The 55,278-nt window shown below is 69.8% G+C and carries 56 protein-coding genes (1 of these 56 cut by a window edge); 23 read left to right on the plus strand and 33 right to left on the minus strand.

The features are described 5' to 3' along the window. The 3 genes in view from MKK52_RS11455 to fliL are tightly spaced (at most 7 nt apart) and all read right to left on the minus strand, a layout consistent with a single transcriptional unit that may run on beyond the window. A protein-coding gene (locus MKK52_RS11455; RefSeq protein ID WP_243953976.1) for a DUF6468 domain-containing protein crosses the window boundary here: on the minus strand, positions 1-113 show its 5' end (the start). 397 nt of this gene lie to the left of the window's left edge; the window shows 113 of its 510 coding nt (coding positions 1-113); the start codon lies at positions 111-113; the stop codon falls past the left edge of the window. A gap of 6 nt (positions 114-119) precedes the next feature. After that, the gene (gene fliM, locus MKK52_RS11460) at positions 120-1,334 is read right to left on the minus strand and encodes a flagellar motor switch protein FliM (protein ID WP_279597774.1); all 1,215 of its coding nucleotides are present in this window, start codon (positions 1,332-1,334) and stop codon (positions 120-122) included. Positions 1,335-1,341: 7 nt separating this feature from the next. Next, positions 1,342-1,896 carry a flagellar basal body-associated protein FliL gene (fliL, locus tag MKK52_RS11465; protein WP_243953979.1) on the minus strand — a complete coding sequence of 185 codons (555 nt, stop codon included), beginning with the start codon at positions 1,894-1,896 and terminating at the stop codon, positions 1,342-1,344. 250 nt (positions 1,897-2,146) lie between these two features. Here fliL and flgF point away from each other — a divergent pair, with 250 nt between their 5' ends. From flgF to flgH, 4 genes are read left to right on the plus strand one after another with little or no spacing between them, the layout of a single operon-like run. After that, a complete protein-coding gene (gene flgF, locus MKK52_RS11470; RefSeq protein ID WP_243953980.1) occupies positions 2,147-2,887 on the plus strand; it encodes a flagellar basal-body rod protein FlgF in 741 nt (246 codons plus the stop codon). Positions 2,888-2,898: 11 nt separating this feature from the next. Further along, positions 2,899-3,690 carry a flagellar basal-body rod protein FlgG gene (gene flgG / locus MKK52_RS11475; RefSeq protein ID WP_243953981.1) on the plus strand — a complete coding sequence of 264 codons (792 nt, stop codon included), beginning with the start codon at positions 2,899-2,901 and terminating at the stop codon, positions 3,688-3,690. A 23-nt stretch (positions 3,691-3,713) separates the two neighbouring features. Then, positions 3,714-4,805: a flagellar basal body P-ring formation chaperone FlgA gene (flgA, locus tag MKK52_RS11480; RefSeq protein ID WP_243953982.1), complete on the plus strand. Its 1,092-nt coding sequence runs from the start codon at positions 3,714-3,716 to the stop codon at positions 4,803-4,805. Positions 4,806-4,835: 30 nt separating this feature from the next. Then, positions 4,836-5,576, plus strand: coding sequence for a flagellar basal body L-ring protein FlgH (flgH, locus tag MKK52_RS11485; RefSeq protein WP_243953983.1), 741 nt, complete (start codon positions 4,836-4,838; stop codon positions 5,574-5,576). Between the two features lie 12 nt (positions 5,577-5,588). Here flgH and MKK52_RS11490 read toward each other — a convergent pair whose 3' ends face one another. The 5 genes from MKK52_RS11490 to MKK52_RS11510 form a co-directional block, all read right to left on the minus strand. Then, entirely contained in the window at positions 5,589-6,890 is a 1,302-nt protein-coding gene (locus MKK52_RS11490; RefSeq protein WP_243953984.1) for a Gfo/Idh/MocA family protein, read from the minus strand. Positions 6,891-6,964: 74 nt separating this feature from the next. Continuing rightward, positions 6,965-7,315, minus strand: a complete 351-nt coding sequence (locus MKK52_RS11495) for a PilZ domain-containing protein (RefSeq protein ID WP_243953985.1) — start codon at positions 7,313-7,315, stop codon at positions 6,965-6,967. Positions 7,316-7,404: 89 nt separating this feature from the next. After that, a complete protein-coding gene (locus tag MKK52_RS11500; protein WP_243953986.1) occupies positions 7,405-8,172 on the minus strand; it encodes a phosphatase PAP2 family protein in 768 nt (255 codons plus the stop codon). Positions 8,173-8,194: 22 nt separating this feature from the next. Further along, positions 8,195-8,713, minus strand: a complete 519-nt coding sequence (locus MKK52_RS11505; protein ID WP_243953987.1) for a 2'-5' RNA ligase family protein — start codon at positions 8,711-8,713, stop codon at positions 8,195-8,197. Between the two features lie 26 nt (positions 8,714-8,739). Next, entirely contained in the window at positions 8,740-9,840 is a 1,101-nt protein-coding gene (locus MKK52_RS11510; protein ID WP_409564657.1) for a radical SAM protein, read from the minus strand. 80 nt (positions 9,841-9,920) lie between these two features. Here MKK52_RS11510 and MKK52_RS11515 point away from each other — a divergent pair, with 80 nt between their 5' ends. Beyond that, on the plus strand, positions 9,921-10,850 hold the full coding sequence (locus MKK52_RS11515) for an alginate O-acetyltransferase AlgX-related protein (protein WP_243953989.1): 930 nt from the start codon (positions 9,921-9,923) through the stop codon (positions 10,848-10,850). Here MKK52_RS11515 and MKK52_RS11520 read toward each other — a convergent pair. Beyond that, the gene (locus MKK52_RS11520; RefSeq protein WP_243953990.1) at positions 10,844-11,059 is read right to left on the minus strand and encodes a hypothetical protein; all 216 of its coding nucleotides are present in this window, start codon (positions 11,057-11,059) and stop codon (positions 10,844-10,846) included. The two genes, MKK52_RS11515 and MKK52_RS11520, sit on opposite strands and share 7 nt — an antisense overlap. 217 nt (positions 11,060-11,276) lie before the next feature. Between MKK52_RS11520 and MKK52_RS11525 the strand changes: the two genes are divergently transcribed. The 5 genes from MKK52_RS11525 (at position 11,277) to MKK52_RS11545 (ending at position 14,316) form a co-directional block, all read left to right on the plus strand. Continuing rightward, a complete protein-coding gene (locus MKK52_RS11525; RefSeq protein ID WP_243953991.1) occupies positions 11,277-11,750 on the plus strand; it encodes a hypothetical protein in 474 nt (157 codons plus the stop codon). Positions 11,751-11,864: 114 nt separating this feature from the next. Further along, positions 11,865-12,767, plus strand: coding sequence for a thioredoxin (gene trxA, locus MKK52_RS11530; RefSeq protein WP_243953992.1), 903 nt, complete (start codon positions 11,865-11,867; stop codon positions 12,765-12,767). Positions 12,768-12,839: 72 nt separating this feature from the next. Beyond that, positions 12,840-13,502, plus strand: coding sequence for an LON peptidase substrate-binding domain-containing protein (locus MKK52_RS11535; RefSeq protein ID WP_243953993.1), 663 nt, complete (start codon positions 12,840-12,842; stop codon positions 13,500-13,502). Between the two features lie 14 nt (positions 13,503-13,516). Beyond that, the gene (locus tag MKK52_RS11540) at positions 13,517-13,723 is read left to right on the plus strand and encodes a Trm112 family protein (RefSeq protein WP_243953994.1); all 207 of its coding nucleotides are present in this window, start codon (positions 13,517-13,519) and stop codon (positions 13,721-13,723) included. Between the two features lie 203 nt (positions 13,724-13,926). Continuing rightward, positions 13,927-14,316: a hypothetical protein gene (locus MKK52_RS11545; RefSeq protein WP_243953995.1), complete on the plus strand. Its 390-nt coding sequence runs from the start codon at positions 13,927-13,929 to the stop codon at positions 14,314-14,316. Positions 14,317-14,322: 6 nt separating this feature from the next. On the opposite strand, the gene MKK52_RS11550 is transcribed toward MKK52_RS11545, so the two are convergent. The 5 genes from MKK52_RS11550 to MKK52_RS11570 form a co-directional block, all read right to left on the minus strand. Further along, complete coding sequence (locus MKK52_RS11550; RefSeq protein WP_243953996.1) at positions 14,323-14,685, minus strand: STAS/SEC14 domain-containing protein; 363 nt, start codon at positions 14,683-14,685, stop codon at positions 14,323-14,325. A 46-nt stretch (positions 14,686-14,731) separates the two neighbouring features. Continuing rightward, on the minus strand, positions 14,732-16,909 hold the full coding sequence (locus MKK52_RS11555) for a primosomal protein N' (protein ID WP_243953997.1): 2,178 nt from the start codon (positions 16,907-16,909) through the stop codon (positions 14,732-14,734). A gap of 65 nt (positions 16,910-16,974) precedes the next feature. Beyond that, positions 16,975-17,232, minus strand: coding sequence for a hypothetical protein (locus MKK52_RS11560; protein WP_243953998.1), 258 nt, complete (start codon positions 17,230-17,232; stop codon positions 16,975-16,977). 212 nt (positions 17,233-17,444) lie between these two features. Beyond that, positions 17,445-18,698, minus strand: a complete 1,254-nt coding sequence (locus tag MKK52_RS11565; RefSeq protein ID WP_243953999.1) for an App1 family protein — start codon at positions 18,696-18,698, stop codon at positions 17,445-17,447. Between the two features lie 13 nt (positions 18,699-18,711). After that, positions 18,712-19,110 carry a DUF3775 domain-containing protein gene (locus MKK52_RS11570; protein ID WP_243954000.1) on the minus strand — a complete coding sequence of 133 codons (399 nt, stop codon included), beginning with the start codon at positions 19,108-19,110 and terminating at the stop codon, positions 18,712-18,714. Between the two features lie 169 nt (positions 19,111-19,279). Here MKK52_RS11570 and MKK52_RS11575 point away from each other — a divergent pair, with 169 nt between their 5' ends. Both MKK52_RS11575 and MKK52_RS11580 read left to right on the plus strand, forming a co-directional pair. Then, a complete protein-coding gene (locus MKK52_RS11575; protein ID WP_243954001.1) occupies positions 19,280-20,782 on the plus strand; it encodes a hypothetical protein in 1,503 nt (500 codons plus the stop codon). An 80-nt stretch (positions 20,783-20,862) separates the two neighbouring features. After that, entirely contained in the window at positions 20,863-22,182 is a 1,320-nt protein-coding gene (locus tag MKK52_RS11580; protein WP_243954002.1) for an HlyC/CorC family transporter, read from the plus strand. 208 nt (positions 22,183-22,390) lie between these two features. Here the strand turns inward: MKK52_RS11580 and groL are convergent, their stop codons facing one another. Both groL and groES read right to left on the minus strand, forming a co-directional pair. Continuing rightward, positions 22,391-24,034: a chaperonin GroEL gene (gene groL / locus MKK52_RS11585; protein ID WP_243954003.1), complete on the minus strand. Its 1,644-nt coding sequence runs from the start codon at positions 24,032-24,034 to the stop codon at positions 22,391-22,393. Positions 24,035-24,118: 84 nt separating this feature from the next. Continuing rightward, positions 24,119-24,409: a co-chaperone GroES gene (gene groES / locus MKK52_RS11590; RefSeq protein WP_238249590.1), complete on the minus strand. Its 291-nt coding sequence runs from the start codon at positions 24,407-24,409 to the stop codon at positions 24,119-24,121. Between the two features lie 205 nt (positions 24,410-24,614). Between groES and MKK52_RS11595 the strand changes: the two genes are divergently transcribed. Beyond that, positions 24,615-25,550, plus strand: a complete 936-nt coding sequence (locus MKK52_RS11595) for a magnesium transporter CorA family protein (protein WP_243954004.1) — start codon at positions 24,615-24,617, stop codon at positions 25,548-25,550. 12 nt (positions 25,551-25,562) lie between these two features. Here MKK52_RS11595 and pdeM read toward each other — a convergent pair whose 3' ends face one another. Genes pdeM through MKK52_RS11610 form a run of 3 tightly spaced genes read right to left on the minus strand, consistent with a single transcriptional unit; the run spans position 25,563 to position 29,790 of the window. Beyond that, entirely contained in the window at positions 25,563-26,276 is a 714-nt protein-coding gene (pdeM, locus tag MKK52_RS11600; RefSeq protein ID WP_243954110.1) for a ligase-associated DNA damage response endonuclease PdeM, read from the minus strand. 53 nt (positions 26,277-26,329) lie between these two features. Continuing rightward, complete coding sequence (locus MKK52_RS11605; protein WP_243954111.1) at positions 26,330-28,837, minus strand: ligase-associated DNA damage response DEXH box helicase; 2,508 nt, start codon at positions 28,835-28,837, stop codon at positions 26,330-26,332. Further along, positions 28,834-29,790, minus strand: coding sequence for an alpha/beta hydrolase (locus tag MKK52_RS11610; protein ID WP_243954005.1), 957 nt, complete (start codon positions 29,788-29,790; stop codon positions 28,834-28,836). Before MKK52_RS11610 ends, MKK52_RS11605 begins: the two co-directional genes overlap by 4 nt. A gap of 198 nt (positions 29,791-29,988) precedes the next feature. Here MKK52_RS11610 and MKK52_RS11615 point away from each other — a divergent pair, with 198 nt between their 5' ends. Both MKK52_RS11615 and MKK52_RS11620 read left to right on the plus strand, forming a co-directional pair. Further along, on the plus strand, positions 29,989-30,318 hold the full coding sequence (locus MKK52_RS11615; protein WP_243954006.1) for a DUF6460 domain-containing protein: 330 nt from the start codon (positions 29,989-29,991) through the stop codon (positions 30,316-30,318). A 150-nt stretch (positions 30,319-30,468) separates the two neighbouring features. Continuing rightward, positions 30,469-31,734 (plus strand): MATE family efflux transporter, encoded by a 1,266-nt coding sequence (locus tag MKK52_RS11620; RefSeq protein ID WP_243954112.1) that lies wholly within the window; start codon positions 30,469-30,471, stop codon positions 31,732-31,734. A 7-nt stretch (positions 31,735-31,741) separates the two neighbouring features. Here MKK52_RS11620 and MKK52_RS11625 read toward each other — a convergent pair whose 3' ends face one another. Continuing rightward, entirely contained in the window at positions 31,742-32,059 is a 318-nt protein-coding gene (locus tag MKK52_RS11625; protein ID WP_243954007.1) for a hypothetical protein, read from the minus strand. A 256-nt stretch (positions 32,060-32,315) separates the two neighbouring features. Here MKK52_RS11625 and MKK52_RS11630 point away from each other — a divergent pair, with 256 nt between their 5' ends. Further along, positions 32,316-33,209, plus strand: coding sequence for an HpcH/HpaI aldolase/citrate lyase family protein (locus MKK52_RS11630; RefSeq protein WP_243954008.1), 894 nt, complete (start codon positions 32,316-32,318; stop codon positions 33,207-33,209). On the opposite strand, the gene MKK52_RS11635 is transcribed toward MKK52_RS11630, so the two are convergent. Both MKK52_RS11635 and MKK52_RS11640 read right to left on the minus strand, forming a co-directional pair. Continuing rightward, the gene (locus tag MKK52_RS11635; protein WP_243954009.1) at positions 33,206-34,279 is read right to left on the minus strand and encodes a quinone-dependent dihydroorotate dehydrogenase; all 1,074 of its coding nucleotides are present in this window, start codon (positions 34,277-34,279) and stop codon (positions 33,206-33,208) included. The genes MKK52_RS11630 and MKK52_RS11635 overlap by 4 nt on opposite strands. Beyond that, positions 34,276-34,626: a DUF952 domain-containing protein gene (locus tag MKK52_RS11640; RefSeq protein ID WP_243954010.1), complete on the minus strand. Its 351-nt coding sequence runs from the start codon at positions 34,624-34,626 to the stop codon at positions 34,276-34,278. Before MKK52_RS11640 ends, MKK52_RS11635 begins: the two co-directional genes overlap by 4 nt. Before the next feature lie 237 nt (positions 34,627-34,863). On the opposite strand from MKK52_RS11640, the gene MKK52_RS11645 reads away from it, so the two are divergent. The 3 genes from MKK52_RS11645 to MKK52_RS11655 all read left to right on the plus strand — a co-directional run bounded on the left by MKK52_RS11645 (position 34,864) and on the right by MKK52_RS11655 (position 37,711). Further along, complete coding sequence (locus MKK52_RS11645; RefSeq protein ID WP_243954011.1) at positions 34,864-35,496, plus strand: helix-turn-helix transcriptional regulator; 633 nt, start codon at positions 34,864-34,866, stop codon at positions 35,494-35,496. A 75-nt stretch (positions 35,497-35,571) separates the two neighbouring features. After that, positions 35,572-36,645, plus strand: a complete 1,074-nt coding sequence (locus MKK52_RS11650; RefSeq protein ID WP_243954012.1) for a two-component system sensor histidine kinase NtrB — start codon at positions 35,572-35,574, stop codon at positions 36,643-36,645. A gap of 106 nt (positions 36,646-36,751) precedes the next feature. Continuing rightward, a complete protein-coding gene (locus MKK52_RS11655; RefSeq protein ID WP_243954013.1) occupies positions 36,752-37,711 on the plus strand; it encodes a TIM44-like domain-containing protein in 960 nt (319 codons plus the stop codon). 22 nt (positions 37,712-37,733) lie between these two features. Here MKK52_RS11655 and rsmA read toward each other — a convergent pair whose 3' ends face one another. The 5 genes from rsmA to lptF all read right to left on the minus strand — a co-directional run bounded on the left by rsmA (position 37,734) and on the right by lptF (position 44,636). After that, positions 37,734-38,597: a 16S rRNA (adenine(1518)-N(6)/adenine(1519)-N(6))-dimethyltransferase RsmA gene (gene rsmA, locus MKK52_RS11660; protein WP_243954014.1), complete on the minus strand. Its 864-nt coding sequence runs from the start codon at positions 38,595-38,597 to the stop codon at positions 37,734-37,736. Then, entirely contained in the window at positions 38,594-39,697 is a 1,104-nt protein-coding gene (pdxA, locus tag MKK52_RS11665; RefSeq protein WP_243954015.1) for a 4-hydroxythreonine-4-phosphate dehydrogenase PdxA, read from the minus strand. Before pdxA ends, rsmA begins: the two co-directional genes overlap by 4 nt. Before the next feature lie 35 nt (positions 39,698-39,732). Then, positions 39,733-42,303: an LPS-assembly protein LptD gene (locus tag MKK52_RS11670; RefSeq protein ID WP_243954016.1), complete on the minus strand. Its 2,571-nt coding sequence runs from the start codon at positions 42,301-42,303 to the stop codon at positions 39,733-39,735. Positions 42,304-42,377: 74 nt separating this feature from the next. Then, positions 42,378-43,466, minus strand: coding sequence for an LPS export ABC transporter permease LptG (gene lptG / locus MKK52_RS11675; protein ID WP_243954017.1), 1,089 nt, complete (start codon positions 43,464-43,466; stop codon positions 42,378-42,380). A gap of 9 nt (positions 43,467-43,475) precedes the next feature. After that, positions 43,476-44,636, minus strand: a complete 1,161-nt coding sequence (gene lptF / locus MKK52_RS11680) for an LPS export ABC transporter permease LptF (RefSeq protein ID WP_243954018.1) — start codon at positions 44,634-44,636, stop codon at positions 43,476-43,478. Positions 44,637-44,808: 172 nt separating this feature from the next. Between lptF and MKK52_RS11685 the strand changes: the two genes are divergently transcribed. The 4 genes from MKK52_RS11685 (at position 44,809) to msrP (ending at position 49,963) form a co-directional block, all read left to right on the plus strand. Continuing rightward, on the plus strand, positions 44,809-46,305 hold the full coding sequence (locus tag MKK52_RS11685) for a leucyl aminopeptidase (protein WP_243954019.1): 1,497 nt from the start codon (positions 44,809-44,811) through the stop codon (positions 46,303-46,305). 19 nt (positions 46,306-46,324) lie between these two features. Further along, positions 46,325-47,083 carry a hypothetical protein gene (locus MKK52_RS11690; RefSeq protein WP_243954020.1) on the plus strand — a complete coding sequence of 253 codons (759 nt, stop codon included), beginning with the start codon at positions 46,325-46,327 and terminating at the stop codon, positions 47,081-47,083. A 93-nt stretch (positions 47,084-47,176) separates the two neighbouring features. Further along, entirely contained in the window at positions 47,177-48,910 is a 1,734-nt protein-coding gene (locus MKK52_RS11695) for an AMP-binding protein (RefSeq protein ID WP_243954021.1), read from the plus strand. A gap of 105 nt (positions 48,911-49,015) precedes the next feature. Further along, positions 49,016-49,963 (plus strand): protein-methionine-sulfoxide reductase catalytic subunit MsrP, encoded by a 948-nt coding sequence (gene msrP, locus MKK52_RS11700; RefSeq protein ID WP_243954022.1) that lies wholly within the window; start codon positions 49,016-49,018, stop codon positions 49,961-49,963. 16 nt (positions 49,964-49,979) lie between these two features. Here the strand turns inward: msrP and MKK52_RS11705 are convergent, their stop codons facing one another. The 6 genes from MKK52_RS11705 to greA form a co-directional block, all read right to left on the minus strand. After that, positions 49,980-50,987 (minus strand): zinc-dependent alcohol dehydrogenase family protein, encoded by a 1,008-nt coding sequence (locus MKK52_RS11705; RefSeq protein WP_243954113.1) that lies wholly within the window; start codon positions 50,985-50,987, stop codon positions 49,980-49,982. Positions 50,988-51,161: 174 nt separating this feature from the next. Beyond that, complete coding sequence (locus MKK52_RS11710) at positions 51,162-52,052, minus strand: LysR family transcriptional regulator (RefSeq protein ID WP_243954023.1); 891 nt, start codon at positions 52,050-52,052, stop codon at positions 51,162-51,164. A gap of 226 nt (positions 52,053-52,278) precedes the next feature. After that, the gene (gene trxB, locus MKK52_RS11715; protein ID WP_243954024.1) at positions 52,279-53,256 is read right to left on the minus strand and encodes a thioredoxin-disulfide reductase; all 978 of its coding nucleotides are present in this window, start codon (positions 53,254-53,256) and stop codon (positions 52,279-52,281) included. A 33-nt stretch (positions 53,257-53,289) separates the two neighbouring features. Continuing rightward, positions 53,290-54,261 (minus strand): mitochondrial fission ELM1 family protein, encoded by a 972-nt coding sequence (locus tag MKK52_RS11720; protein ID WP_243954025.1) that lies wholly within the window; start codon positions 54,259-54,261, stop codon positions 53,290-53,292. Between the two features lie 2 nt (positions 54,262-54,263). Beyond that, on the minus strand, positions 54,264-54,764 hold the full coding sequence (locus MKK52_RS11725) for a hypothetical protein (protein ID WP_243954026.1): 501 nt from the start codon (positions 54,762-54,764) through the stop codon (positions 54,264-54,266). Between the two features lie 4 nt (positions 54,765-54,768). After that, entirely contained in the window at positions 54,769-55,245 is a 477-nt protein-coding gene (greA, locus tag MKK52_RS11730; RefSeq protein WP_243954114.1) for a transcription elongation factor GreA, read from the minus strand. Positions 55,246-55,278 lie beyond the last annotated feature (33 nt).

Here is a 55,278-nt window from a genome sequence, read left to right on the forward strand (position 1 = left end):
TCGTCGCCCTTCATCTGGCCGATCCGCCGGGACAGGCGCACGGAGGACACGATGGTGGCGGCCAGCAGCACGGCGACCAGCAGGTCGGCGAAGAGGGTGACGAAGAGACTCATGGCGGCCTACCCGTCCGTACGGTTGTTCATGGAGGCCTCGTAGGCCTGGAGCGTGGTGCGGGAGCGCCGCAGGGGGCGCGTCACCTGCACCGCGATGTTGCCGTCCACCCGGCCGATCCGCCCCTGAGTCAGGGCCCAGTCGCCGCAGCGCACGGTGACGAGGTCGGAGGGCTTGGCATCGAACATCAGCGTGTCGCCGACGCGCAGCCGCATCACCCGCTTCAGCGGCAGCATCATCTCGTGTAGCACCGCCTCCATGGCGACGTCCGCCTGCCAGATCTCGGTGGCGAGGTGGCCCTCCCACACCTGATCGCGGCCGAGCTTCTCGCCCATGAAGCTCTGGGTGAGAAGTTCGCGGATCGGCTCCAGCGTGGCGTAGGGGAACAGGATCTGCATCCGCCCGCCGCGCCCATCGACGTCGAGGCGCAGGCCGATGAGGATCGCCGCGTTGCCCGGCCGGGTGATCGTGGCGAAGCGCGGGTTGGTCTCGATCCGGTCGATGAGGAAGCTCACCGGCGAGAGCGGCTGGAAGGAGAGCTGCAGGTCCGCGAGGATGATCTCCACGAGGCGCCGCACCAGCGTCATCTCGATGGCGGTGAAGGGCCGCCCGTCGAGACGGCTCGACGAGCCGCCGCGCTTGCCGCCGAGCAGCAGGTCGAAGGTCGCGTAGGCGAGGTTGGTGTCGACGGTGACGAGGCCGGAATTCTCCCACGGGTCGGCTTTGAACACGCCGAGCAGGGTCGGCAGCGGGATGGCGTTCACGTAGTCGCCGAACCGCACCGACGTGATGTTGTCGAGCGTCACCTCGACGTTGTCTTGGAACAGGTTGCGCAGGGAGGTCGACAGCAACCGGATCATCCGGTCGAAGACGATCTCCAGCATCGGCAGGCGTTCGTACTGGACGACTCCCGAATCGACGATGGCGCGCACGCCCCCGGCCCCGGAGGCCGAGAGTTCGCGCATGGAGAAGCCCAGGACGCCGTCGATCTCTTCCTGGTTCAGGATGCGATCGTTGCCGGCGAGTTCGGGGAGGTTGTCGCTCTCCCCGTCCTCGATCATCGTCGCCCATTCGGCGGCGACGTCGCTGGCGTTGCGGGTGGTGCCCTGTTCGGCGAGGGCCGCGCCCCATTCCTCGGCGAGCGACGCGTCGCCGCCCTCGGCGCCCTGCTCAAGCAGCGCGGCCGACCAATCGTCCTCCTCGACCTGATCCTCCGGTTCCATCACCGCCTCACTGGATGATCAGATCCTTGAACAGAACCGCGTCGACCTTGGCCGGGTACACGGCGACGTTCACGCGCTTCAGAAGCTCCTCGCGCAGGCGATAGACGCCCACCGACCCGGCGAGGTCGCTGGCGCGGATCTCGCGCATGTACATCTGGAGCGTGTCCTCGATGCGCGGAGCGAGGGACTTCACCTCCTCTTCCAGCTTGGGATCCTTCATCTCCAAGCTCACGCGCAGCTTGGCGAACTTGCCCTTGTCCTGGCCGGCATCGGGGCTGAGGTTGATGATCATCTCGCGCAGCTCGATGAAGGCGATCTGCTTCTTCGCCTCGGCACCGCCGCCGCCGTGGCCGCCGCCGCCGTGCGAGGAGGCCTGCGCGGCGGTGTCGCCTGCCTTAGCCTCGCTGCTTCCGCCCTTCATCAGGAAGAAGCCAGCACCGCCGCCCACCACCACGAGCAGCGCGGCGGCCGCGATGATGATGAGCTTCTTCTTGCTCTTCGGGGCCGCGTCGGCGCCGCCTTCACCCGGTTCGGCGCTCGCCTTCTTGGGCTTCTTGGCCATGGGGCCGTCACTCGCGAAGCTGAATGGAGGATCGTCCCGGTCAGGTATCGGCAGATGCGGTTAACGCGCCGTTAAGGAGGCAATTTCTGCCGGGCCGGCTTTGCCGCCAGGACTGTTCATCATGCCGGTCCACCACGAACCGTGCTGAACAAGTGGTTGCGTTGACTGATCAAATTGCCCCGGCCAGGTCTGGCACGGGAGGTGCTGATTGTCCTGTCGCCCCGGTCGTTCGTGGGCGCCAGAGTTCACGATGCAGAATGCCCTCTTCGTCGGCGTGTCGAGCCAGGTCGCGCTTCAGCGCGAGCTCGACGTGATCGCCAACAACATGGCGAACGTCTCGACCACCGGCTTCAAGGGCCGCAGCACCCGCTTTCAGGAATACCTGATGCCGACGGCGCGGGCGGACAGCTTCACGCCGTCCGACCGGCGCATCTCCTACGTGATCGACCAGGGTACGACCCTCAACGTCGAACAGGGCCCGGTGGAGCAGACCGGCAACCCCCTCGACATCGCCGTGAAGGGCAACGCCTTCATTGCGGTGCAGACCCCCGCCGGCGAGCGCTACACCCGCAACGGCGCCCTCTCGGTCAACGCCCAGGGCCAGCTCGTGACGAGCGACGGCTTCGCGGTGGCGGGCGAGGGCGGGCCGATCGCCGTCAACGCGCAGGAGACGGGCCTCTCGATCGGCACGGACGGAACGGTCTCCACCAATCTCGGCATCCGGGGCCGGATCAAGCTCGTGACCTTCGCCAACCCCGGCAACCTCGTGAACGAGGGGGCGAACCTCTACTCGTCCACCGCCCCGGCCCGGCCCGCCGGCCTCGACGGGCGGCTCGAATCCGGCGCGCTGGAGCGCTCCAACGTCAGCCCCGTCCTCGAAATGACCCGGCTGATGGACGTGAACCGCTCCTACGCCCTCGTGACCAGCATGATCTCGCGCATGGACGAGCTTCGCGGCTCGGCCATCTCCAAGCTCGCCAACGTGGCCTGAGGTAGCATCCGATGCGCGCGCTTTACTCTGCCGCCACCGGCATGGCGGCCCAGGAACTCAACGTCCAGGTCATCTCCAACAACATCGCGAACCTGCGCACCACCGGCTACAAGCGCCAGCAGGTGCACTTCCAGGACCTGCTCTACCAGAACATCCGCCGGGCCGGCTCCTCGACCTCCGAGCAGAACACCCAGCTCCCCGCCGGCCTCGCCCTCGGCTCGGGCGTAAAGACCACCTCGACCGCCCGGGTGATGTCGCAGGGCACGCTCAGCTCCACGGAGAAGGATTACGACGTCGCGATCCGCGGGGAGGGCTTCTTCCGCGTCACCCTGCCGGACGGCCGCACCGCCTACAGCCGTGACGGCTCCTTCGACCTGTCGGCCTCGGGCCAGCTCGTCACCCGCGACGGCTACCTCGTGGACCCGGCGATCACGGTGCCGAACACCGCGACCTCGGTGACGATCAGCGCGACCGGCGCCGTGCAGGCGACCCTGCCGGGTCAGACCGCGCCGCAGGCTTTGGGGCAGTTCCAGCTGTCGCGTTTCGTCAACAAGGTCGGCCTCGAATCCATCGGCGACAACCTGTTCGTCGAGACCGCCGCCTCCGGCCCCGCGATCAGCGGACTGCCCGGCGCGGACGGCTTCGGCAACCTGCAGCAGAGCTATCTCGAAGAGGCGAACGTCAACGCCGTCACCGAGATCTCGTCGCTGATCGCGGCGCAGCGCGCCTACGAGATGAACTCGAAGGTCGTGACCGCCGCCGACCAGATGCTCTCCACCACGTCCCAGATGTTCCGCGGCTGATGGCCGGCACGGGATCCTTCGCCATGATCGACCAGCACTTCGCCTCCCACGACGACCTCGCCGAGGTGGCCCTCAGCCCGATCGCGCAGCCGCGCCGGCCGCGCGCGCCCTTGCCCGCACCGGGCATGCTGATCCGCGCCGCCCTCGCCCTCGTCCTCTTCGTGATCCTCGGCGCCGTGGCGGTGCCGGCCATGGCCGAGACCGCCGCCCCACGCCTGCGCGGCGACGTCACCGCCAAGACCGACATCCTGACGCTCGGCGACCTCGTGGAGAACGTGCCGCCGGCGCTCGCCGACCGCCCGCTTTTCCGCGCCCCGGCCCTGGGCTCGACGGGCACGATCCAATCGCGCCGCATCATGGAGGCCGCCTCCGGCCTCGGCCTCGGCCCGGTAGAGACCGGCGGCCGGCTGCAGATCGCCGTGCAACGCGCCGCGCGCCGCGTCGGCCCCGCCGAGATCGAGGTGGCGCTGAAGCGCGGCCTGGAAACCGGCTTCGGTCTCGAAACCAGCCTGATGACGATCCGCCTCGACGGCGAGGCGCCGTCCATGCTCGCCCCCCTCGACCTCGCCGGGCAGGCCACCGCCATCGACATGGTCTACGACCAGCGCTCGCACCGGGTCTCGGCCCTGGTGAGCCTCGGCGACCGGCAGGCCTCACTGCGGGTCTCCGGCGTGGTCGTGGAAATGCGGGAGGTGGCGGTGCTCGCCCGCGGCCTCAACCGTGGCGAGCCGATCCGCGAGGGCGACCTCGTGCTGGAGAAGCGCCCGCGCGACGGCGTCGGCACCGACGTGCAGTCCAGCGTCACCGCCGCCCTCGGCGAAGTGGCGCAGCGCAGCCTGCCCGCCGGCTACGTCCTGCGCGAGGGCGACACCGCCAAGCCCGATCTCGTGGCGCGCGGCGAGACCGTGACCATCGTCTACTCGACCCCCGGCATCAGCCTGTCGATGCGCGGCCTCTCCAACGACGCCGGCCGGATGGGCGCCGTCGTGAACGTGGTTAACGTTGCCTCAAAGAAGGTGCTGCAGGCTACGGTCATCGGCCCCGGCCGCGTGTCCGTCGGCCCCGGCGGCGGCCCGCAGCTTCAGGCCAGCGCCGCCACGACAGCCCTGCGCTGATCATCCCTTCCGCGTCGAGGAGTTCCGCCGATGCGCCTGATCGCCCGTCTCACCACGCTCGCGCTGCCGCTGGCGCTCGGCGCCTGCAACACGGCCGACCGCCTCGCCAATATCGGCGCGACCCCGGCCCTGTCCGCGATCCAGGACCCGACGGCCCAGCCCGGCTACAAGCCGGTGCGGATGCCCATGCCCGATGTGCAGCCGGTCTCCTACGCGCCGAACTCCCTGTGGCGCACGGGCTCGCGGGCCTTCTTCAAGGATCAGCGCGCGGCGAAGGTCGGCGACCTTCTGACGGTTAACGTCGTCGTGACCGACAAGGCGAACATCAGCAACGAGACCAAGCGCTCCCGCGCCAACACCGAGAGCTTCGGCCTGCCGAACGCGGTGGGCCTGGAGAACACGACCGTCGGCAAGGCGGCGGGCGTCGGCGGCAGCGCGCTCCTCAGCGCGACCTCCGCCACCGCCAACGACGGCGCGGGCTCGGTCCAGCGCGCCGAGACGGTGACGACCAACGTCGCGGCCGTGGTCACGCAGGTGCTGCCGAACGGCAACCTCGTGGTCGAGGGCAAGCAGGAGATCCGCATCAACTTCGAGGTGCGCGAACTCGTCGTGGCCGGCGTGGTGCGGCCGGAGGACATCGCCGCCGACAACACCATCGATTCCACCAAGATCGCCGAATCCCGCATTGCCTATGGCGGACGCGGCCAGATCACCGACGTGCAGCAGCCGCGCTACGGTCAGCAGCTCGTGGACATCATCCTGCCGTTCTGAGGCCGGACCCGCCTAGCCCGCCTCCTCCGGCTCCGGTCCCCGCGTGGCGTCGACGCCGCTGCCCGTGCCGGGGAGGGGGCCGGTCTTCACCGGGGCTCCGGTGCGGGCCGATTCGTAGATCGCCTCCATCAGGATCTGGTCCTGAAGCCCCTCCTCGCCGGGGGTGCGCGGCTTCAGGTTCTCCTGGATGCAGCGGGAGAAGTGGTCGATCTCCAGGGCGAACTGGTTCTTGTGCGCCAGGATCTTCTCGTCCCGCGCCTCGTTCTTGCCCTCGGCCCGGCCGACGAACAGCCTCTGCCCGCGATAGGCGAAGGCGTTCTGCAGGTCGAAGGCCCCGGCCTGCGTATGCACCGTCAGCGCGCGGGACTCGTGCACCCCGTAGCTCGCGATGCACTGGGCGATCGTGCCGGAGGGGAAGCGCAGCGTGAAGGTGATCGTCTCCTCCACCTCCTTGAACTTCGGATCGTCGGGCGGCGAATAGGCGATGGCCTGCACCCACTCGGGCTCCTCGCCGAGCAGCGCCCGCGTGCCGTTGAGGCAATAGAGCCCGATATCGGGGAGCGCGCCGCCGCCCGAGAGGACCTTCTTCAGGCGCCATTGCTCGGGCAGGCCCGTGGTCTGGCCGTTGAACGCCTGGATCAGCCGTGCCTTGCCGAGGCTTCCGCCGCGCACCGCCTTGGTGAGCGCCCGGTTGAACGGCTCGTACTGGCAGCGGTAGGCGATCATCAGCTTCATGCCGGCCTTGGCGCAGGCCTCAATCATCTCCCGGCATTCGGGGGACGAGACCGCCATCGGCTTCTCGCAGAGGACATGCTTGCCCGCGCCGGACGCCGCCACGACGTTGTCCCGGTGCACGGCGTTCGGCGTCACGACGTAGACCGCCTGCACCTGCTTGTTCTGCTTGAGACGGTCCCACTCGTCGTAGCCGTAGACCGCGTCCTCGTGCAGGCCGTGCTGGCGGGCCACGAGCTTCGCCTTCTCCGGGCTTCCCGACATCAGCGCCACGAGGCGCGAGCGCTTCGTCTCGCCGAAGGCCGGCAGGATCTCATCGAGGGAGAGACGCCCAAGGCCGACCACGCAATAGCCGATCCGCTGCTCCGGCGGCTGCGGCGCCGGGCTCGGCGGGGGCGTCGGGTCGCCGGAGCCGCGCCAGTTCGGGAAGAGGACGCGGTTGCCCTGCACAGCGCCGGTATCGGCGGGAACGGACGGGCCGGGGGTCGCCGCCTGGGCGTTGACACCGCCCAGCGCCGCGCCGGCCAGGGCGCCGCCTGCCGCGAGGAGGCTGCGCCGGGAAAAGCGTTCGTCGTCCGCCATGGGGCTCCGCTCGTCGGATCGGGCTTCGGGAACCCGGCCCGGCGAGGCGGGGTTCCGGCCCGCGACGGATGCCCTCAGTGCACCGCGTCGCCCGGCCCGATGACCAGGGCCGCCCGCAATTGTGCGATCTCGGCGTCGCGGGCCTTGAGCGCCTTTCCGGTCGCGAGGGTTCCGTCATCTGACTCGAACTGGACGCCGACCGCGTCGCCGTCCCGCCACACGATGCGGCCGAGGCGGCACTCGCCACGGATCGGCACCCGCAGCGTCACCCGGTCGGGCAGGATCGCCCCGGCGGCGAGGCGCAGCCGCGCACCGGTCAGCGAGACGTCGCGCACGGTGCAGGCGATCTCTGGCAGGAAAGCCGCCGTCTCGATCAAGCCGCCGAGCAGGACCCGGCGGCGGGCTTCGTCTCTCCGTTCCAACATCACCAGGCCCTCCTCACGAGTCCGTGAGCACTGGTAACGGTTTCTTCACGATCTGGCTGCGCCTTCCGGCGAACAACGTGAGGTCATGATTAATGCGAGGGCGGTCCCGTCGGCGGATCGTTGACCTCGACCTCGCCGCGCTGCTGCAATTGCAGGGCAACGAACCAGCACAAGGAGGCCCAGGCCGCCCCGACGCACCAGCCGGCCACGACATCGCTCGGCCAGTGCACGCCGAGATAGATCCGGCTGATCCCGACGAGCAGCGTGATGAACACGCCGAGGGACAGGACGAGGGCCTTCACCCGAGGGTTGCGATCCACCCGCGCCATCAGGATCGCCAGGGTGAGATAGGCGATGGCCGACATCATCGCGTGCCCGCTGGGGAAGCTCGCGGTGAAAACCTCCATCCCGTGCGGGACGAGATCGGGCCGGGGCCGGTGGTAGAACAGCTTCAGCACGGTCGAGACCAGCTCGCCGCTGCCCACCGCGCCGATGACGTAGAGGGCGATCCGCCGCCTGTTCGACAGGGCGAGGTAGGCCGCCACGGCGGCGGTGACGAACACCACCGTGAAGACGCTGCCGAGCCCGGTGATGTCGCGCATGGTCTCTTCGAGCCAGCGCGGCCCGATGGGATCGGACAGGTCGTTGGGGTTGCGCAGGGCCAGCAGGATGCGGCGGTCGAGGGCTTCGGTCGAACCCTCGCCGACCTCGTGGGCGAGGGCGAAGAAGCCGTAGCCGAGGGTGCTCAGGCACAGCAGCGCGACGAGCGGCCCGACCTCGTTGAGGCGCAGCCAGAACCACACGGCCGTGGCGCGGCCGGTGATCGGGTTCTGCGCCAGCGTCCTCGGCACCGTCATCTCCCGTGTCTCCCGCCGCCCATCACGCATTCTCCCCGAACGGGATGCGCGCCACCCTGTCCCACGGCCCGCCGAGGTAGCGCCAGAGCATCACGGCCGGCGCCGTGAACCGGAACGGCGCGAAGCCCGCTTCAAGGGCGGCGTGGAGGGCGCGGGCGGTCTCGGGCGAGACCTTGTTCTGCACGGTGACGTGCGACCGCCAGCCCTGCCGGTCCTGCGCGGTGAGCCAGGGTTCGAACTCGCGGGCGAGCCGCCCCCGGAACGTGTCCAGCGCCTCGGATTGCAGGACGTAGGCGACGCCCCGGCCGGTGAAGCGCAGGCCCGTCACCGCCACCTCCGGCGGCGGAACGGTGCGGGCGAGGGTGGTGATCGCCTCCAGCACGCCGCGCTCCCTGTCCCCCGGCAGATGGTGGAACAGGGTCGAGTGCGCGGGGATGTGATTCAACTTCTCCGGGAAATGGCGGCGGCGCTCGCCGTCGAACCGGGTGAAGGTGTCCTCGTCGAAGGCGAGGGTGAGGATGAGGGGAGGCGGCTCTTGCATCAGCCGCGAGATGGCGCGCCCGGTGCTCAGGTCCAGTAGAGAACCCGCGCGCCGGGCAGGGTGCGTGCGATCTCATCGGTGATCGCCGCACGCATCGCGTCCATCTGCGGCTTCGGCAGCACGTATTTCACCGTGCCGAACTTCGTGAACTTGCGCGTCCGTTCGGCCTCGTCCAGCGGCAGGTCCGAGCTGGGATACCAGCCCTGCAGAACCTCCTTCGAGCCGGGCGTGAACCGGTGGGTGATGAGCTCCGTGGTGAGGTCGAGGTCGGGCACGCCGGAAAGGGCGTCGGCCGCATTGCGGATCAGGCCGGCATAGGCCTCCTGCCAATCCGGGATCGGCAGGATCGGCGCGACGGTCAGCCCCACGGGATACCCGGCCAGGGCCACCTGCCGCAGGGCGTCGAGGCGGGCATCGAGGGGATCGGTCCCGCCCTCGTAGCGGGCGGCGCCGCGCGCGTTCACCGAGAAGCGGATGCGGGTGCGTCGGCCGTGGTCGAGGCCGAGCAGCGGCGCGACGGCGGCGAACTTCGTCGTGAAGCGCAACTGCACGGGCGCGTCCCAGGCACCGAACCGCTCGATCGCCGCCGAGAGCGAGCCCGTCAGGTGCTCGATGGCCAGGGGGTCGGTGTAGCAGGACGCCTCGAAGGTCGTGCCCTCGGCCGCCCGCGCCTCTGAGGCGGAGGTGACGTTGCCGCGCCCGAGATACGAATCGAGGTTCCCCAGGATGTCGCCGAGATTGGCATAGGCGCGCGTGACCGGCGGGCCGGACAGCGACCCGGCGAGGTAGCAATACTGGCAATGGGCCGGGCAGCCCTCCGCGAGATCGAAGCGCCAGTCGGCCGAGGGCGGGATCGGCTGCAAGCGCAGCTTGGTCGGCGGGGCGACGGTGATCGCGAGCGTCGTCTTCGCGTCGGTGTAGGCGCGACGCGGGTCGGCCTGACGCGGCAGGCTCAGCCGGTTGGCGGCGAGCCGTTCCACGGGCAGGCCCATCGCCTCGATCCGCGCGACCATCGCCCGGCCATGGGCGTGGTCGAGGGCGGCGGGCGTCACCACCACCCGGCGCGGACGCCACAGGCGCGGCGCGCGGGCGCGGCGTGCCTCGGGAAGGGGGGATGCGACGGCCATGTCCATGCGGTGCGAACGCCGCAACCGCTGGGCGAGGTCCGGCTTTCCGACGCCGGAACGTGCGGCTAAAGCTCCCCGCGATGGCCGAAACGGACAAGCCCCATGTGCATCTCGGCCGCGACGGCTGGCTCTTCCTCATCGGCGGCAGCAACCGCGTCATGGACCGCTATCGCGGGCCCCTCGCGCAATGGTGGCTGCTGCGCCGCTGGTCCCGGCTGATCGCCGCCCGCGCCGCGCGGGCCGAACGGCTCGGCATCCGCTGCCTGCACGTCTTCGTGCCGGAAAAGCTCTCGGTCTACGACAACAAGACCGATGGCCTGCGCTACGACCCCACCCATGCCTCGACGCGGCTCCTCGCGCGGCGGCTCGGCCGCAGCCATGCCTATCTCGACCTGCTCGCCCCGCTGCGGGCGGCCCGCGATGGCGAAGTCCCGCTCTACCTGCGCACCGACACCCATTGGTCGCTGGAAGGGTGCCTCCTCGCCTACCGCACCCTCATGCGGGCGCTCGGCGCCACGCCGCCCGCCGACATCGCCGCACGGCCGAGGGTCGAATGCCCGGAGGTGATGGATCTCGGCGAGAAGCTGGCCGAGCCGCCGGTCGAGGCGGTGGAGCGCATGGCGATCCTGCGGGACGCCGCGCGCGTCAAGACCGGCCCGCTGCTCGCCGCCTACGAGGCGGCGGGTCGGGCCGCCGATCTGCATACCGGCGCCCTTGTCGTCTACCGCAATGCAGCGGAGAGCGCCGACCCGCGCCGTCTGGTGCTGTTCGGCGATTCCTGCGCGCATTTCGCGCCGTTCATGCTCACGGGTCTACTTGCCGAGAGCTTCCGCGAGGTACACTTCGTCTGGTCGTCCAGCCTCGATTGGCACTACATCGAGGCGGTGAAGCCCGATATCCTGCTCTATGAACTGGCCGAGCGGTTCATCGCCCGCGTGCCGATTGACGATTACGACGTCGCCGCCGGCACCCGTCGCGGCGCGGCGGCGAGGCCGCTGCCCGGTCAGTAGATGGCCGGATCCATCATCACGAAATCACCGGACGAGGCCTGCGTGGCCGGCACGGGCGCGAAGGCGATTCCGAGCATCAGCACGAGGATCGTGGCGAAGCAGGCGAGGGTGGCCGTGACCGTGTCCGCGTGCCGCCGCAGCGCGTGAATCGCCATGCAGCCGAGCGTGAAAAGGGCCGCCTCCGCGACGGGCGCCAGCGCGGGGATCATCGGGGAACTCCTCAAGTCGTGAAGTATCGGTGGGGCGAGCGCCAAGCACCGGCCACGCCACGGACGATGCCGTGTTTTGCTGCGCCGCAACAGAGGTTTCGCCGCAAATCAGGTCTGCGCGGAGCGGGGCGAAGCTGCACTTTCTCTCGACGGCGGCACTCCAGCGCCTAGTTCATGGCAAAGGGGCAATGACCCTGCGGGAGGAACACGCAACGCCATGACGGCCACATTCCGCTTCGCCCTCGCCTGCGCCGCCCTGGCGGGGTTCGGTATCCACGGCGCCGCCGCCCAGACCGCCTTCAAGCTCGAAGGGGCCTGCGAATCGCTGGTGGTGGCGGGTCGCGACGTGAGCGCCCAATGCGCCCCGACGCTGACCAACGCGGTGAGCCGCAACCGCACCACCTTCGACTTCATGACGAAGGACGGTCAGGTCGTCAGCTTCTCCGGCAACGGCGCCCAACAGGAGGCGACGGAGGAGACCGACCCGCTTCAGCCGATCAACGTCGTCTCGGAAAGCAAGACCGGGAGCGAGGTCGGCGCGCCGGTCCTCGCCATCGGCGCCTGCCGGTTCTCGACGCCGGAGCCCGGCCGCACGGGCATCGCCTGCGAGGCCAAGACGGCGGACGGACGGGTCTATTCGGGAACGTTCGTGACCGCCGCCAAGACGGCGCCCGGAGCCCCGGCCCGCTGAGCCAAGCGCCAGCCGGGGGTGGACAACCGCGAACCATCCGCGCAGCGGACTGGTCAGAGGCGGCGTGAAGCCCCATCTACCGGCAATCACGAGAAAAGTTCCGAAGCGAGATCGATGCTCAACGACCTCAGCGCCGGCGGCGCTTCCGCCGACCTGATCAAGGACACCACGACGGCCTCCTTCCGGCAGGACGTCATCGCCGAATCCATGAACCGCCCGGTTCTCGTGGATTTCTGGGCGCCGTGGTGCGGGCCGTGCAAGCAGCTGACGCCTGTCTTGGAGAAGGTCGTCCAGGCTGCGGCCGGCAAGGTCGTGCTCGCCAAGATGAACATCGATGAGCACCCCTCCATCGCGGGGCAGCTCGGCATCCAGTCGATCCCGGCGGTCATCGCCTTCGACAAGGGTCGCCCGGTGGACGGCTTCATGGGCGCCGTGCCCGAGGGCCAGATCAAGGAATTGATCGACCGGCTCGCCGGCCCCGGCGGCCCGTCGCCGATCGAGGCGGCCCTGGAAGAGGCGGCCTCCCTGGTGGAGGCCGGCGACCTCGCGGGCGCGTCGGAGATCTATGCGGCGGTGCTCGAACAGGAGCCCGACAACGTCACGGCCCTGGCCGGCTTTGCCAAGCTGCAGCTCGATGCGGGCGAGATCGAGAACGCCAAGCGCGTCCTGGCCATGGTGCCGGAGGAGAAGGCGAACGACCCGGCCCTGGCCGGTGTCCGCGCCGCCCTCGAACTCGCGGAGCAGGCCGCCTCGCTCGGCGATCTCGCCGGGCTGCAGAAGGCCATCGACACGAACCCCGACGACCATCAGGCGCGCTACGATCTCGCGCTGGGCCTCGCGGGGCGCAACCAGCGTGAGCAAGCGGTCGATCACCTGATCGAGATCCGCAAGCGCGACAAGACCTGGAACGACGACGCGGCGCGCAAGCAGCTGCTTCAGTTCTTCGAGGCCTGGGGGGTCATGGACCCCGACACGATCCGTGGCCGGCGCAAGCTTTCGGCCCTGCTGTTCTCGTAACGCGCCGGCCCATCCCGGACGAAGTAGGCGCGTCCGGGAGCCGGGCCGGGAAATCGCGCCAGAGGAGGTGCGATGAGCACGCATTCCGGCTTACAGCGTCCGGCGGATTGCCCCGCCGTCATTCCCGTCTTCCCCTTGCCCGGCGCGCTGCTGCTGCCGAGGGGACAGATGCCGCTCAACATCTTCGAGCCGCGCTATCTCAAGATGGTGGACGACGCCCTGCGCGGCGACCGGCTGATCGGCATGATCCAGCCCGATCCGGACGGCGCCGCCGCTCACCCCAAGCTGTTCCGCGTGGGCTGTGCCGGGCGCATCACCCAATATGCCGAGACCGGCGACGGCCGCTATCTGATCTCCCTCACGGGCGTCAGCCGCTTCCGCATGGAGAGCGAGGTCGCCTCGGCCGAGCACTACCGCCTGTGCCAAGTGAGCTACGACGAGTTCGCGGTGGACTTCCAGGCGCGGGCGGGCGAGGAACAGGTCGACCGGGCGGGCGTCCTCAAGGCCCTGCGCGACTTCGTCGAATCGAACGATCTGAAGGTCGATTGGGCGGGGATCGACGAGGCCCCCAACGAGGCCCTCGTGAACGCGCTGTGCATGATGAGCCCGTTCGGGATCCGCGAGAAGCAGGCGATGCTCGAAGCGGCGGACCTCAAGACCCGCGCCGAGATCCTGATCGCGGTCACGCAGATGGAACTCATGCGGGGCTCCGGCCCCGAGCCGACAATGCAATAGGATTCCACCCCGTCATGGCCAACGACCTCACCGCCCCCGTCGAGGCGACCCGCGTCGATCCCAAGCTCCTCGAAATCCTCGTCTGCCCGCTGACCAAGGGCACGCTGGAATACGATTCCGCCAAGCAGGAACTGATCAGCCGTTCGGCCAAGCTCGCCTACCCGATCCGCGACGGTATTCCGATCATGCTGCCGGAAGAAGCCCGGCCGCTGCACGACTAAAATCGTCGTCGCCACGAACGTCGCGAAAGCTCGGCCGTATTGCCGAGCTTTCGCTCGGTTACGAAATAATACATATTTGTTGGGTCGCGGCCATATTCATGTCGCGCAATTTGGTTTACAACGACTCATCCCGCAACAACGCTGACGACCGGACGCGAAATCGCGCCGTGGCGTCGCTGTATTTGCAGAGAGCCGTTCCCAGGATGACCTTCACCGTTCCGACCGTCTTCGCCGCCGCTGCCCTGACCGCCGGTGCCATCAGCGCGCCCGCCGCAGCCGCGCCCGACCGGCTCAATGGCACCTGGGCGGTGGAACTCGTGACCGACAGCGGGCTGTGCAGCGCGCGCTACAGCTACAGCGTCGCCATCCGCGACGGTGAGGTGCGGCCTGCTACGACGACCGGCGCGCGGGTCAGCGGCCGAGTCTCGCCGGATGGCACGGTGGGCATCACCGTCGCCGGAGCCGGCGGGTCGGGGACCGGCACCGGGCGCCTCAGCGGCACGCAAGGGTCCGGCACATGGGCCGTGTCCTCGCTCTGCTCCGGCCGCTGGACGGCCCGGCGCGGCGACACGCGCACCGCCCAGGCCGAGTAGACGCCCTCAGGCGGCGGCGGAGAGCCAGGAGCGCGCCTCGGAAAGCCGCTCGCGCTCGAACACCTTGATCTTGTAGGGCGAGACGAAGGCGAAGGTCTCGGCCATCATCTTCAGCCACGGCGCGTCCGTGACGAGCGCCACATGGCTCACGCCCTTCATCATCGCGATGCCGAAGCGCGGATCCTTGAAGAAGGCCGCCGGCTCCATGCCCTGGAAACTGCGGATGTCCTCCAGGAGCTTGATGCGCTCGCCCTTGTCCAGGTCCGCCTTCATGGCGTTGATGGCCGCGTTCATCTCCTCGTCGGAGATCTTTCCGTCGACCACGATTTCGGCCACGTTCGAATCGGGCGTCTTGGTGTAGCTCAGCACTTGGTCGCTCTCCGTCCACGGCGTCGCAGCCGAAGCGCCCTGTCTCCTACAAAAAGCTCTGCGGGTCGACATCGATCGTGACCTTGAGGTTGCCGCGCGGCTTCGGGGCGCGGGCCAGCCACTCCCGCAGGTAGGCCTGCATGTCGACGTTGCGCTCGGTCTTCACGAGCAGCCGGAAGCGGTGGCGCCCCCGGATCAGCGCCAGCGGCGCCTCGGCCGGGCCGAGCACCATCACGCCGCCCGGCGGGTCCGCCTCGCGGGCCAGCGCCTGCCCATAAGCTTCGGCCACCGCCTTGTCGGTGGCGGAGACGATCAGAGCCGCGAGGCGGCCGAAGGGCGGCAGGCCCGCCGCCTCGCGGGCGGCGATCTCCTCCGCGTAGAACCGCTCCGCATCGCCCGACAGCAGCGCGGCGATCACCGGATGCTCCGGCTGGTAGGTCTGGACCAGCGCCCGGCCCGGCTTCTCCCCGCGCCCGGCCCGGCCCGTCACCTGTTGCAGCAACTGGAAGGTCCGCTCGGCGGCGCGCGGGTCGCCGGAGGTGAGGCCGATATCCGCATCGAGCACGCCGACCAGCGTCAGGCCGGGGAAGTTGTGCCCCTTGGCGACGAGCTGCGTGCCGATCACGAGGTCGCATTCCCCCGCCGCCACCGCTTCGAGTTCCTGGCGCAGCCGCTCGGCGCCGCCGGGAAAGTCGCTCGACAGCACGATGATGCGCTTGTCCGGGAACAGCCCGGCGGCCTCTTCGGCGATGCGCTCGACGCCGGGGCCGCAGGGGGTCAGGTGGTCGAAGGCACCACAATTCGTGCAGACCTCCGGCCGCCGCTCGGTGTAGCCGCATTGGTGGCACACCAGCGCCCGGCGGAAGCGATGTTCCACGAGCCAGGTCGAGCAGTTCTTGCATTGGTAGCGGTGGCCGCAGGCCCGGCACAGTGTGAGCGGCGCGTAGCCTCGCCGGTTCAGGAACAGCAGCGCCTGCTCGCCACGCTCCAGCGTATGCTTCACCGCGTTGATGAGGGGCGGGCTGATGAAGCTGCCTTTGGCCGGTGCATCGCGCCGCATGTCGATGGCGGCGATGTCGGGCAGGCGCCGTCCGCCGAACCGCTCGGGCAGGACGAGGTGGTCGTAGCGCCCCCGCGCCGCGTTCACCCGGCTCTCGATGGAGGGCGTCGCCGAGGCAAGCACCACCGGGCAGCCTTCGAGCCGCCCCCGCACCACCGCCATGTCGCGGGCGTGATAGTGGACGCCGTCCTCCTGTTTGTAGGCGGTCTCGTGCTCCTCATCGACCACGATCAGGCCGAGTTGCGCGAAGGGCAGGAACAGGGCCGAGCGGGCGCCGACCACGACCTTCGCCTCGCCCGATGCGACGGCGACCCGCAGCCGCTCCCGGCGCCGTCCGCCGATGCCGGAATGCCAGGCGGCCGGGCGGACGCCGAACCGTTCCGCGAACCGGTCGAGGAACTGCGCGGTGAGGGCGATTTCCGGCATCAGGATCAAGGCCTGCCGCCCCGCCCGGACGCAACTCGCCACCGCCTCGAAATAGACTTCCGTCTTGCCCGAACCGGTGACGCCTTCGAGCAGAACCGGCTTCGCCGTGCCGGCCTCGGCACTTGCGGCGATGATCGAATCGAGCGATGCCACCGCCTCGGCCTGTGCCTCGGAGAGGGGGACACGGGGGTGGTCCGGGTCGGGCTCGGGCGCCACCGGCTCCGGCGCGATGGCGAGCGCTTCGAGCGCCCCGTCATCGATGAGCCCATCCACCACCGACAGCGAGACGCCGGCCTCCTTGGCCAGGGCGCTCTTGCCGCGCAACTCCCCGTCGGCGGCAATGGCGAGCACCTTTGTGCGCGCAGGCGTCGGCCGGGACGGCGGCTTGCCGGAACTGCGCACCGCGACGCGGGCGATCTCCGCACCGGCCGCCTCGTCGGGCAGGCGCAGCACCATCGCCAGCGCCGAGCCCCGGGGAGCGAGGGTGTAGCGGGCGATCCAGTCCACCAGACCGCGCAGGGTGCCGCCAAGGCGGGGAACGTCGAGGATGCCGGTGACGGGCCGCAGGTTCGAGCCGCCGACGCTCTCGGCGACGTTCCACACCACCCCGACCGTCTCGCGCGGGCCGAGGGGAACCTGCACCACGTCGCCGGCCGTCACGGTCAGGCCATGCGGGACAACGTAGCTGTAGGGCGTATCGATCGCGAGGGGGATCTGGATTTCGGCGACGGTCGGCATGTTCTGCCTTTGTACCATAGCGGACGGGAATTGGCTCCTGCCCGCCCTCGTCGCCGAAGGGAAATTTACGAGTGGCGGCGCACGGCGTAGCGGTAGCGCCGTCCCTCCTCGTCAAGCAACTCGCTGTCGGAACTCTCCCGCCAGACGATCTCGTCGCCGGGGCCGGCGGCGTCGGTGAGCACGGTGCCGCGCACGATGTCGAGCGCGAGGCCCGCGCCGTAGCTCATGGCGGTCGCGTCCGTGATGGCGGCGCCGATGTCGCCCCCATCGGGAAGACAGGCGAACAGAACGCCGTCGGCGATGGCGAGGGTGTAGGTTTGCATGCGGCGGCTCCAACTCAAACGAGCAGCTCGGGAGGGGCGAACCTAGGAACCCCGGCCAGCAGGAGAAGTGCATTCTCCGAATTGCTGCAATGCAACAAAACGCCAGGGCACGGTCATGTGTTCCGGTTCGGGAGGTGGTCCGTGGTCGTGAGACCATCTCCCGACATGCTTCGCACGAGCGTTATGACACCTGAGCGACTTGGATCGTGCCGTCACACTCGTGTGAGCGGCGGGGTCTCCGGGGGCGAGACGACGACTGTCGTGGGCACGCTGTCCGCGTCTGAGAAGGCGGCGATGACCTGCGGCGTAAGGGCGTCGCCGTCCTCGCCGGAGTTCGGGACGAGACGCACCGTCTCCTCACGGGGCGGGGGTGCGTCGCTGCCGGCATGTTCGTCGGCGACGGCCGCGACCGCCTCCGGCGCGATCAGGCCGAGCCCGGCCGCGTGGCGGGCGATGGCGATGCTGTCGGCGGCGAGCACGAGGCTCGATCCGGTCGCCGCCACGGCGCCTGCGAGGCGCACCACCTCCTCCGTCCGCGCGGCATCCCGCGAGACGTTGCGGATGTAGACCGCCTTCACCCGTCCGGGATTGTCGGCCACGATCTGCGCGTAGACCTCCGGGTCGTGCTGGCCGCTGTCGCCGATCAGCACGAAGGGCCGGTCGTGGTAGAGGTCGAGCATGTGCCGGATCAGAGCCTGCTTGTGATCCTCGGCCCTGCGCGGGAGGGGGTGCGTCCAAGAGAGCCCCCATTCCCGCAGGAACAGCACCGGCCCCGCCGGGATGCCGTGGCGCTGGAAGAACTCCGTCAGCATCTCGTAGAGGCCCCAGGGCGCCCGCGAGACGTACAGCATCGGGTTGCCCTCGCCCCCGCTCGGGCCGGCATGGAGCGCCCGGTAGAGCGACGTCACGCCGGGGAAGGCGACGCGGCTCTCCGCATCCTCCACGAACAGCCGCCAGAGCATCTTCAGCTTGTTGGCGACACCCGTGCGCATGACCGTGTCGTCGATGTCGCTGACGACGACATAGCCGCATCCGGCGGGCGGGATGTAGACCTCGCCCATCGCCGGGATGGGCGGATCGGCCTCCAGGGTGAGCTGGACCTCGTGCCAGGGGCCCTCGACCGGGAGCAGGGATTGCGGGCGCAGATGCACCCGGAAATAGCCGTCGCTGTCCGTCACGACCCGCGTTTCGGCCCCGCCGAACCGGGCGAGGATTGAGGCATCCGCGACGATGCGCCGGGAGATGCGGCGGCGGACGTCGCGCCATTGCGCGCGCAGGGAGTCGGGATCCTCACCGGGTCTGTCCGGCGATTGGCGGAAGACCCGGCCGATCAGGAAGATCTCTTCGGCCGAGCCGTAGCCCCGATAGGGTTCGACTACGAGCCCGCCGCGCCCCTGCGCCCGCCGCACCGGGCGGGCGACGACGCGCAGCGCCTTCCGCGCGGCCCGGCCGGCTCGTGTCGACATGCCGCGAAAGGCCTCAGGCTTGCGGGAGATCGGGGGTGAGTCCGAGGGCATCGAGCCCTTCCTCGAGCAGGTCGCCGGCATCGGGCGAACCCAGCAGTTCCTTCACCGCGCCTTCGCCGACCGCCTCACGCTCGCGGGCGAACTTCACGGCGGCGTCCCACTCCTCCGGCTCCATGTCGCCACGGCCGATGTAGAGGAGCGCCAGAAGCTCGGCGCGGGAATCGTCGTCCATGCCGGCGATCATGCCGCGCACCTCGGATTCGGTGGCGTCGTCGGTGCCCGAGACGAGCACGTCGGTGGCGCCGTCATCGATGGGGTTCGAGCCGGAATCCGGATCGGTCGGGCCTTCCTTTACCTCGATCGCGCGGAGCCGGATGACGATGTCGGCGACGGTGTCGGGGGCGAGGTCCATCGATGTCTCCTGAGAACGCATGAAACAGCAGGGCATTCGCGCCCCTTGAGCCGCGACAACGGGCGAGGCGCGCGGCGGTTCGCTGCCTCGTGCGCGCCAAAGCGGGAGACTGCGTGGTCCTTGGCGTTGGGCGGAACGAAGCGGTGCCTTTCGGGCTTGCAGTTCGCCGATGACGAACGACCTCCCCGCCCGATCCGTGACACGCGCCGCGAGGCCTCCCGTCTGGGCGGCCATCCTCGCGAGCGCCGGCCTTTCATGGGGGCTGGCGTCATCCGCCGAGGCGCGGCCGAGCTACGACGGCAGCGCGCCGACCTGCTTCCTCACCGCAGGCGGCGCCCTCGAAATCTGCCGCGACGGCAGCGAGGCGGAGGGCGTCCTGGCGGCGCCGTCACCCTGCGCCTTCGCGCGGGGCATCCAGCTTCTCCGCCTGCCGAAGACCGGCGTGACGGCGGTGTTCCAGGGTGAGAGCCCGCTGGCGAAGACGCGCCGGGGCGAGGATTGCCCGGAGCGGAAGGCGACCGACGCGCGCGACGGCGGCGCGCTCCACACCGGCCGCAGCCCGGAGCAGCTCGCGACGATCCTGCCGCCCTCGCAATCGCGCTTCGGCGTCGCCTTGCCGGAGGAACGGCGGCGGAAGGGCGAGGCGCCGACCCTGGAAGGCATCGGCCCGCGCGACCCCATCGCCATCGCCGGCCGGGATTGGGCCGGCGAGGAATATTCCTACGTTTTCCTGCTCGGTCAGGAATCCACCGCCACCGACGCCGAGGTACCGGAGGACCAGCCCCGGCGCAGACGCGGGCGCCGCCGTCGCGAGGTATCCGAACCGGCGGTGCCGGCCGCCTTCAGGCGGATCCAGATCGAGGCCCGCACCCTCGACTTCGCGAGCTTCGAGATCCGCACCCGCGACGAGGACGGCAAGCTCGCCTGGGAGCCCGTGACGCCGGAGAAAAAGACGCGGCGGCGTGCCTCCGCCGCCCCGACACCCGTGGCGGTGCTGGACGAAGCGGGCAAGCCGCTGATGTCGGCCTGCCCGGCGCCGCCCTTCGCGACGCAGGGCCTCGCCGGTTCGATCAGCATCGTGGACCGCACGTATCACTACTTCTACACGGACGTGCTGCCCGAGGATTGCGGCCTGCCGCCGGAGCAGCGGCGCATGGGCCTGTACCTGCGCACCTCCACCGACCTCGCCGCCGACCGGGTGTGGTCGGCCGCGCGACGGCTCGGCGCGGCCCTGCCGCCGAACAGCCTCGTCCGGGTGGCCCGCGCCAAGGGCGCGACCCGCTGGGCGGTGTCCTACACCTGCAACCGCCCGGCGAACGCCCCTGGCGGCCCGGTGGCCGACATCTGCCTGCAATACACGGCCGACCTCGATCCGGCGGGGATCGGCGCCCTCACGCTCTACGCGGACCCGGTCGAGGCCGGGCGCTCGCCGACGTATCTCGGCCTGCGCTCCGGCGGGAACGGGGCCGGGCGCTTCGACCGCGCCAGCCATTTCTGGATGACCGACGCCTACGGCAACCTCGACCTGCCGACGACCTATGCCGGCAAGTCGGGACTCCTGACCTGGGTTGATCGCCTCTCGCCCGGTGCCGGGGGCTACGAGGGCTCGCGGGTTTACGGCCGCCCGGCCTTCTGGGCGACCTGGACGGTGCGTCGGACGGGCACGCCCTGACGGGAGGGACATGCACGTCGCTCACGGGGGCGTTATATGGCTCCTCCGGGCACCGGGCGGCGGTGCGTCAGATCTGACAGATGGGCACCGAAACAGACCTCTGGTTCGCCGCGAGCATCGTGGCGATCTCGCTCGTCCTCTCCGCCTTCTTCGCGGGTGCCGAGACCGCCTTCACCGCCGCCTCGCGGGCGCGCATGCACGCCCTGGAACAGAGCGGCGACCCCCGCGCCAGCATCGTCAACCGCATCCTCGCGATCCGCGAGCGGTTCATCGGCGCGATGCTCATCGGCTACAACATCGTCGCCATCGGGGCGTCGGCCTTCACGACGAGCGTGCTCACCGCCGTGTTCGGCAAGAGCGGCGTCATCTACGCGACCGTCGGCATGTCGGTGCTCGTCATCGTCTTCGCGGAGGTGCTGCCGAAGACGCTCGCCATCTCCAACCCCGACAAGATCGCCCTGCTGATCGCCCGGCCGGTCGCCTTCGCCGTCGCGCTGATGGGGCCGCCCGCGCTGGCCATCGAGCAGGTGGTGCGCCTGATGCTGAAGCCCTTCGGCGTCACCATCGGCGAGCACCAGTCGATCCTCACCGCCGCCGAGGAGATCCGGGGGCAGGTGGCGCTCCTGCACCGGGAGGGCGGTGTCGAACGAGCCGAGCGCGACATGCTCGGCGGCCTCCTCGACCTGTCGAACCTCTCCGTGTCCGATGTGATGGTCCACCGCACCAAGATGCGCGCCATCGACGCCGACATGACCTCGCAGGACATCGTCCGCGCGGTGCTGGCCTCGCCCTACACGCGCATGCCCCTGTGGCGGGGCACGCCGGAGAACATCGTCGGCGTGCTCCACGCCAAGGATCTGCTCCGCGCCCTCGACGCGGCGGGGGGCGACGCCTCCGGCCTCAAGGTCGAGGAACTGGCCCTGGAGACGTGGTTCGTGCCCGGCACCACCACCCTGCGGGCACAGCTCAAGGCGTTCCTCTCGAAGAAGACGCATTTCGCCCTCGTCGTGGACGAGTACGGGGAGGTAATGGGCCTCGTGACCCTCGAGGACATCCTGGAGGAGATCGTCGGCGACATCGCGGACGAGCACGACGTGACGGTTTCGGGCGTGCGCCTTCAGGTGGACGGCTCGGTGAACGTCGATGGCGGCGTGCCGATCCGCGACCTCAACCGCGCGATGGACTGGCACCTGCCCGATGACGAGGCCACCACCATCGCCGGCCTCGTGATCCACGAGGCCCGCACCATCCCGGACCAGGGCACCGCGTTCAACTTCCACGGCTTCCGCTTCCAGGTGCTGCGGAAGGCGAAGAATCGCATCACCACGCTGAAGATCACCCCGCTGTCGGGCGTGGTCCAGCCGCCGACCTTGGCCTTGGAGCATCGCGACACGGTGTGAGGGCCGACCGCCGCCCCGCCCCTCCACCATCGCCCCCGTCATTGCGAGCGAAGTGAAGCAATCCAGGGCAGCGGGACATGTCAGAACGTGGCGCGTCCCTGGATTGCTTCGCTTCGCTCGCAATGACGGGGGCGGGGTCGGATGAAACCCAAAAGAAAAGGGGCCGCCTCGCGGCGACCCCCTTCCCGTTTCGTCAGGTGGCGCGGACTTAGAAGTCCATGCCGCCCATGCCGCCGCCGCCCGGCATCGCGGGGGCGCCGCCGTCCTTCTTCGGGGCGTCGGCCACCATGGCCTCCGTCGTCACCAGCAGGCCGGCCACCGAGGCGGCGTCCTGAAGGGCGGTGCGGACGACCTTGGCCGGGTCCACGATACCGGCCTGGATCATGTCGACGTACTCTTCGGTCTGGGCGTTGAAGCCGAAGGTCTCGGAGTCCGTCTTGTCGGTGATCTTGCCGACCACGATCGAGCCCTCGACGCCCGCGTTCTGGGCGATCTGGCGGATCGGGGCCTCAAGGGCCTTGAGGACGATCTTGATGCCGGCCTGGACGTCCGGGATGTCGGACTTCAGCTCGGCAACCGCCTTCTTGGCGCGGAGCAGCGCGGTGCCGCCGCCGGGGACGATGCCCTCTTCCACCGCAGCGCGGGTGGCGTTGAGCGCGTCGTCGACGCGGTCCTTCTTCTCCTTCACCTCGACCTCGGTCGCGCCGCCGACGCGGATCACCGCGACGCCGCCCGCGAGCTTGGCCAGACGCTCCTGCAGCTTCTCACGGTCGTAGTCCGAGGTGGTCTCCTCGATCTGCGCCTTGATCTGGCTGATGCGACCCTCGATCTCGGACTTCTCGCCGACGCCGTCGATGATCGTGGTGTTCTCCTTCTCGATGCGGACGCGCTTGGCGCGGCCGAGCATCGGGAGGGTCACGTTCTCGAGCTTGATGCCGAGGTCTTCGGCGATCATCTGGCCCTTGGTCAGGATCGCGATGTCCTCGAGCATCGCCTTGCGACGATCACCGAAGCCCGGAGCCTTCACGGCCGCGACCTTCAGGCCGCCGCGCAGCTTGTTCACGACGAGCGTGGCGAGCGCCTCGCCCTCGATGTCCTCAGCGATGATGACGAGCGGCTTGCCGGTCTGCACCACGGCCTCGAGCACCGGCAGCATGGCCTGGAGCGACGAGAGCTTCTTCTCGTGGATGAGGATGTAGGGGTCCTCGAGCTCGGCGACCATCTTCTCCGCGTTCGTGATGAAGTACGGGGAGAGGTAGCCGCGGTCGAACTGCATGCCCTCGACGACGTCCAGCTCGGTCTCGGCGGTCTTGGCCTCCTCGACGGTGATGACGCCCTCGTTGCCCACCTTCTGCATGGCGTGGGCGATCATCTCGCCGATCTCCTTGTCGCCGTTGGCGGAGATCGTGCCGACCTGGGCGACCTCGTCGGAGGTCGAGACCTTCTTGGCGCGGGCGATGATGTCCTTCACCGCGGCGGCCGTGGCGAGGTCGATGCCGCGCTTCAGGTCCATCGGGTTGATGCCGGCGGCCACGTACTTGGCGCCCTCGCGAACGATGGCCTGGGCCAGCACGGTCGCGGTGGTGGTGCCGTCACCGGCGATGTCGTTGGTCTTCGAGGCCACTTCGCGCACCATCTGGGCGCCCATGTTCTCGAAGCGGTCGGCGAGCTCGATCTCCTTGGCGACCGTCACACCGTCCTTGGTGATGCGCGGGGCGCCGAAGCTCTTCTCGATCACGACGTTGCGGCCCTTGGGGCCGAGCGTCACCTTGACGGCGTCCGCGAGGATGTCGACGCCGCGAAGCATCTTGTCGCGGGCGTCGGCGGAGAAACGAACGTCTTTCGCTGCCATGTCCTAAGCTCTTTCGGTTCGAGGATGCCCCGAGGCCGGGTTCGGCCTCAAAGGGGCTTCAAAGCTGTCTGGGTCGGATGGGGGTCAGAGGTTGACCACGCCCATGATGTCCGACTCCTTCATGATGAGGAGGTCTTCGCCGTCGATCTTGACCTCGGTGCCCGACCACTTGCCGAACAGGACGCGGTCGCCGGCCTTGACGTCGAGGGGGTTCACCCGGCCGTTCTCGTCGCGGGCGCCCGGCCCGACGGCGATGATCTCGCCCTCTTGCGGCTTCTCCTTGGCGGAATCGGGAATGATGATCCCGCCCTTCGTCCTCTCTTCGCTCTCGATACGGCGGACGACCACTCGGTCGTGCAGCGGACGGAACTTCATGAGCTGCCCTCTTGCTTCAGGTCTGGAGATGGCGTTGATGCGGCCCGGCGGGTCGCCTCGACCCCATAGTTAGCACCCTTGTTAGCACTCTCGTTTGACGAGTGCCAACGTGGGGGCGAGATAGCCATCGCGGTGTTCCGAGTCAAGATGGTCGCACCCATCGGGGCCGCGTGACGGCCCATGCCTGCCAGGATCGCCACCCGCCATGCTGAAGAAACACGGGGCGGTCTGGATCGACCTGTTCGACCCGTCGGCCGAGGAGGTTGCGGCGGTGGAGAAGGAGACCGGGCTGCGCATCCCCACGCGCGCCGCGCTCTCCGAGGTGGAGACGTCGAGCCGCCTGCGCCGGCTGAAGGGCGGGCTTTCGCTCTCGACGCCGATGATCACCTTCGAGCAGGCGGATTCGCAGCTGAAGCCCCTCGGCTTCCTGCTGACGAAGGACCACCTCGTCACCGTCCGCTTCCACGATCTGCGCGCCTACGGCCACGCGGCCAAGCGCCTGTCGGAGGAGGAGGCGGGGGATCCGGCCGAGACCTTCATCGTCCTGCTGGAGGAGCTGGTCGACAGCCTCGCGGACGCGCTGGAGGAGATGGCCGGCGACCTCGACTCGCTGTCGAGCCGCATCTTCGACTTCGACGTGCGCGGCCCCTCCGCCCGGCGGATGGAAGAGCCGCCGCCCCGCCGCCGCGACCTCGCCCTCCGGCGCATCCTGCGGGCGATCAGCCGCCGGGGGAAAGTGCTCGGCAAGGTGCGCGCGAGCCTGCTCGGGCTGGAGCGCATCCTGCCCTTCGTGTCGAGCGCCTGCGACGGGCTCGAACTCAACGACGACGGGCGGTTCGAGACGATCCGCCGGGACATCGAATCGCTGGATGAGTTCGAGACGCGGCTCGCCGAGAACGTTCAGTTCCTGCTCGACGCGGCCCTGGGGCTCATCAACATCGAGCAGAACAACGTCTTCCGGGTGCTCACCGTCGTCTCGGTGGTGGGGGTGCCGCCGACGCTGATCGCGTCGATCTACGGCATGAACTTCAAGAACATGCCGGAGCTCGACTGGACCTACGGCTATCCCTACGCCCTGGGCCTGATCTTCCTCAGTGCGGTGATGCCGATCATCTACTTCCGCATCAGAGGCTGGTTCTGAGCGAGACCGTCGTCAGTCGCGCGCCAGTTGCGCCCGGCCGATGGCGAAGACGCGGCCGTCGCCGAGAAGGTAGGCCGTGAAGCCCTTCGGGAAGGCGGCGTCGAAGGCCTTGTCGCGCACGTTCAGGCCACCGGCGAAGGCGCCGAGCGCCGGCATGATGAGGCGCTGACCGTCGGTGACGAAGCAGCGGCGGCGCACGGCCCGGCCGCGGGCCGCCACCTTTCCGCAAGGGTGAAGGTGGCCGGCAATCTCACCGGAGGAGGGGGCAGGGCCCGGCTCGTGGCGCAGCACGAGGTTGCCAAGGGTCAGCGCCTCGGCGTAGCGCCCGCCGACGCCCTCCTGCACCGCCGCGTCGTGGTTGCCGGCGATCCAGACCCAGTCGCGCCCCTCCTGAAGGGCGGCGACCATCGCCCGGTCGCCGGGCTCCATGCGCTCGGGGCCGCGCGCATCGTGGAAGGAATCGCCCAGCGCGACGACGCGGGCGGGGTCGTGGCGCACGATGGCCTCGTGGAGGCAGGCCAGGGTCTCGCGGGTGTCGTAGGGCGGCAGGAACTGGCCCGACCGGGCAGCGAAGGCGGAGCCCTTCTCCAGATGGAGGTCGGAGACGATCAGCGTGCGGTGGGCTTCGAGCCAGATCCCGCCACAGAGATCGAGGGTGAGCACTTCGCCCGCAACGGTGATCGTCGGGTGCTTCTGTGTCTTCTCGAGTCGGAGTCCGGCCGCCACCAGGGCATCCTCTATCGCGTCGGGGGAGGGCGAACCGTCGTGCGGGCCTCGGCTCAAGCCAGGGCCTCCTGAAGAAGCTCCGCCTCCGCCTCGGCCAGAATCTCGTCCGCTCCCTCGCCGTAGACCCGCTCGCGGCCGATCTCCAGCATCACGGAGACGGACAGCGGCGACACCCGGTCGAGGGCGCGATGGATGATTCGCCCCTGGATACGCTCTAGCATCACGCCGAGCCGCCTGACGTCGAGGAGTCCGGTTGCCGCATCCTGCCGCGCGGCGGCGAGCAGCAGGTGGTCGGGCTCGTGCTTGCGCAGCACGTCGAAGATCAGGTCCGTCGAGATCGTGACCTGACGGCCGGTCTTCTTCTGGCCGGGGTGGTGGCGCTCGATCAGCCCGGCGATCACGGCGCATTGCCGGAAGGTGCGCTTCATCATCGCCGATTCATCGAGCCACGCTTCAAGGTCGTCGCCGAGCATGTCCTCGCCGAACAGCTCGCCGATGAAGTCGGGGTCGAACGCGGCCCGCTCCGAGATGTCCCGCGTCATCCAGATGGCGATGCCGTAATCGTTGGCCGCGAAGCCGAGGGGCCGGAGTCCCGCCCGTTCGAGGCGCCGGGTGAGCAACATGCCGAGCGTCTGGTGGGCGAGCCGCCCCTCGAAGGGGAAGGCGGTGAGGTAGTGGCGCTTGCCGCGCGGGAAGGTCTCGACGAGCAGGTCGCGCTCCCCCGGCAGAACCGAGCGGCGGCGCTGCTGCACGAGGTAATCGCCGATGGAGGTCGGAAGCCGGTCCCACTCGAACGGGTCGGCGATGATCGCCCGCACCCGCGCCGCCAGGAAGGTCGAGAGGGGGAACTTGGATCCGGCATAGGAGGGGATCGCCGGGTCGGTCCCCGGCGGGGCGCGGGTCACGAGGGCCTCGTCCTCGGCCAGCCCCTCGAAGCGCAGGGTCTCGCCCGCGAACAGGAAGGTGTCGCCAGGCGTCAGGGTGTCGGCGAACTCGTCCTCGATCTCCCCGAGCACGCGGCCGGTCTTCGGCAGCACCGTGCCGGGCTTGCCGCGCAGGCTCCGGCCGAGGCGCACCTTCACCCGCGCCGCCTCGACGATGGTGCCGACATTCATCCGGTAGTTTTGCGCCGTGCGGGCGTCGCGCACCCGCCACAGCCCGTCCGGCCCGCGCAGGATCTTGGCGAAGCGCTCGTAGGCCCGCAGGGCGTAGCCACCGGTCGCCACGTAGTCGATGACCTGCTCGAACCGCTCCCAGGTCAGCCCGGCATAGGGCGACGCCGAAACGATCTCGTCGTAGAGGGCGCTCGCGTCGAAGGCATCGGCGCAGGCCATGCCGAGGACGTGCTGAGCCAGCACATCGAGGGCGCCCACGCGGGCGTCGGGCGTGTCCTGGGCGGCCTCCTCGACGGCATCCAGCGCCGCCTGACATTCCAGCATCTCGAAGCGGTTGCCGGGGACGAGATAGGCCTTGGACGGCTCGTCCATCCGGTGGTTGGCCCGGCCGATCCGCTGCATGATCCGGCTCGCCCCCTTCGGCGCGCCGACATTCACGACGAGATCGACATCGCCCCAGTCGATGCCAAGGTCGAGGGTCGCGGTGCAGACGATGGCCCGCAGGCCCCCCGACGCCATCGCCGCCTCCACCCGCCGCCGCTGGGCGGCGTCGAGCGAGCCGTGGTGGATCGCGATGGGCAGCGTGTCCTCGTTGAGGCGCCACAATTCCTGGAAGGTGTACTCGGCCTGGAGCCTTGTGTTGACGAAGACGAGGGTCGTGCGGTGCTCCTTGATGAGGTCGTAGATCGCCTCCATCGAGTGCCACGCCGTGTGGCCGGAGATCGGCAGCGGGCGGCCGAGGTCGAGCATCCGCAGATCGGCGCGGGCCCCGCCCGCCACCACCACGAGGTCGGCGAGGGGCGCCGCCTCCGCGCGGCCCTGCGGCACGAGATAGCGCCGCAACTCATCCGGCTCGCGCACGGTGGCGGAGAGGCCGATCGAGACGAGGCCGGGGCTCAGCGTGTGCAGCCGCGCCATCGCGAGGGAGAGGAGGTCGCCCCGCTTCGAGGTGACGAGCGCGTGCAGCTCGTCGAGGATCACGCAGCGCAGGCCGGCGAACAGGTCGGCGGCCTCGCGGTGGGCGATCAGCAGCGACAATTGCTCCGGCGTCGTGAGCAGGATGTCGGGCGGGCGGCTGACCTGCCGGGCGCGTTTGTGGGACGGGGTATCGCCCGTGCGGGTCTCGACACGGACGGGCAGGTCCATCCCCTCGATGGGCGCGTCGAGGTTGCGGGCGATGTCGACAGCCAGCGCCTTCAGCGGCGAGACGTAGAGCGTGTGCAGGGCGGGCTTCTTCGCCTTGCCGCCGCCGCGCTCGGAGAGCGCAACGAGGCTCGGCAGGAAGCCGGCCAGCGTCTTGCCCGCGCCGGTCGGCGCCACGAGGAGCGCGGAGCGCCCCGCCCGCGCGAGGCGCAGCAGGTCGAGCTGATGGCTGCGGGGCTCCCAGCCCCGCGCGGCGAACCACGCCCGGAAGGCTGGGGGGAGATCGTCCGCCCGGCCGCTCAGGCGAGGGCCATGAGGAAACGATCGATCAGTTCGAGCGCGCGCTCGCTCATCGCGCCGGGATGGCGCACAAAGATGTGGCACCCCCCCGGATAGATCGCCGTGTGCCCGCCATTGCCCGCCGCCGCCCAGCGCGCGGACATGTAGAGCGTGTCGTCGATCAGCGGATCGCAGGTGCCGACCGTGAACAGGGCCGGCGGCAAGCCCTTGAGGTCGGCGTAGATCGGCGAGACGTCCGGCCGGCGCCGGTCGATCCCCTCGCGCACGTAGCCGTCCGCGAAGCGGGTCAGGTCCTCGGTGTTCACCACGAGGCGTTCCGACCCCCAGTTCCGCACGGACGGCGTAAGGCCGAGATCGAAGAAGCCGGCATTGAGGTTCGCCCCACGGAAGGCACGGCCGAGCCCGTGCTTGTCGCGCAGGCGCAGCATCACCATCACGGCGAGGTGGGCGCCCACCGATTCACCACCGATGGTGAGAGCCGAGACGCCGAACTCAGCCCGGCCCTTGCCGACGAGCCAGAGCGCCGCCGCCTCGCAATCGAGGAGGGCGGCCGGGTAGGGGTGTTCGGGGGCGAGCCGGTATTCCACCGAGAGCGTGACGAACCCGCAGGTGTCGGCGACCCGCTCCAACCAGGGGTCCTGCTCGTCGGCCGAACCCCAGATCCAGCCGCCGCGATGGATGTGCAGATAGGCACCGCGCACCTTCGCCCCCGGCTTCGGCCGGATGCAGCGCACGCGCAGCGGGCCGTCCGGCCCGTCGATGGTCAGCCATTCGGCCCGCGCGCTGCGCGGCATGGCCGGGGAGGCCTGGGTGCCGGCCCGGCGGCGGGCGCGCACCTCCGCAATCGGCAAAGTCCAGGGGTCCGGCTGCGCGGCATGGGCCGCGACGATCTCGGCATTCAGCCGTTTCGTCTCGGGATCGATCGTCGCCGGGTCGAACAGGGCGTGGTCGATCATTCTCTCGTCTCTGTCGGCCGGCGGGGCTCGGGCGGCATCCCGACCATCTTGGCGTGAGTCGCCATGCTTGCCATCTGGGGCGGGGCGGCGAAATCCGCCACTGTCGCGGATGTCACCGGCTTTCCCGCCGGTGTGGTGCGACGGCCACGGTTATGCCCGGTTCCGGGACGAAGTTAGGGCGCTCGAGCGAGACGAACGATGCTTCTCAACCACGATCGACACCAGACCGGCGCGCCGCCCCATTCCGCCTACCCGACGGGGCAACCCTCGACCCTGCGCCGGTTCCTCGGCGGATCGCCCGCCGGCGTGTTCCTGCGCCTGCTGTTCCTGTCGATCCTCGTCGGCGCCTTCATGTCGATGCTCGGCGTCACGCCGCGTCTGCTGTTCTGGCGCGCGGTCGATTCGATCCAGGACCTCATCCATCTCGCCACAACCCAATTGCACGACCTGACCGGCTGGGTCGTGGCCGGCGCCCTCGTCGTGGTGCCGCTCTGGCTCGTCGCCCGGCTGTTCGCCGTCTCGCGCTAGGAAAATCCCGGCGTCGCGTGCGCTGGCGCACGGACGCCCCCACCATCGCGGCGGGACGGCTTTGAGACCGTCCGTTCAGCGGGTCCCGCCGTGACCGCCTCCGCCGCCATCCCCGTCAATCACGCCCGCGTGCTGCGGCTCGCGCTGCCGATGACGCTCGCCAACGTGACGACGCCGCTGCTCGGCTTCGTCGGCGCAGCGGTGATCGGGCGGCTCGGGGATGCGGCCCTGCTCGGCGCCATCTCGCTGGGCGCCGTCATCTTCGATGCGATCTTCTGGTCCTTCGGCTCGCTGCGCATGGCGACGGCGGGGCTCACCGCCCAGGCGGTCGGCGCGGGGGACCGGTCAGAGGTGGACCGCACCCTCGCCCGCGCCCTCGCGGCCGGCGCGCTCGCGGGCCTCGCCATCGCGCTGCTGCAATGGCCCCTCGGGCAGGCGGCGTTCGCGGTGAGCGGCGCGAGCCCGGCGGTGGTCGCGGCCCTGTCGGCCTACTTCCACATCCGCATCCTCTCGGCGCCCTTCGTGCTGGCGAACTACGCCCTGCTCGGCTCGGTGCTCGGCCGGGGGCGGACCGATCTCGGCCTCGTGCTGCAGGTCGCGATCAACCTCATCAACATCGCGCTCACCCTCGCCCTGGTGCTCGTGGCCGATCTCGGTATCGCGGGGGCGGGTCTGGCGGCGCTCGGTGCGGAGGCCGCAGGGCTGGTGCTCGGGCTGTTCGTGGTCTCGCGGCTAGGCTCGCGACCGTTCCGGGTGCCGCTGGCGGAAATCCGCGACGCGGCGGCGCTGAAGCGGACGCTGGCCGTGAACATCGACGTCATCCTGCGGACGCTCGCGATCATCGCGGCCATCGTTACCTTCTCGGCGCTCGGGGCACGGCAGGGTGACGTGATCCTCGCCGCCAACGCCGTCCTGTGGAATCTCGTGCTGATCGGCGGCTTCTTCCTCGACGGCTTCGCCACCGCCGCCGAGACCCTGTGCGGGCAATCGGTCGGCGCACGCGACGCGGCCTCCTTCCGCAAAGCCGCCTCGCTCAGCCTGCGCTGGTGCCTCGGGTTCGGACTCGCGGTGAGCCTGCTGGCGCTGACCGGCGGGGGCGCCTTCATCGATTTCGTGACGACGAACGGCCCCGTCCGCGAGGCGGCGCGGAGCTACCTACCTCTGGCCGGGCTCGCGCCCGTCGCGGCGGCCTCGGCCTTCGCCTACGACGGCATCTTCATCGGCGCGACATGGACCCGGGCGATGCGCAACCTCATGCTCATCGCCCTGGCCGTCTTCACCGTCACCGTCGCGCTGGTGCAGGCCCTGGGCCTCGGGAATACGGGGCTCTGGATCGCCCTCATCGTGTTCCTCGCCGCGCGGGGCATCGGCCAGCGGATCGCCTATCCCGGTCTCCTGCGGCGCACCTTCGCCTGAGCGAGGCTCAGCGCGGATCCTTCCACGTCGTGGCCGTCGCCACCGTCGCCGGGCGGGGGACCGTCGCCTCGGCCCGGCGCTGCGGCGCCCGGCGCGCAGAGGCCACGCGACGGCTGCGGCAGACATGGCGGCGCCCGCCGCGCTCCGACGAGTTGCCGATCACGCCGCCGATCACGGCCCCCGCCACGGCGCCGATGGGGCCGCCGACGAGGGCGCCCGCCACGGCGCCGGAGCCGACGCCGATGGTCGTGCGGCTCTGCGCCGAGGCCGCCTGCGGCGTGGCGAGGAGGCCGGCGAGCGCCAGCATCAGGAAAGTCCGTCTCATCAATAAGTCCAAGATTGCAGTGCGTTCGGCGGGCTTAGAATTGCCGACAGTGACGAAAGCACGGCCGTCGTCTGTTCTCGGGCGGGTGTCAAACCGTCCGGGCCCTCAATCGCCGATGCAAAACACCGATGCCCTGCGCGCCGCCGTCGTTTAGTGTGCGGCGCAACGCGACCACACCGGAACGGGCCACCGGCCGGGCGAAGGGTCGACCGATGAACAGCCGCGGCCGGAGGGCCGCGAGGGAAGGATGGTGCCGATGGCCACGCTGACCGATCTCCGCCTGCGCCGCAGTGTGCTCTACATGCCGGGCTCGAATCAGCGGGCGCTGGAGAAGGCCAAGTCGCTCCCCTGCGATTCCATCATTCTCGACCTGGAGGATGCGGTCGGCCCCGACGAGAAGGAGACGGCGCGCGAACAGGTCTGCGCGGCGGTGAAGAACGGCGGCTACGGCGAGCGCGAGCTGATCATCCGCGTCAACGCGCCGCAGACGCCCTGGGGTGAGGCGGATCTGCACGCCGCCATCGAGGCCAAGCCCGACGCGATCCTGATGCCCAAGGTGTCGTCTCCCGCCGTGTTGGAGAACATCGCCGACCGGCTCGAATCCCTCGACGCGCCGGATGATATCCGCATCTGGGCGATGATCGAGACGCCGGCCTCGATCCTCAACATCCACGACATCGCCAAGGCCCGGCGCGACCACCGCAACCGGCTCGCCTGCTTCGTGCTCGGCACCAACGACCTTTCCAAGGACACCTGGGCCAAGATCGTGCCCGGCCGCGCGCCGTTCATGCCGTGGATGATGACCGTCCTGGCCGCCGCCCGCTCGGAGGGCCTGACCATCCTCGACGGCGTGTTCAACGACATCTCGGACGTGGAGGGCTGCCGCGACGAGTGCCGTCAGGCGCGCGATCTCGGCTTCGACGGCAAGACACTGATCCATCCGAGCCAGTTGGAGCCCGCCAACACCTCCTTCGCCCCCACGGAGGAGGAGGTGCGCCGGGCCAAGATGGTGATTGAGGCCTTCGAGAAGCCGGAATACGCCAAGCGCGGCGTCATCAAGCTCGAAGGCCGGCTCTACGAGCGCCAGCACCTCGCCATGAACCGCCGCGCCGTGAACTGGGCGGAGGCGATCCAGGCCAAGGGGTTCTAGGCGTCCGCCAGAGCCCGCGCGTCGCGGCCGACGAAGGCGGCGATCGACGTGCCGCCCTCGGCGCGGACCCGCTCGGCGAGGCCGCGCTTGATCCGCCCGACCAGACCCGGCCCCTCGTAGACCAGGGATGAGTAGAGTTGCACGAGGCTCGCCCCGGCGCGGATCTTCGTCCAGGCGGTCTCGGCGGAATCGACCCCGCCGACCCCGACGAGGGGGATCGCGTGGCCGACCCGCTGCCACGCCTGCGCCAGCATCCGCGTCGCCGGGACGAAGAGGGGACGGCCGGACAGGCCGCCGGTCTCACGGGCGAGCGCGCCCTCGCGTAGGCTCGCGGGCCGGTCCACGGTGGTGTTCGAGACGACGAGCGCCTGAACACCCCGCCGCAGGGCGGTGGCGCAGACGGCGTCGAGGGCATCGAGCGCCATGTCCGGGGCGATCTTGAGCAGGATCGCCGCCCCGGCGCCGGCCGCATCGCGGGCCGCGACGACGCGGGCCAAAAGCTCGTCGAGGAAGGCTTCGCCCTGCAGGTCGCGCAGGCCCGGCGTATTCGGTGAGGACACGTTCACGGTGACGAAGGCGACATGCGGCACCAGCGCCGCCGTGCAGGCGGCGTAGTCGGCGAGGCGGTCGGTCGAGTCCTTGTTCGCTCCGATGTTGACCCCGACGAGACCCGCTCGCCCGGCCCGCGCCTTCAGCCGCGCGGCCACCACGTCCAGCCCCTCGCTGTTGAGGCCGAAGCGGTTGATTACCGCCCGGTCGGCGGGCAGCCGGAAGACGCGGGGCTTCGGATTGCCCGGCTGCGGCCGGGGCACGACGCCGCCGACCTCCACGAAGCCGAAGCCGAGGCCGAGCAGGGCATCCGGCACCCGCGCGCCCTTATCGAAGCCGGCGGCGAGGCCGACCGGGTTCGGGAAGCGCCGGCCGAGGACATCGACCGCGAGGCAGGGATCGTCGGGGGCGGGCGAGGCCGCCGGCAGCGCCGCGAGGGCGCGGATCGTCAAGTCGTGGGCGCGCTCGGCGTCGAGCCGATGCAGCAGGGGCCGCACCAGGGGAAAGGCCGCGTCGATCATTGCGGGGGGATCCCCTCCGGGAAGCTGTGGCGCCCATCCGGGCCGAGGGGCATCTCCTCGACCGAGACCACCGCCGAGAGCGGCAGGTCGCCGTAGAGATGCGGGAACAGGTCGCCGCCGCGCGAAGCTTCGTAGCGCAGGGCCTCGCCCAGCCGGTCGCCCTCGACGGCGACGAGGAGCAGGTCGTCCTGCCCGGCGAAGTGGCGGGCGGCGGTCTCGGCCACCTGCGCGGCGGTGGAGAAATGGATGAACCCGTCCGCGACATCCACCGGCGCGCCCGTGAAGCGGCCCTGGCGCTCGGCGTCCCGCCACAGGCTACGCGGACAGATCTTGTAGATGAGCGGCATGGTCAGGTCCCTCGTGCGGGTCGGATAGAGCGAGGCCCGTTCCGCGGCAACAGCCGAAAGCACGGAATCCAGTCTTTCTGAACGGTCACTTGAGTCTCGATTGCAATCGGCGCGGTATAGTTCTAGTTTCCTAGAATTAGGCTGCGCGTCTCAGCCATGCCGGCTATCGGATTGTATCCGGCGCGGAACAGGCGGGCCGAGGTCTCCGGACCGTTTTGACCAGACTCGGCGGGTCGCATGCTGTCGCACGAACAGATTTGGAACGCCATCGACCGCCTCGCCGAGCGCCATGGCTATTCCGCCTCCGGCCTCGCCCGCAAGGCCGGGCTCGATGCCACGAGCTTCAACCGCTCGAAGCGGGTCGGCGCGGACGGGCGCAAACGCTGGCCCTCCACCGAATCGATCTCGAAGGTTCTAGCCGCCACCGGGGCGAGCCTGGATGAATTCCTTCGGCTCATCGAGGCCCGCGCCGTACCCGCCCGGACCATGGTCCCGCTGATCGGGCTTACGCAGGCGGGCTCGGGCCGGGTCTTCACCGACGACGGCATGCCGACCGGCGGGCCGGGCTGGGAGGAGATCGAGTTCCCCGACCTCGGCGAGGAGCGCGCCTTCGCCCTGGAGGTGCAGGGCGATTCGATGAATCCCCTGTTCCGCGACGGCGATGTGCTCATCGTTTCGCCCACCGCGAGCGTGCGCAAGGGCGACCGGGTCGTCGTACGGCTGCATGGCGGCGAGGTCCTGGCGAAGGAGCTGCGGCGGCGCACCGCGCGAACCGTCGAACTCGCGTCTCTGAACCCGGAGCATGCCGACCGGGTGCTCAACATCGGCGAGATCGCCTGGATGGCCCGCGTCATGTGGGTCCGCCAGTAAGGACCGCCCGCTCTTGGCCGGGCCGGCGGCAGCGGCTATCGCTCCGGCAGGCGAGGACATTTGGCGAAGGCGGGGATGGCGCAGCGCGACACGGATCCCGGCGAGGCCGCACGCACGGTACTCGCCGCCCTGCCGACCCCGAGCCTCACCCTCGCTGCGGACGGCACGATCCTGTGGACCAACCCGGCCTTCGACGCTCTCACCGGGCACGGGCCGTCGGCGCTTGCGGGCCAGGGGCTGGAGGCGCTCGCCTGCCCCGGCAACGCCGCCGCCGACGCCGCCCTCGACGCGCCGCAGGAATTCCTGGCCCGCCGCGCGGACGGCGCGACCTTCTGGGCGAATCTGACCCTGGCGCCCTTCGCGGAGGACGGGCAGAAGATCGGCCAGATCCTCGACGTGACGGCCCGGCACGAGGCCGAGGCGGCCCTCGCCCTCTCCCGCCAGCGCGAGGCCCTGGGGCTCCTGACGAACAGCGTCGCCCACGAGTTCAACAACTTCCTGCAGATCCTGATCGGCTACATCGACGGGTTGAAGCGCCGCCTCGGCGACCGGCAGGAGCCGTTCATCCAGCGGGCGATCTCCCGCTCGGCCGACGCCACCGAGCGGGCCGCGATCCTCACCCGGCAATTGCTGGCCTATTCCCGCCGCATCGCGCCCGATGTCCGCCCCGTGGACCTCGACGCGCTCATGGCCGATCTCGGCGGGCGGCTGGCGGGCGACCTGCCGCCGGGGATCCGCCTTGCCATCGAGCAGACGCCCGGGCTGCCGCGGGCGATCACCAACCCGACGCAGATCGAGTTCGCCCTGCGGCACCTCGTGGCCAATGCCTGCGAGGCCATGCCGGACGGGGGCACGCTGACGCTCTCGACCTTCCGCATCGAACCCGGCGACCGCTCGCTGCAATATCCCGGCGCCGGCGCGGTGGGGATCGTGGTGGGCGATACGGGGCAGGGCATGTCGCCGGAAATGCTGGCGCGGGCGCTCGCCCCGTTCCAGACCAGCCGGGAAGCGGGGAGGGGCGCGGGCCTCGCCATCGTCCACGGTTTGATGAAGCGCCAGAACGGCACCATCTCCCTCGACAGCGAACCCGGCGGGGGCACGCGCGTGCGCCTCGTCCTGCCGGCGGCCCCGGAACGGACCCTGCACTGACGCGGTGAACTGCGCAGCTTGCGGGATGACGGACTAAAATCCCCGCCCATCCGTTCCCATATGATCACTGGCGGCTTCGTCGCCGGTTCGTCTTCAGAGGCGTTTCATGTCGACCATCCAATCGCGCAGCCGGCGCAAGGCGGCCCTCCTGGCGCTCGCCGCAGCGCTGACCGTCGCGGCCCCGATCGCCGAGGCTCGGCCCGGCGGCGGCGGATCCATGGGTTCGCGCGGCTCGCGCACCTACACCGCGCCCTCGGCCACCCCGACCGCCCCCGGCGGCGGCATGACCATGCAGCGTAGCCAGACCTCGCCCTCGCCGGGCATGACCAATCCCGGCATGGCCAATCCCGGCATGCAGCCCTCAGGGCGGCGGTTCGGCGGCGGCTTCTTCGCGGGCCTGCTCGGCGCCGGCCTGCTGGGCGCGTTGCTCGGCGGCGGCTTCTTCGGTGGCCTCGGCGGTCTCGCTTCCATGATCGGCCTGCTGTTCCAGGTCGGCCTGCTCGTGGTCGTCGTGATGCTGGCGATGCGGTTCTTCCGCCGCCGCAACGGCGAGCCGGCCGCCGCCAGCTACGCCCGCACCGGCCCGAACCCTGGCAACGGCGGCCCGATGGGCGGCATGGGCGCTGGCCCGATGGGCGGCACGCCGCGCCAGCCTCAGATGCGTCAGGTGCAGATCGGCCCGAACGACTTCCAGGCGTTCGAGCGGCTGCTCGGCGACATCCAGGACGCGTATTCCCGCGAGGACCGCGTGACCCTGTCGAACCTCGCGACCCCCGAGATGGTCGGCTACTTCGATGAGGAGTTGCAGGGCAACGCCTCGCGCGGTGTCGTGAACCGCATCTCGGACGTGAAGCTCCTGCAGGGCGACCTCGCGGAGAGCTGGGGCGAGGACCGCACCGACTACGCCACCGTCGCCATGCGCTACGCCCTGAAGGACGTGACTATGGAGCGGGGCAGCGGCCGGATCGTCGCCAACGGCGACCCGGAGGCGACCGAGCTCTGGACGTTCCAGCGCCAGCCCGGCCGGGGTTGGATCCTCTCGGCGATCCAGCAGACCACCCGCTAAGGCCTCCACAGGCCGGCGCCCCTCAGGCGCCGGTCTTTTTTCTGTCCGCGTCCCAGGCGTTGGCCAGGGCGACGAAGCCCTCCACCGGGATCTCCTCCGCCCGCGCCGTTTCCACGATGCCCACCGCGCCGAGCAGGGGCGACGGATCGGGGATGAGCGCCTTGAGGCTCTGGCGCAGCATCTTGCGCCGCTGGCCGAACGCCGCCCGCGTCACCGCTTCCAGCGCACCCGCCCGGCAGGGCAGGGGCGCGGCGCGGGGCACCAGCCGCACCACGCTCGACGTCACCTTGGGCGGCGGCACGAAGGCGGAGGGCGCGACGTCGAACAGGATCGACGCCTCCGTCCGCCAGCCGCACAGCACCCCGAGCCGCCCGTAATCCGCCCGCTCCTCCGGCGTGGCGACGATGCGCTCGGCCACCTCCCGCTGGAACATCAGCACCGCGCTGTCCCACCACGCGGGCCACGCCTCGCCGGTGACCCAGCCGGTGAGCAGCGCCGTGCCGACATTGTAGGGAAGGTTCGCGACGATCCGCGCCTTGCCGTCGCCGACGACGGGCCGAGGATCGAAGGCGAGGGCGTCGGCGTCGATCACGTCGAGCCGTCCGGGATAATGCGCGGCGATCTCGGCCAGCGCTGGCAGGGCTCGCGGATCGCGCTCGATCGCCACGACCCGCTCCGCCCCCTCGGCCAAGAGGGCGCGGGTGAGCCCGCCGGGACCGGGGCCGACCTCCACCACCGTCACCCCGTCGAGGGGCCCGGCGGCGCGGGCGATGCGCCCGGTGAGGTTGAGGTCGTAGAGGAAGTTCTGGCCGAGCGCCTTCTTCGGTTCGAGGCCGTGGCGCGCCACCACCTCCCGCAGAGGCGGCAGCCCGTCGGATGCGCTCACAATTCGTCCTCGGGATCGAAATGGTTGGTGCCCGGCGGACGCTGCCGCCCGGCATAGACGCTCATGGGATTGGCCGAGTCCCGCTCGAACCGGGGGACGGTGCCGGCCAGCCGCTTGGCGAGCCGAATCGCGGCGATCAGGCTGTCCGGCCGGGCGATGCCCTGCCCGGCGATATCGAAGGCGGTGCCGTGGTCGGGCGAGGTCCGCACGAAGGGCAGGCCGAGGGTCACGTTCACCCCGTCATCGAAGGCAATGGTCTTGATGGGGATGAGAGCCTGATCGTGGGTCGGGGCGAGGGCGACGTCGTAGGTCGCCCGCGCGCGGGCATGGAACAGCGTGTCGGCCGGCAGCGGCCCCCGGATGTCGATGCCCTCGGCGCGCAACCGCGCGACGGCGGGCGCCAACACGTCCCGGTCCTCGTGGCCCATCGTGCCGGCCTCCCCGGCATGGGGGTTCAGCCCGGCGAGGACGAGGCGCGGCTCGGGCAGACCGAACCGCTCACGCAGGTCGCGGGCGACGATGCGCGCAGTCTCGTCCACGAGGTCCTGGGTGAGCAGATCGGGCACGTCGCGCAAGGGGACGTGGATCGTCACCGGCACGACGGCCAGCGTCTCGCTCCAGATCATCATCACCGGCCGGGGCGGGGCGACGCCCGGCGGCACCGCGAGCGCCGCCAGGAACTCCGTGTGGCCGGGATGGGCGAAGCCCGCGCGGGTGAGGACGTGCTTGGCGATGGGGTTCGTCACCACCGCCGAGGCGCGACCGGCCTTCACCAACCCCACGGCGGCGCTGATCGATTCGATCACCGCGCCCGCATAGCCGGAATCGGGCAGGCCGGGGGTCGCCTCCACCGTGGCGCCGCTCGGCAGCGGGACGACGGGCAGGGCGCGGGGGAACACCTCGGTCGCGGTCTCGGGATCGACTTCCGCCACGGGAACGAGGCTGCCGAGGCGCGAGGCGAGGCGTTCGAGGAAGGCAGGATCGCCGAGCACGAAGAACGGCGGCAGCGGGTTCGGGCCGCCGCGTTCGAGCCACGCGGCGAGCGCCAGTTCCGGACCGATCCCGGCGGGATCGCCGAGGGTGAGGGCGAGGGAAGCCATGGCGCTCTATACCGCGCCCCGCGCCGCCCGCGCCATCACCGCGCCGAGGCGATACCGTCCGCCGTGGTCGCGATGCCGACGTTCTGGCGCAGGTCTGCCTCGCCCAGCGTCTTCAACTCGACCCGGAGCAGCACCGTCTGGTTGCGCTCGCGGACACCGGTCGCCGTGGCGATGGGCGAGTTGATGTAGTTGAGCGTGACGGTGGTGCACTCGTCCTGATAGCCGCCGCCGAAGCTCGCCCCGGCGAAGTAGAACCGGCCGGGATTCTCGTAGAGCGGCGCCGCGCCGATCGGGTTGGCGAGGTAGCCCGCCAGGGCGTCGGTGTAGGTGTTGCGCACGTCGAGGTAGTGGGTCAGGTCGAGGAGCATCGAGCCCGAGACGAACCAGTTCGGCGTGATGTTGTAGGTGGCCGAGGCCGTCACGCCCTCGCGGTAGTGGCTGTAGCCCAGCAGCGGCTGCGCCTCGTAATACGAGTAGAACAGCGAGGTCGTGAGCGGCACGAACGGGGCGAAGCGGGCCGTGACGCCCGTCTCGAACCGCGCGACGTGGAAGTCCGACTGGTTGAACCGCGCCCGCGTGATGAACGTGATGTTCTGGTTCGGCGAGACCTGGAAGCGGCCGACATAATCCGAGAGCGTCTTGTCGAGGCCGGATTCGAGGCCGGTGTTGGCGAGGTCGCCCCGGCGGAACGAGTTCACGCCGGCGAGCTGGATCGACTCGCCGAACATCACGTTCGCGTACCAGCCCGAGGGCGTGACGACGGAGTACTGGCCGCCGAGATTGGTGCGGATGCCGCCCTCGACGCGGTCGTAGCCGGAGAACTTGTCCCACTCAAACAGCGACGTGTCGTCGAAGACGAGGCTCTGCGCGTCCTCGTTCGGCAGGCGGCCGATCTTGGTTTCGGACGGGCGCAGCAGAAGCTGGCCGATGGGCTCCAGGGTGTGGACGCCGAACCCGCCGAAATTCGCGACGAACGGATAGCGGTAATCGAGGCCGACCGTCGGCATCACCCGGCCGGACAGGCCGTCATCGATGCGCGCCACCGAGGGGGCGAGGTCGTTCTGGTAGCCCGACAGGTTTGGATTCACGAAGAACGCATCCGCCCGCAGCGAGGCGAAGGGCGTGAACTTCTGCCCGTAATCGTCGATGAAGCTGCGCCGCCACGTCAGCTGCGCCGAGGCGCGGGTGTCCTGCCCGGCCAGCCCCTGGATCAGGCAGGCGCCGCGCACGAACACCGCGCAGGTCTGGTAAAGCGGGAAGCTGATGCCGTTGATGCTCGGCGAGAACTGATAGGTCGTGGTGCGCGGCAGGCCCTGGTACTGGGTCACGTCGCGGTCGAGGCTGGTGATGTTCGCCTGGAAGCGCAACTCGCCGCCGATCTCGGACGGGCCGTTGATGCGCTTATCGTAGTCGATGACCGGCGCGACGATGGGCTGCTGCTTCTGCCAGTCGAAGCTCGACAGGCCTTTGAAGTAGTAGCCGCGCGCGTCGAAATACGAGCGGTCGCCCTGGCCGGTCAGGTAGGCCGTGGACACCGCCTCGCGGAAGAAGTCCGTGGTGATGGACTGGTTGCGGATGCGGTAGTTGTCGAGGAACCACTTGTCGGTGACGCCGACGACATCCCAACCCGTGCGCCAGCGCTCGTTGATGTAGAACCGGCCCTGGCTCTCGATGGAGCCCCGGAAGTCGCGCTCGCCCGCGCCGAGGGGGCTCGGCAGGAAGGCCGAGGGCGTCGTCTGCGAGATGCCCGACAGGCGCAGGGAGTAGAAGCCGTTGTCGAGGCGGTGGCGGAACTCGGCCTGCCCGAGCACGCCCTGGCGGCTCAGAAGGGTCGGCGTCAGCGTCAGGTCGTAGTTCGGCGCGAAATTGATGAAGTACGGCAGGGACACGCCCTTGCCGAGCGCCGTGGTCGAGATGAAGCGCGGCGTCAGGAAGCCGGTCTTGCGCCGCTCGCTCGGGTCCGGGGCCTCGAAATAGGGCAGGTAGACCACCGGGATGCCCGCGATCTCGAGGGTCGATTCCTCGAAATAGATCGTGTGCGTCTCGTTGTTGTGGATGATCTTCTGCGCCTTGATCTGCCACAGCGGCGGCTTCTCGGGCGCGTTCTTGCACGGCTCGCAGGCGGTGTAGCTGCCGTTGTCGAAAGAAGTCTGCTCGCCGTCCACCCGCTCGCCGCGCGGCGCCGAGAAGCGCACCCGCACGGTCTCGTTCTTCCGCTCGACGGATTGCTGCACCCGGAGCGAGTCCACGAAGCCGGTCTTGAAATCGTCGGTGAGCTCCATGCGCTCGCCGGTCACGACGCCGCCATCGGACTCGGTGAGGCGGACGTTGCCCTCGGCGAAGACGCGGCCGGTGCCCCGGTCGTAGCGCACGCGGTCGGCCTGCAGGGTCCGCGGGCCGTAATGCAACTCCGCGTTGCCGCGGGCGGTCACGGTGTTGTGGTCGTTGTCGTAGACGAGCTCGTTCGCCTCGACGAGGAGCTTCTCGCCCGGCTTGCCTTTGGGCGCGGGAATGCTTTGGGCGTGCCCGCTCGATACGGGCAGCACCGCGACCGTCAGAGCCACCGCGAGACCGGCGCTCCGCAGGATGTCGGCGACCTTACGCAACGCCAGTCCCAACTCCTGTGACGACTTCCGCCACGACACTCACACTCGTCTCCCGACCCAAGGGGCCGCAGGCTTCAGCCGTCCTCTTGGTACAGAAGCGCGAGCGTACCGAGAAGACTTCCTACCACCGCCGGGAACCAGGCAGCCACAGGTGTTGCAACCAAACCCGAGGCGCCGAGCCCTTCCATGATCTGGCGCACCACGTACAGGGTGAACCCCGCCGCGACGCCCCCGAGGACGAGTTTTCCAACGCCACCAAAGCGGAAGAACCGTAACGAAACGGTTGCGGCGACGAGAACCATCGCCACGAACAGAATCGGCCTCGCCCACAGGACATCGTACTGCAGCCGGTACCGGGTCGCATCCAGCCCCGCCCGCTCGGTCTGTGCGATGGTGGCGGGCAGTTGCCAGAAGGGCACAGATTCCGGGCTGGTGAAGCGCTGCCGCACCCGCTCCGGCTGGAGGTTCGAGGCGATGAGGTAGGTGCCGAAGCTTTCCGGCGGCGCGTCCGGCCGCATGATGCGGGCGTCGGTCAGCTCCCAGAATCCGTCGTGCAGAATCGCACGCGCCGCGACGATCTGCGAGGTGAACTCGCCGTGATCGTCGAAGTTGAACACCCCGACCCCCGCCAGCGTGGTGGTGCCCTCGATCGCCGTCTCGGCGCGGATGATGGCCTCGCCGTCGATGCTCTTCTGGCGCAGCCACAGGTCCTTGCCCGAGGACGCCTTGGTGGATTTGGCGAAGATCTTGGCCTCGATCTCGGTGGAGCGCTGCTTCAGCATGGCCGAGACGGGGTTGTAGACCCCCACCGCCACCGCCCCGAGGGCGAGGGCGACGAACAGGCCCGGTTGCAGGAACTGCCACGCGGAGATGCCGGCGGCGCGGGCCACCACCAGTTCCAGCTTGCGCGACAGTTGCAGCATCGCCGCCATGGAGCCGAACAGCACGGCGAAGGGCAGCACGCCCTCCGCTACGGTGGGCGTGCGGTACAGCGACAGTTGCGCCATCAGCCCCGGCGAGGCCCCCTGCGCCTCGCCCGCCCGGCGCAGAAGCTCCACGAAGTCGAGGGTGTAGACCAGGGCGAAGACGGTGATGAACACGCCGAGCACCGTGCGGGCGAAGCGCGCAGCGAAGTAGCGTCCGAGGGTGGGGCCGATCAGCATCGCGGGACGCTACTGCGCGGGGGCGAGGCGGGGAGGGCGCAGCCGCCCCCGCACGAACCGGGCCAGGCCGGCGTTGAAGGCCCGCACCCGTGGCCCCTGGAAGATCACGAGGCTCGACAGGAGGATCGCGAGGAGCGGCACGCCATAGATTGCCACCACTGCGCCGGTGCTGCGCGCGGCCGCGCTGACGGCGGCGAACCCGCCGATGCGCAGGGCCACCACCGCGACGATGGCCCCGGCGATGGCGAGCCCCCGGCCCTGGCGGGTGGTGCGCGGGTCGCCGAGGGCGGCGAAGGCGATGAAGACCAGGGCCAGCGGATAGAGCGCCGCCGAGAGCCGGTCGTGCAGCTCGGCCCGAAAGCGGCCCTTCTGCAATTGGTAATAGGCCTCGCTTCGGTCGGGGAACACGAGCTGCGCCGTCGAGCGCTCGCGCGGCTTGTAGATCGTGTCCGAGTCCGGCGGCGCGAAGGCGGCGAGGTCGATCGTGTAGCGGTCGAACTTCAGGATCGAGGAATCGCGGCTGTTCTTCTGCTGCTGCAGCACGGTGCCGTGTTCGAGGATCAGGTAGCTCTGCCCGTCGATGTCGACGGCGTTGCCCTTGTCCGCGAGGTAGACCTTGGTCTTGCCCGCCTCGCGCTTGTCCTGGATGAACAGCCCTTCGAGCACGCCCCCCGGCCCGCGCTGGCGGAAGTGGAAGGTGATGCCGTTGTCGAGCTGGGTGAACTGGCCCTCCTTCACCACGTTGGCGATGAAGTCGCCGCGCACCCGGGTGATGACGTCGCGCAGTTCCTGGAAGCTCGCGGGCATTACCACGATCACCACCACGCCGACGAGGAAGCTGACGCTGAGCGCGAGCGTCACAAAGGGCCGCAGCAGGGCCCGCGGCGGCATCCCGGCGGCCGACATCACGATCAGCTCGGAATCGCCGTTCAGCTTGTTCAGGGCGTAGATCGTCCCGATGAACAGGGCGACGGGCGCGATCACCACGACCAGCGTCGGCAGCGACAACGCGGTCACGAACAGGAAGACGAGCAGCGTCTGCCCCTTGGCCGTCACGAGGTCGAGCTCGCGCAAGGCCTGGGTGACCCAGATCGTCCCGGTCAGGCCCAGCAGGCAGGCCAGCGTGCCGCCTGCCGCGATCCGGAAGATGTAGCGTTCGACCTGCCTCATCGTCTGAGAGGCCTACTCCCTGGTTCGCTCCCCTGCCAGCGGCATGACGGGATAAGTGGGGCGATTCCAGGGCTCTCGCGCCGCGTTGCGTTCTGCGTCTCAACGGCTACACAGGTGAGATTGCGCATCGCGGCCGGCGTTTCACGGCCGAGGCGGCGGGATGGCTCCAAGCATGACGGACAAGATCGACATCGCCTTCGGGTCCCTCGGCCAGGGTGGCCAGGGCGACCTCGTGGTGTTCGTAGGCGACGACCTCGCTCTGGGAGGCCCGGCGCGGGACGCCCTCGGCGGGTCCGGCGCGGATCTCGTGGCCAAGGCGGCGGCTTCCGAGAAGTTCAAGGGCCGCTCCCTCTCGGCGCTCATGCTGCCGGCCCCGGCGGGCGTCTCCGCCGACCGGCTCGTGGTGGTCGGCATCGGCAGCGAGGCGGATCGCGGCAAGCTCGATTGGCCGGCGCTCGGCGGGTTCACCGCCGCGAAGGTGTCCGGCCGCACGGCGCGGATCGTCTTCGACCTGCCGGGCGTCGCGACGGGGCCAGAACAGGCCGCCGCCTTCGCCCTCGGGGCGCGGCTGCGCAACTACACCTTCGACCGCTACAAGACGAAGAAGAAGCCCGACGCCGAGGACAAGGCCGGCACGAGCCTGACCATCCTCGTCGCCGACCAAGCTGCCGCCACCCGCGAGGCCGAGACGGCGCGCGGCCTCGCCGACAGCGTCATCCTCGCCCGCGACCTCGTGAACGAGCCGCCGAACGTCCTCTTCCCCGAGGAATTCGCCAAGCGCGCCAGCGAATTGAGCAAGCTCGGCGTCGAGATCGAAGTCCTCGACCTCACCCGCCTGCGCGAGATCGGCATGGGCGCCCTCCTCGCCGTGGCCCAGGGCTCGGTGCGCGAGCCGCGCGTGGTCATCATGCGCTGGAACGGCGGCACCTCCGGCGAGGCGCCCGTCGCCTTCATCGGCAAGGGCGTCGTGTTCGATTCGGGCGGCGTCTCGATCAAGCCGGGCGCCGGCATGGAGGACATGAAGGGCGACATGGGCGGCGCCGCCGCCGTGGTCGGCGCGATGCACGCGCTCGCCTCCCGCAAGGCCCGGTGCAACGTCATCGGCGCCATCGGCCTCGTGGAGAACATGCCTGACGGCGGCGCCTACCGCCCGTCCGACATCCTCACCTCCCTGTCCGGCCAGACCATCGAGGTCATCAACACCGACGCCGAGGGGCGCCTCGTGCTTGCCGACGTGATCACGCACATCGTCCGCACCGCCAAGCCGAAGGCGATGATCGATCTCGCGACGCTGACGGGCGCCATCATCGTGGCGCTGGGCCAGGACATCGCCGGGATGTTCTCGAACGACGACACGCTCGCCCAGAACATCCACGCGGCGGGCGAGGCGACCGGCGAGGCCGTGTGGCGGATGCCGCTCATCCCCGCCTACGACAAGGCCATCGACTCGAAGTTCGCGGACATGAAGAACACCGGCGGGCGCCACGGCGGCGCGGCGACGGCGGCTTCCTTCATCAAGCGCTACGTCGAGGACACGCCCTGGGCGCATCTCGATATCGCGGGCGTGGCCATGTCCTCGACCTCGAACGAGATCAACAAGAGCTGGGGTGCGGGCTGGGGCGTGCGCCTGCTCGACCGGCTGATCCGCGACCATTACGAGGCGCGCTGACCGGCTGGGAGGGGCTTCCGTGGCGGGCGATGCCTTCCTCGACGTGGTCGGATCGGGTTTCGCGCCCGTCCGGTCGCCCGCCCCACGCCACGCGGCCCCGCGCCGGATCTGGGCGGGGCAGAGCCTCGTGGCCGCCGTGCCAGTCGCGGCGGCGCTCCTCGCTCTGGCCCTCGTTGCCGCAAGCGGCCTGAGCCGCCGCTCCGGCCTGCCGGAGGCGCTGGAACCCTACGCCTACGGCTACTTCCTCGACCGCTATCCGCTCTTCGCCTTCGCCCTGGTCTACGGCGCGGCGCGGATCGTCGCCGCCGCCGCTGGGCCGGGAATGGCCGGGCCGGTGCGGCGGGTCGTCTTCGCCCTGCTGGGGCTCGTGGCGCTGGGCGCGGCGGGGCTCTACCCGACCTTCGGCGGCTTGACCCTGCGGGGCGGCTACGCCACCGGCAGCATGGCCTTCCTCACCGGGCAGCCCCTCTGGCTCGCCTATGCCCTCGGTGCCGCGGTGGCGGCCTCGATGGTCGGCGGGATCGTCGGCGTCGCCGTCATCGCCGCGAGCCGTCCCCTCCGCCCGAGCTGGCGCCGGATCGGCTGGGGCGCCCTGTCGTTCGTGAGCCTGGGGTTCGGTGCCGGGGTCGTCGGCCTCGCGAAGACGTTCGGCTTCGGCCCCTGGCCGGCAAGGGCCATGACGGCGAGCGAAGCCGGGCTCGCGGCCGGGCTGCTGCTCGTGGCGATGGCACCGCACAGCCTGCTCGTCGGGTTACGCCGCCGCCGCGCTGTCGCCTGAGGCCAGCTTGCGCGCGTCTTCCGCTTCGCCCACAGTTCCGGGTGAGGGGGCGGGATTGACGGCCGCAAGAGCCGCACCTGCGGGAGAAACGCCATGAATGCCAGCGTGACCATGAACCGCGATGCGGTCGGCGCGCCGGGCGGGTCGGCCATGCGGCCGTGGCTCGCCGCCTATCCGCCGGGCATGCCGGCCGAGATCGACGTCGCCAGCCTGAAGACGCTGCCGGAGCTGTTCGCGCACAGCATCGCCACCTTCCCCGACAGGCCGGCGGCGACGTGCTTCGGCTCGGACCTGACCTATGCCGAACTCGGCCGGCAGGCGCGGGCGCTCGCCGCCTACCTTCAGGCCGATGGCGTCGCCAAGGGCGACCGGGTGGCGATCATGCTGCCGAACGTGCCGACCTACGTGGTCGCCATCGTTGCGGTGCATCTCGCCGGGGCGGTCGTCGTCAACATCAACCCGCTCTACACGAGCCGCGAGATGGCGGCGCAGGTGTCCGATTCCGGCGCCCGCGTGCTGATCGTGCTGGAGAACTTCGCCCACACCGTCGCGGGCGCCCTCGACGAGATCGATTTGCGCCGGGTGATCGTCGCCGGCCCCGGCGATGGGCTCGGGCTGAAGGGGCAGGCGATCAACCTCGCCAGCCGCCACCTGCGCAAGGCGGTGCCGGCCTTCACGCTGCCCGCTGGGATGGCCGTGCGCTACGCCGTCGCCCAGAAGACCCGGGCCACCCTGCGCCCGGTGCCCGTCGCCCCGGACGACCTCGCCTTCCTGCAATATACCGGCGGCACGACCGGCGTCGCCAAGGGGGCGATGCTCACGCACCGCAACGTCTCGGCCAATGTCGAGCAATGCGTGACGTGGTTCCAATCGACCGATACGAGCCGGCTTCGGGTCACGGTCACGGCCTTGCCGCTCTACCACATCTTTGCGCTGACGGCCTGTTTCCTGTTCGCCGTGCGAACCGGCGGCAGCTGCCTGCTGATCCCGAACCCCCGCGACTGCGACGGCTTCGTGAAGACGCTTTCGCGCACGCGCTTCACCGGGCTCGCCGGGGTGAACACCCTGTTCAACATGCTGGTGAACCACCCGAAGATCGGGACGGTGGATTTCTCCCACCTCGATTTCGTCATCGGAGGCGGCACCGCCGTGCAGAGCGCCGTCGCCGCGCAGTGGAAGGCGCTGACGGGCAAGGCGATCGTGGAGGGCTACGGCCTGTCGGAGACCTCCCCCGTCCTCTGCGCCAATCCCTACGCGCTGCAGGATTTCAGCGGCACCATCGGCTACCCGCTGCCCTCGACGGACGTCTCGATCCGCGACGGGGACGGCGAGCCGGTGCCCCCCGGCGAACGCGGCGAACTCTGCGCGCAAGGTCCGCAGGTGATGAGCGGCTACTGGAACCGGCCGGACGAGACCGACCGGGTGATGACCCAGGACGGCTATTTCCGCACGGGCGACATCGCGGTGATGGACGAGGGCGGCCAAGTCCGCATCGTGGACCGGCTCAAGGACATGATCCTCGTCTCGGGCTTCAACGTCTATCCGAACGAGGTCGAGGACGTGATGGCCTCGCACCCGGCCGTGCTCGAATGCGCCGTCGTCGGAACGCCCTACGCCGAGACCGGCGAGATGGTGGTGGCTCACGTCGTCCTGAAGGACCCGACCGTCACGAAAGATGCCCTGCGCGCCTACGCCCGCACGCAGCTCACCGGCTACAAGGTGCCGCGCACGGTGGTGCTGCACGATGCCCTGCCGAAGACCAATGTCGGCAAGGTGCTGCGGCGGGTCCTGCGCGACGAGACGCCGCCGGGACCGGACGCGACGTAACCTCGCGGGCCTCCTCGCCGAATGGTGAGGTGGGCCGGCTTGTCCGGCCCGCGTTCCGGCCCGATCTCCCGTTACGAGATCGCGGCACGAGGCAGGGAGAGAACCATGTTGATCAGGCGCCATCGCGGGTGGGAGATCCCCGAATCCCAAGCCACGCCTGAGACGATATTCCTCAACCGGCGCAGCCTGATCGGTAGCGCGGCGGGTCTGGCGGCGGGTTCGCTCATCGGCGGACGGGCCTTCGCGGCGGGCGACGCCGGTGCCTACCCGGCCCCGCGCAACGACGCCTACACGCTCGACCGCGCGGTGACGCCCGAGCGGTTCAGCGGCGACTACAACAACTTCTACGAATTCAGCATGTCCAAGACGGTCCTTCCGGCCGCCAACGCGCTGAAGACCTCGCCCTGGACGGTGAAGATCGACGGCCTCGTGGAGAAGCCGTTCGAGATCGGCGTCGATGACCTGATCAAGAAGATCGGGCTCGAAGAGCGGCTGTATCGCCACCGCTGCGTCGAGGCGTGGTCGATGGCCGTGCCGTGGACCGGCTTCCCGCTCTCGAAGCTCGTGGCCTTGGCCAAGCCGACCTCCGGCGCGAAATACGTGCGCTTCGAGACCTTCATGGACAAGTCGGTCGCGCCGGGCCAGCGGGTCTTCTACTACCCCTGGCCCTATATCGAGGGCCTGACCATGGCCGAGGCCGGCAACGACCTGCCCTTCGTCGTCACCGGCATCTACGGCAAGCCCCTGCCGAACCAGTTCGGCGCACCAATCCGCATCGCGGTGCCGTGGAAGTACGGCTTCAAGTCCGCGAAATCGATCGTGAAGATGTCCTTCACCGCCGACCGGCCCAAGACCTTCTGGGAGGGGCTGCAGGCCTCGGAATATGGCTTCTGGGCCAACGTGAACCCGGCCGTGCCGCATCCCCGGTGGAGCCAGGCAAGCGAGCGGGTGCTCGGCACCGACCAGCGCGTCCCCACGCTGATCTACAACGGCTACGGCGAGCAGGTGGCGGGGCTCTACAAGGGCATGGAGGGCGAGCGGCTGTTCGTCTAGCCGCCCGCCTCCGGGCTCACATCTCCAGGCAGATTTTCCCGAAGTGGCGGTTGCTCTCCTGGTGCTTGAACGCCTCGACTAGGGCGTCGAGGGGGTAGCGGCTGTCGATGACCGGCCTCATGCCGTTGGCATCGATGGCCCTCACCATATCCTGCTGCTGCCGGCGGCTGCCGACGAGCACGCCCTGGAGGCGCAATTGCCGGATCAGGGCGGGCACAACCTGCAACGAGCCGGCGACGCCGGTGAGGATGCCGATCACCGAGATGTGGCCGCCCGTCCGGGTGGCCTCCATCGATTGCTCCAGGGTGCCGGGGCCGCCCACTTCGATGACGTGGTCGACGCCCCGGCCGCCGGTGATCTTCCGCGCGGTCTCGCCCCAGGCGGCGTCCTGCTTGTAATTGATGAGGTGGTCGGCCCCGAGCGCCTGGAGCCGCGAGAGCTTCTCGTCCGATGAGGAGGTCGCGATCACCGTCGCCCCGGCCATCTTGGCGAATTGCAGGGCGAAGACCGACACGCCCCCCGACCCCTGCACCAGCACCGTGTCCCCCGCCTTCACCCTCCCGTCGTCGTGGAGCGCCCGCCACGCGGTCAGGCCGGCGGTGGTGAGCGTCGCCGCCTCGGCATGGTCCCAGCCGGCCGGGGCATGGGTGAAGGCCGTCGCCGGGGCGGTGATCGCCTCGCGGGCATAGCCGTCGACCCCGTCGCCCGGAACGGTCGCGAAGCCGACGACCTCGGGCCGCCCATCCAGCCAGGTCGGGAAGAAGGTGCTGACCACATGGTCGCCGAGGGCGAAGTCCGCGACGCCCGGCCCGACCGCCGTGACCTCGCCCGCCCCGTCGGACATCGGGATGCGCTCCTCCGGCGGGCCCCACATGCCGCTGACCACGGCGAAGTCGTGGTAGTTCAGCGAACTCGCCCGCAGCCGCACCGTGACCTCGCCGAAGCCGGGCTCCGGCACCGGGCGCTCCGTCACGCTCACCCGCTCGAACCCGCCGCCGGCCCCGACGACGAGCGCCTTCGTCATCTCACCCATACTCACCTCCCGGTTGCATCCGCGACCGGGACATAGCGCAGCCTCCCCGCCAGGGGATGCCGGCGGGACCGCCAATCGAAGAGGGCTCGGCAACGCCAAGTTGCGATTGGTATGGTTAACCAACCGAGGGTTGCAGCTTCCGCAAAATTCCCCGCGGTTTTGCGTTCAATAGGTCCAGCGTTGGGCTTTCTGGACGAGGAAGTCGCGGAACGCCTGCACCCTGGCCACGGAGCGCATCTCCTCGGCATAGACGAGGTAGCTCTCCAGCGTCGGCATGTCGGTTTCCCGCAGCACCTGCACGAGGTTGTCGTCCCCATCGACGGCGTAGTCGGGCAGGATGCCGATGCCGGCACCGGCCTCCATCGCCCGCTGCAGGGCGCCGATGTTGTTCACCGTCAGGTGGACCGGCCGCCGCTCACGCCCGTCGCGCCCGGCATCGGCCAGCCAATGCGCCGCCAGCAGGTAGGACGGCTCGTTGCCGCCGAAGGAGACGATGCGGTGCTCGTCGAGCTCCTGCACGGTCTTCGGCTCACCGAACCGCTTGACGTAATCCTGGCTCGCGAAGGCGTGGTAATGCACCGTGAACAGCCGCCGCTGGATTAGGTCCGGCTGGGCGGGACGGCGCATGCGGATCGCCACGTCGGCCTCGCGCATCGCGAGGTCCAACTCCTCGTTGGTGAGGATCATCTCGATCCGTACATCCGGGTAGAGGTCGAGGAATTCGCCCACCCGCTGGGACAGCCACGACACGCCGAGGCCGACCGTCGTGGTCACCTTGAGATCGCCGGTCGGGCGCTCCGATGTCTCGACGAGGCGCGCCCGGGTGTTCTCCAGGCGCAGCTTCATGTCCTTGGCGGCGCGGAACAGCAGATCGCCCTGCTCGGTGAGGATCAGCCCGCGGGCATGCCGGTGGAACAGCGGCGCCTTCAGCTCCCGCTCGAGGGCGCTGATCTGGCGGCTCACCGCCGATTGGCTCAGCCCGATATCGTCCCCGGCCTTCGTGAAGCTGCCCGCCTCGGCGACGTTCAGGAAGATACGAATCTTGTCCCAGTCCAACGCGAGAACTCCCGGTCGTGCTGCGCCGCGGAGCCCGATGACCCGCTTCGGCTGGGCGGAAGCTGCCTCCATGCCCTCGACCGACAACGCCGCTGGGCCGACATCAACGCCACCGTGCCATGCGATATACGCATTCCTGCGCGGAGAACAGACCTATGCGTTCGGCGCGGGCCTCCGAGACCCGACGACCGGTGCATAATCCCGGGAAAAGCGGGGATGGCGTCGATTATTCCGCCGCCGCGCGGGCCGGGCTCTCCCCGATCTCGAGATTGGCGAGGTACTTCTCGGCCTCCAGCGCCGCCATGCAGCCCATGCCGGCGGCGGTGATCGCCTGACGGTATACGTCGTCGGTGACGTCGCCCGCCGCGAACACGCCGGGAATCTCGGTCTCGGCGGTGCCCGGCTTCACGGTGAGGTAGCCGCCATCCCGCAGGGGCAGTTGGCCGTCGAAGATCGCCGTGGCGGGCTGGTGGCCGATGGCCACGAACACACCATCGGTCTTCACCTCGCTGATGTCGCCGTTGCGCGTGTCCTTCAGGCGGACGTGGGTGACGCTCGGCGCGGGCTTCTCGACGCCGCAAATCTCATCGATCTGCTTGTGCCAGAGCACCTCAACGTTCGGGTGCTTGAACAGGCGCTCCTGCAAGATGCGCTCGGCGCGGAACTGGTCGCGACGGTGTACGACCGTGACCTTCTTGGCGATGTTGGCGAGATACAGCGCTTCCTCGACGGCGGTGTTGCCGCCACCGACCACCACGACCTCGCGGCCCCGGAAGAAGAAGCCGTCACAGGTGGCGCAGGCGGAGACGCCGCCGCCCTGGAACTTCGCCTCGGAGGGCAGCCCGAGCCACTTGGCCTGGGCGCCGGTCGCGACGATGAGCGCGTCGCAGGAATAGGTCTCGCCGGAATCGGCTTCCAGCCGGAACGGCCGGGTCTTGAGATCGACCTTGGTGATGTATTCGGAAAGGATCTCGGTGCCGACATGCTCGGCCTGGGCGCGCATCTGCTCCATCAGCCACGGGCCCTGGATCGCCTCCGCGAAGCCGGGATAATTCTCGACATCGGTGGTGATCATCAGCTGTCCACCGGGCTGGAAGCCGGAGATCAACAGCGGCTTCACCATGGCGCGGGCAGCGTAGATCGCGGCGGTGTATCCGGCCGGGCCGGAGCCGACGATGATGAGCTTTGTGTGCGTGTGGGCCATCAGTTTCGAACTCTTCGTCTTGCCGCAGGGGCGTCAATCTCGGCCACGGCGACGCGCAATATAGGCATCCGCGAGCGCCTGCGCGATCACCGGCGTCGCGTCGATGGGGGTATACCGCAGATCCGTGAGTCGTCCGTCAAAGTGCACGAGCGCGCCGGCACGCGCCAATGCCGCATACATCGCCCGGTGGCGGGGCGGCGTCCCCTCGATCTCGCAGAGCAGGACCGGCGCGCCCGTCGCCACGGCCTCGCTGACCATGTTTACCGAATCGGAGGTGACGACGATCGCCTCGGCCAGCGCCAGCATGGCGAGGTACGGGTTCTCGCCGGTCCCGTCCCAGAAGTATCCGCCGGTCTCGGCCGCGAGGCGGCGAGCCGGTTCGCGTAGCCGCTCGGGTGTGCGGCGCGAGGCTGTGACCATTAGCGAACAACTCATCGTCGTGAGCTGGCGCAGTTGAGCGAGCAGCCGCGCGATCACATCTTCCGAGAACCGGAGGTGTCGGCTGTCTCCGCCGAGCAGCACCGCGACGCGCTGTCCCGCGAGGGGCGCTAGGCGCGGATCGGGCGCCGCTCGTGCTGCGTCCAGCCTCGCTGCGGAAACGCGGTGCGGGGAGGTGATCGTGCAGAGCGCGTTGGAGCCGCGCAGCGAATCGTGCTCCGGCACCCAGATGAAGTCGGCGGTACCGGCGCCCGTGCGAGGGTCCTTGAGGAAGGCCGTGAAGCCGACGCCGAGCCGCCGGCAGGCGCGCAGGTACGGCACCGCCCGACGCCCGGAGGCGATGACCAAATCGGGGAGGGGACCGTGCAGGGCGCCGCCGGGCCGGCGCGGTCCCTGTCGCGGATCGGTGGGCCCCCAGGGCGCAAACCACCCGAACGGGCCTGATGCCGGGATCCGGCGCAGTTCCGCATCGAGGCCCAGGCACTCAGCGAGGCCGAGGCACTGATTCTCGTCGCCGGCCTTGCCGTCCGTGACGATCCAGGCGCGCAGGCCGGCGAGGCCGGGCATTGCTAGTCCCGCGGCAGGTCGCGGGCGAGCCACTGGGCGTAGATGTCGGCGATCACCGCAACGCGCCGACGCTCGTTGGCGGGGTCGTACCACGCTCCGCCATAGCTCGACGGTGTCGCAGTCAATTGGTGGTGCCGGCCCAACACCTCACCCCGGCGCCCGACCAGGAGAGCGTCGCCCTCCAGATAGTCGTTCTGCGTCCCGCCGAGGCCGAGCCGTCCGCCGCCATTGCCGACATAGTCGCGCAGCGACAGGCCGGTGAGCACGACGACGAGGCTGGGTCCGCGCCCGCCGATACGATCCGCAAGGTTCTTCCGCAGGGCCGCCGTCAGGTCGGCCGCCATCGCCTCGGCCGGCAATCCACCGCTCTTGGCGAGCAGTGGCCGCGCATCGACACGCACGTCGGAGAAGAGCGGCGTCGGCGGGAAATCACCTGCCAACGCCGAACCACAAAGGGCAGCGAGGGCCGCGAGACCGGCGGCCAGCCGAAAGCGACGCGCCATCGGCTCAGCCGCCAAACCGGATCTCGACCACTTCGTAGGACTTGCCGCCGCCCGGCGTCGTCACTTCGACGGTGTCGCCCACGGCCTTGCCGATCAGCGCGCGGGCGATGGGCGAACCGATGGACACGCGGCCGGAGCGCACATCCGCTTCAGGCTCGCCGACGATCTGGTAGGTCTTCTCTTCCTCCGTGTCCTCGTCCACGAGTTTCACGGTGGCGCCGAAGATGATCTTGGAGCCGGACAGCTTGGCGACGTCGATTACCTCGGCACGGGCGATCATGCTCTCGAGTTCCATCACCCGGCCCTCGTTATGGGACTGGGCTTCCTTGGCAGCGTGATACTCGGCGTTCTCGGACAGGTCGCCCAGGGCGCGCGCTTCCGCAATCGCCTGGATGATCCGCTGCCGCTCGACCTGCTGGCGATGCTTCAGCTCTTCTTCCAGGGCTGCATAGCCGCGGGTCGTGATCGGAACCTTGTCTATGCTCATTGTCTCGCGCCGTAATGAAGAAGCCCG

The organism is Methylobacterium sp. J-067 (genome assembly GCF_022829465.1).
Taxonomy (GTDB): Bacteria; Pseudomonadota; Alphaproteobacteria; order Rhizobiales; family Beijerinckiaceae; genus Methylobacterium; species Methylobacterium litchii.

Coding starts and splice junctions, on each gene's coding strand:
- fliM (WP_279597774.1), bottom strand. CDS start 1,334: ATGGAACCGGAGGATCAGGTCGAGGAGGACGATTGGTCGGCCGCGCTG.
- fliL (WP_243953979.1), bottom strand. CDS start 1,896: ATGGCCAAGAAGCCCAAGAAGGCGAGCGCCGAACCGGGTGAAGGCGGC.
- flgF (WP_243953980.1), top strand. CDS start 2,147: ATGCAGAATGCCCTCTTCGTCGGCGTGTCGAGCCAGGTCGCGCTTCAG.
- flgG (WP_243953981.1), top strand. CDS start 2,899: ATGCGCGCGCTTTACTCTGCCGCCACCGGCATGGCGGCCCAGGAACTC.
- flgA (WP_243953982.1), top strand. CDS start 3,714: ATGATCGACCAGCACTTCGCCTCCCACGACGACCTCGCCGAGGTGGCC.
- flgH (WP_243953983.1), top strand. CDS start 4,836: ATGCGCCTGATCGCCCGTCTCACCACGCTCGCGCTGCCGCTGGCGCTC.
- MKK52_RS11490 (WP_243953984.1), bottom strand. CDS start 6,890: ATGGCGGACGACGAACGCTTTTCCCGGCGCAGCCTCCTCGCGGCAGGC.
- MKK52_RS11495 (WP_243953985.1), bottom strand. CDS start 7,315: ATGTTGGAACGGAGAGACGAAGCCCGCCGCCGGGTCCTGCTCGGCGGC.
- MKK52_RS11500 (WP_243953986.1), bottom strand. CDS start 8,172: ATGACGGTGCCGAGGACGCTGGCGCAGAACCCGATCACCGGCCGCGCC.
- MKK52_RS11505 (WP_243953987.1), bottom strand. CDS start 8,713: ATGCAAGAGCCGCCTCCCCTCATCCTCACCCTCGCCTTCGACGAGGAC.
- MKK52_RS11510 (WP_409564657.1), bottom strand. CDS start 9,840: ATGGCCGTCGCATCCCCCCTTCCCGAGGCACGCCGCGCCCGCGCGCCG.
- MKK52_RS11515 (WP_243953989.1), top strand. CDS start 9,921: ATGGCCGAAACGGACAAGCCCCATGTGCATCTCGGCCGCGACGGCTGG.
- MKK52_RS11520 (WP_243953990.1), bottom strand. CDS start 11,059: ATGATCCCCGCGCTGGCGCCCGTCGCGGAGGCGGCCCTTTTCACGCTC.
- MKK52_RS11525 (WP_243953991.1), top strand. CDS start 11,277: ATGACGGCCACATTCCGCTTCGCCCTCGCCTGCGCCGCCCTGGCGGGG.
- trxA (WP_243953992.1), top strand. CDS start 11,865: ATGCTCAACGACCTCAGCGCCGGCGGCGCTTCCGCCGACCTGATCAAG.
- MKK52_RS11535 (WP_243953993.1), top strand. CDS start 12,840: ATGAGCACGCATTCCGGCTTACAGCGTCCGGCGGATTGCCCCGCCGTC.
- MKK52_RS11540 (WP_243953994.1), top strand. CDS start 13,517: ATGGCCAACGACCTCACCGCCCCCGTCGAGGCGACCCGCGTCGATCCC.
- MKK52_RS11545 (WP_243953995.1), top strand. CDS start 13,927: ATGACCTTCACCGTTCCGACCGTCTTCGCCGCCGCTGCCCTGACCGCC.
- MKK52_RS11555 (WP_243953997.1), bottom strand. CDS start 16,909: ATGCCGACCGTCGCCGAAATCCAGATCCCCCTCGCGATCGATACGCCC.
- MKK52_RS11560 (WP_243953998.1), bottom strand. CDS start 17,232: ATGCAAACCTACACCCTCGCCATCGCCGACGGCGTTCTGTTCGCCTGT.
- MKK52_RS11565 (WP_243953999.1), bottom strand. CDS start 18,698: ATGTCGACACGAGCCGGCCGGGCCGCGCGGAAGGCGCTGCGCGTCGTC.
- MKK52_RS11570 (WP_243954000.1), bottom strand. CDS start 19,110: ATGGACCTCGCCCCCGACACCGTCGCCGACATCGTCATCCGGCTCCGC.
- MKK52_RS11575 (WP_243954001.1), top strand. CDS start 19,280: ATGACGAACGACCTCCCCGCCCGATCCGTGACACGCGCCGCGAGGCCT.
- MKK52_RS11580 (WP_243954002.1), top strand. CDS start 20,863: ATGGGCACCGAAACAGACCTCTGGTTCGCCGCGAGCATCGTGGCGATC.
- groL (WP_243954003.1), bottom strand. CDS start 24,034: ATGGCAGCGAAAGACGTTCGTTTCTCCGCCGACGCCCGCGACAAGATG.
- groES (WP_238249590.1), bottom strand. CDS start 24,409: ATGAAGTTCCGTCCGCTGCACGACCGAGTGGTCGTCCGCCGTATCGAG.
- MKK52_RS11595 (WP_243954004.1), top strand. CDS start 24,615: ATGCTGAAGAAACACGGGGCGGTCTGGATCGACCTGTTCGACCCGTCG.
- MKK52_RS11610 (WP_243954005.1), bottom strand. CDS start 29,790: ATGATCGACCACGCCCTGTTCGACCCGGCGACGATCGATCCCGAGACG.
- MKK52_RS11615 (WP_243954006.1), top strand. CDS start 29,989: ATGCTTCTCAACCACGATCGACACCAGACCGGCGCGCCGCCCCATTCC.
- MKK52_RS11620 (WP_243954112.1), top strand. CDS start 30,469: ATGACGCTCGCCAACGTGACGACGCCGCTGCTCGGCTTCGTCGGCGCA.
- MKK52_RS11625 (WP_243954007.1), bottom strand. CDS start 32,059: ATGAGACGGACTTTCCTGATGCTGGCGCTCGCCGGCCTCCTCGCCACG.
- MKK52_RS11630 (WP_243954008.1), top strand. CDS start 32,316: ATGGCCACGCTGACCGATCTCCGCCTGCGCCGCAGTGTGCTCTACATG.
- MKK52_RS11635 (WP_243954009.1), bottom strand. CDS start 34,279: ATGATCGACGCGGCCTTTCCCCTGGTGCGGCCCCTGCTGCATCGGCTC.
- MKK52_RS11640 (WP_243954010.1), bottom strand. CDS start 34,626: ATGCCGCTCATCTACAAGATCTGTCCGCGTAGCCTGTGGCGGGACGCC.
- MKK52_RS11645 (WP_243954011.1), top strand. CDS start 34,864: ATGCTGTCGCACGAACAGATTTGGAACGCCATCGACCGCCTCGCCGAG.
- MKK52_RS11650 (WP_243954012.1), top strand. CDS start 35,572: ATGGCGCAGCGCGACACGGATCCCGGCGAGGCCGCACGCACGGTACTC.
- MKK52_RS11655 (WP_243954013.1), top strand. CDS start 36,752: ATGTCGACCATCCAATCGCGCAGCCGGCGCAAGGCGGCCCTCCTGGCG.
- pdxA (WP_243954015.1), bottom strand. CDS start 39,697: ATGGCTTCCCTCGCCCTCACCCTCGGCGATCCCGCCGGGATCGGTCCG.
- lptG (WP_243954017.1), bottom strand. CDS start 43,466: ATGCTGATCGGCCCCACCCTCGGACGCTACTTCGCTGCGCGCTTCGCC.
- lptF (WP_243954018.1), bottom strand. CDS start 44,636: ATGAGGCAGGTCGAACGCTACATCTTCCGGATCGCGGCAGGCGGCACG.
- MKK52_RS11685 (WP_243954019.1), top strand. CDS start 44,809: ATGACGGACAAGATCGACATCGCCTTCGGGTCCCTCGGCCAGGGTGGC.
- MKK52_RS11695 (WP_243954021.1), top strand. CDS start 47,177: ATGAATGCCAGCGTGACCATGAACCGCGATGCGGTCGGCGCGCCGGGC.
- msrP (WP_243954022.1), top strand. CDS start 49,016: ATGTTGATCAGGCGCCATCGCGGGTGGGAGATCCCCGAATCCCAAGCC.
- MKK52_RS11705 (WP_243954113.1), bottom strand. CDS start 50,987: ATGACGAAGGCGCTCGTCGTCGGGGCCGGCGGCGGGTTCGAGCGGGTG.
- trxB (WP_243954024.1), bottom strand. CDS start 53,256: ATGGCCCACACGCACACAAAGCTCATCATCGTCGGCTCCGGCCCGGCC.
- MKK52_RS11720 (WP_243954025.1), bottom strand. CDS start 54,261: ATGCCCGGCCTCGCCGGCCTGCGCGCCTGGATCGTCACGGACGGCAAG.
- MKK52_RS11725 (WP_243954026.1), bottom strand. CDS start 54,764: ATGGCGCGTCGCTTTCGGCTGGCCGCCGGTCTCGCGGCCCTCGCTGCC.